Below are 56,433 nucleotides of genomic sequence, written 5' to 3'. Positions count from 1 at the left end.
AAAATCTTTTAAAGGATTTTCTATAGCCAAAAAAGCGTTAGAAGAAAAAACACCTATAGAGGTGACGGTAGAATCAAAAGGAAGACCAGGATTTTTTGTACAACTTGAAGATATTAGGGCTTTGATGCCTTTTGGTGAAGCTCCAAGGCATGTAAATATAGGAGACAAAATAAAGGTATTGGTAACAAAAGCCACCTATGAAAACGGAAAACCTATAGTAAACGTATCTTACAAAGAGTATGAGAACATTGAAAGGCATCAAAAACAACTTGAATTTATAAACTCGTTAGAAGTAGGCTCTACGATAGAAGGAAAAGTAATAAAAATAGACCCTGAAAAGGGTATTACAGTGCTTTTAAAAGAAGGGGTTAGAGGCTTCGTACCGCATTACGAAATACCAAAAGGTACAAATGTAAAAGAAAACGATACGCTAGAAGTTAGAGTTATAAAAAAAGCCAAAAAAGGCAATTTTATTATATTAAGCCTCAAAAAACCAAAGAAGAATATATTGGAAACGCTAGAGTTAAAAGAGGGAGACAAAACAGAGGGCAAAGTATCTTTCTACAAAAAAGGAAAAGGACTTTTCGTAGAATTAAAAGAAGGTATTATAGCCTTGGTACCAGAAGAAAGCATGAAAGACATTGGTAAGCCTCTAAAGAATGGCACAAAATTAAAGCTTGTTGTAACAAGAATAGACAAAGACAAAAAACAAATAGATGTAAACATAGTACCTTCTGAAGAAAACCCAGCAGCGGATTTTATAAAATCAAACCCACCAAATACGATAGTAAAAGGAAAAGTAAAAACCGTACATCCAAACATTGCGTTTATAGAGCTAGGGCCAAACGTAGAAGGCATAGTGAAAAAACAGGATATGTCTTGGCTTAAAAACGCACGTTCAGAGGAGCTACTTACCCCTGGTGAAGAAAAAGAGTTTATGGTACTAGGACTAGACGGCAAAAAAGTAAAGCTTGGGTTAAAACAGCTTACTCAAAATCCTTGGAGTGTAATACCAGAAAGGTACAAACCAGGACAACAAGTAGAGCTTACGGTAAAAGAAGTAAGACCTTTTGGTACCTTCTTAGGTTTGCCAGAAGGCGTAGATGGTCTATTGCCAATATCTGAAATACCTAAAAATACAAACTTAGAACCTGGTCAAAAAATAACGGTGAAGGTCTTAGAGGTAAATCCAAAAGAGGAAAAGATTACTTTCAGCATGATACAAGAAACCAAGAAACAGCAAAAAGAGCAAGGCGACCAAAAAGAGTTTATAAAAGTAAACGACTCTTCGTCTGGCTTTAAGCTTGGTGATATCCTTAAGACCAAGTTAAAGTGATGGAAATTTGTTTTTTTCATAAAAGCTGTATAGACGGCACAATGTCTGCCGCTATACTACAAGAACACATAAAGGACAAAGACAGCGTTATATTTATACCGTTGAATCACGGTACCAGTGTAAAAGAAGCCATAAACAAGTATTTGCCTCCAGAAGGACAAAATTTCAAAGAGATTTCAAAAATATGGTTTTTGGATATAGCTCCTAAATGGGATGATCTAATATACCTTCAAAGCCTAAGACAAGAAAAGCAAGGATACACGGAAGTGGTCATAATAGACCATCACAAGACCGCTGCCAATACGATATCAAAATTTATAGGAAAACCCATTGAAGAAGACAAACCCATTGCTTTGGAGTACGATTTTATCAATTTTATATACGATCCTACGGAAAGCGGTGCATCTCTTACTTACAAAACCCTTATAGACAAAAATTTACCGATGATAGTGGATATTGTAAAAGACAAAGATATATGGCTTTGGAGATATCAAAACACCGACGAAGTAAACGATTTCTTATACATGTATACAGACAAACCAGATTTGATGAGAGAGTTTTTGCATAAAGATATTGAAGAAATAGCTGCTAAAAGCAAGATACTATCAGAATACAAAAACTTTATGGTAAACAAGCTAAAAGAAACGTGGTCAAATTCACCTCTTTACATAAATATAAACGACATAAAGATACCAGCCATAAACACACCTATATATCAAAGCGAGATAGGAAGTCTCATTGCCAAAGAGCACAACATAGCCTGTATGTTTTATATAACTGGGGATTTCGTAAAACTTTCCTTTAGAAGTGTAGATGGTTCTGCAAGAAAGATAGCAGAATCTTTAGGTGGTGGTGGTCATGACAACGCAGCCGGGGCTATAATAGATAAAGAAATGTTTTTTAAAAGCCTAATTAACTGATTATAAACATTTTAAAATAAAACAGACTTTTTATATTTTATCAGATGAAAACACCAAATAGACTTATAAACGAAAAAAGTCCCTATCTTAGAATGCACGCTTATAATCCCGTTGACTGGTACCCTTGGTCAGAAGAGGCCTTTGATAAAGCAATCAAAGAAAATAAACCTGTGTTTTTATCCATAGGTTATTCTTCTTGTCATTGGTGCCATGTGATGGAAAAAGAATCTTTTGAAGATGAAGAAGTGGCATCTTTTTTAAACAAATACTTTGTAAGTATAAAAGTAGACAAAGAAGAAAGACCAGATATAGATAGCCTTTACATGGAATACTGCGTACTTTTAAACAACTCCGGTGGTTGGCCACTTTCAGCATTTCTAACCCCCACCAAAGAACCATTTTTTGCAGGTACATATTTTCCAAAAGCCTCTTTTTTAAAGCTTTTACAACAAATAAAAGACCTATGGGACAAAGACAGCAAAAACATAATAGAAAAATCAAAAAGATTGGTAGAACAGCTAAAGCAATTCATGAATTCTTTTGAAAAAAGAGAGTTAAATGAAAGTTTTATAGATAAAGCGCTTTTTGGGCTTGCAAATCGCTACGATGAAGAGTTTGGCGGGTTTTCCGAAGCCCCAAAATTTCCAAGCCTTCACAATGTTTTACTTCTTCTTAAAAGTCAAAAACAACCTTTTCAAGACATGGCATTATCTACACTTTTAAACATGAGAAGAGGCGGTATATGGGATCATGTAGGAGGAGGATTTCATAGGTATTCCACAGATAGATATTGGCTTTTACCACACTTTGAAAAAATGTTATACGACCAGGCGATGGCTATATTGGCTTACTCTGAAGCTTACAGGCTTACGAAAAATGAGATTTTCAAAGATACAGTTTATAAAACAATAAATTTTGTAAAAGAAAACCTATACGAAAACGGATTTTTTTATACATCAATGGATGCCGATACGGAAGGAGAAGAAGGTGGTTTTTACCTTTGGACTTACCAAGAGATAAAAGATATACTAAAAGAAAAAGCAGATAAGTTTATAGAATTTTTCAATATAAAAAAAGAAGGTAATTTTCTTGACGAAGCTAAAAGAGTTTATACAGGTAAAAATGTATTATATGCAAAAGAACCAAGCCTTGCCTTTGAAGAGGAGCTAAAGATTTTAAAAGCTTTTAGAGAAAAAAGAAAAAAGCCCCTTATAGATGACAAGATACTCCTTGACCAAAACGCCATGATGGACTTTGCCCTTATAGAAGCCTACTTAGTTTTTGATGACAAAGATTTTCTTGATATGGCCACTAAAAACCTAAACAACATATCAAAACATCCATTACAGCACGCTTTAAACCACAACAAGCTTATAGAACCTATGCTTGATGACTACGCTTATCTTATAAAAGCCTATCTTTCTCTTTATAAAGCTACATTTTCAAAAGATGCTTTAGAAAAAGCTATTTCACTGACAGAAGAAACGATAGAAAAACTATGGGACAAAAACGCTGGTGGGTTTTATCTTAGTGTAGGGAAAGATGTACTGATACCTCAAAAAACACTTTACGACGGGGCTATACCTTCTGGAAACTCCGTTATGGGTTTAAACCTTGTGGAGTTATTTTTTATAACAAAAGAAGATACATATGAAAACCGCTATCAAATTTTATCTTCTATATACTCTGATATGCTCTCTAGAAATCCTACCGCTTGTAGCTTCTTTATGACAAGCTTTTTACTTTATAAAAAAGGTTACCAGATTTTGCTTTCTATGCCCATATCAAAAGCCCAAGAAAAAGTATTAGAACTTTACAAACATTACTTACCAAACATAGTTCCATACCATGAAGAATCATCTGAAGAAACGTTTATAGCTTGCAAAGATTACACTTGTCTAAGCCCTGTAAAAAGTGTAGATGAACTGATAAAAACCATATCACTTTAAAAGTTTTATGTGATATAATATTAAGCTACTTAGGATTAGCTTATTTAGGCGACGTGGCCGAGAGGCGAGGCGCGGGACTGCAAATCCCTTTTACAGCGGTTCAAATCCGCTCGTCGCCTTTTAATATATCAAAGGCCAAATCTTACAGCTTTACCTGTGGGGGTATCTTGAGGTGGTGTTTCATGCCAAAGCATGTTCATGGCAAAGTTTAGATTATCTTCAAGCCTTATAGCGTAATTGTCCCAAAACACGCAAGTACCAGCCAGTGTAAAATATCCACCGCTTACTGGTGCAATATGATCTGCTATCAAAAGAGGGTAGTTTTCCATATTTGATTTTGCAGTTTCTTCTCCAGCTACCACTATCTTTATATCTGGCATTATGGTTTTTATAGAGCATGTACAAGGAAGCACTACAGCGTTAACATTTACCTTGTTGTCTAAACCTTTGTTGTATCTTCTTACCTTTGTGCTTTTAACAAAATACTTATCTCCGTCGTAATTTGATACTTCATCTGTTATTTCATCTGGATTTAGCTCCATACCAAAGGCCCTAGCCAACGTATTGCATGTATCTGCTATGTGATCTTCGTTTTTGTAATAGCCTAAAAGTATCACCTTCTTGCCAAGCTCTTCCACCGCTTTTACAACATCTTGGACTTCTTTTTCAGTGAATGGAATCTCTGGATAGTTAAACACTATCGTATCGTATTCAAAAAGCTTATCCCATGAGTCCACTTCGTCAATCTGAAGCCCAAACTCTGGGGCTCTTTTCTCAATAATAGAAAAATAATAATAATCCGTCACCGTAAACTCTTGATGAGTTATGCTCCATGCTACTCTACATATCTTTTTCATGATTTTATTATAACACATATCAAAAGTTTTATATTTATATTTATAATATGAGATTTTTAATTTTTATACTTTTATTATGGGGCTTTTCTTATGGGGATAGCGTTGTGAAATATCAAACAAATTTTATAGGGTTTAGTGCAGGTACTATAACAGTTGATATTAAAAGCCCACAAAACATAGACTGCGAAGGTAAAACAAAAGGACTTTTTTCAATATTTTACAGCTATGAGTTTAAGTTTAAAAAAAATGGAGACAACTATTTTTTAGAAGAAATAACCAACGGCAAAAAACGTATATACAACGAGGAAAAGATAATGAAAGAAAAAGCATGGATACCGATTTTTATATCTATGCTTACCAATTCCCATTATGAGTTAGGAAATCCCATAAAAGTTGGTAATATCTTGATAATACCAGAAGAAAACGTGCAAAACGAAATATATTTCTTTAACGTAAAAAATAGCAACAATGTCAGAAAAGTAATTATATGGTACGATAGCTCAACGCATCAAAACGATTTTCCAAAGTTGATAAGAATAGTCACAAGAAGTGCCACCATAGACTTAAAAAGATTGTAACGTTAAAAGCCCGTAAGGACAAAGCATCTACAAATTTATCGTTTGAAGCTTTTAATAAAACACCGTAAGAGTTAGATGCCATAAAACAAAAAGCTAAGGCAAAAATAACCTTTTTCATACCAAAATCCTAAAACTTAAACTTAGAAACTTCTATTTTAAGCTATTGAGCTACATCAGCCAATGACTTTTGCTAAAGTTGGAAGCTCTTCTATAGCAGAACATGGACTGCGTTTAACGGTTGAATTTATACCTTTTGCTGCTTCTATAGCGGTATTTAAGGCCAAAAGATTTGTTTGCTCTACAACGCTTTCTGTTATGCTTTACAATAACTCTCTCAAAACGTCCAAAGACTTGTTAACATAATTTTTTAGCTTCAAAGTCTCATATTTCAAAAGACTTTAAAAAGTTTCTGTGTAAATATGTCTTATTGCTTTTATAAAAAGAAATCATTGACAAGAAATATTAAAAGTGTTAACATGATTAGTGAATACTTATTCAAGGGAGGCTTTTATGATAGACGGGAAAGAGACCTTTTGGGAAGCCCTCAAAAGACACGGGGTGAGTAGGAGGGAGTTCATGAAGTTCTCAGCTATCATCACTGGTCTTATGGGTTTACCACCTGCTTTTATACCAAAAGTAGTAGAGGCGATGGAAACCAAGCCAAGAGTACCAGTGATATGGGTGCATGGGCTTGAGTGTACATGTTGCTCTGAATCCTTCATAAGATCAGCTACACCTTTGGCCTCAGATGTGCTTCTTACTATGATATCTTTAGAATACGATGATACGCTATCAGCGGCAGCCGGAGAAGCTTTAGAAAAACACAAAGAGGACATAATGAAAAAATACCATGGAGAATACATATTGGCAGTGGAGGGAAATCCACCTCTTGGAGACGATGGAATGTATTGCGTTGTGGGAGGTAAACCTTTCTTAGAAGGCTTGAAAAAAGCAGCAGAAGGTGCAAAAGCTGTGATAGCCTGGGGTTCTTGTGCGTCTTGGGGTTGTGTGCAAGCTGCCAAGCCAAACCCTACAACGGCTGTACCTATTCATAAGGTAATAACGGATAAGCCTATCGTTAAAATACCAGGATGCCCACCAATACCAGAAGTAATGACTGGGACCATCATGTATACTGTGCTTTTTGGAAAATTACCCCCTCTCGACTCTCAAGGAAGACCAAAGATGTTTTACGGAAATCGTATACACGATACATGCTACAGAAGACCGTTTTTCAACGAAGGCATGTTTGTGGAGCAGTTTGACGACGAAGGCGCTAAAAAAGGATGGTGTCTTTACAAGATGGGATGCAGAGGACCAACCACCTACAACTCTTGCGGGAATTTAAGATGGTACAACGGACTTTCTTATCCTATACAATCTGGACATGGATGTATCGGATGCTCAGCGGATGGTTTTTGGGACAATGGGAACTTCTACAGCAGAGAGCAAAATATACCATCTATAGGTACAGAGTCAAATGCAAATAAAGTAGGTGCGGTGGCAGTAGGTGCTGCGGCAGCAGGAGCTATAGCTCACGGTGTAATAAGTAAAATACGCTCTGGTAAGAAGGAGGATTGATATATGAGTTCAAGAGTTGTTATAGACCCAGTATCTAGAATAGAAGGACATTTGAGGCTTGAGATAGAAGTAGATGAGTCATCTCATAAAGTAACAAACGCCGTATCAGCAGGGACGATGTGGCGGGGTATTGAGCTAATAGTAAAAAATAGAGACCCAAGGGAAGTATGGGCTTTTACACAACGTATATGTGGAGTTTGTACCACCATCCACGCTTTAGCTTCAGTAAGAAATATAGAAGATGCCCTTGATATAGAAATACCTAAAAACGCAAACTACATAAGAAACATAATGCTTGGGACTTTGTATGCCCATGATCATTTGGTACATTTTTATCATCTTCACGCTCTTGACTGGGTATCTCCTTTGGAGGCGATAAAGGCAGACCCTGTAGCTACAGCGGCTTTGCAAAATCAAATACTTCAAACTTACGGTGGTATCATATCTTTGTATACGGATTTTCTTGGCGGTAACGCTTATCCAAGGAAGTTTCCAAAAGCAACGCCAGGGTATTTTAAAACATTTCAAGATAAGATAAAAAACCTTGTGCAAAGTGGACAACTTGGTATATTCGCTGCCAACTGGTGGGATCATCCTGATTATAAAATGCTTCCTCCAGAAGTACACCTTATAGCTGTATCACATTATCTAAATATGCTGGATGTTCAAAGAGAGCTTGTTATACCTCACGTGGTGTTTGGTGGTAAAAACCCTCATCCTCACTACATAGTGGGTGGTATGAACTGTTCTATATCCATGAACGATATGAACGCTCCTATAAATATGGAACGCCTTGCGGTAGTAGAAGATGCTGTATACACTCAAGCAGAAGCTGCAAACTTGTTTTACCTGATAGATCTTTTGGCTATAGGTCAGATATATGTTCAAAAAGGCTGGACTTACGGCGGTGGTTTATCAAAAGAAAGAGTTTTAGGATACGGTGATTATCCAGATGAACCTTATAAAAGCATAAAAAACGGTGATTATCACCAAAAGATACTTTATCATTCAAACGGTGTTGTAGAAAACTTTGCCCAAGGCGTTGACAAAGCCAAGTATTATCCTCTTACAAACAAAGATCTCACAGATCCTGATGTAATCCAAGAATGGGTAACGCACTCTTGGTATCAATATCCAAACAACAACGAAGGTCTACACCCTTGGAACGGCATAACAGATCCTTATTATACAGGACCAAAAGAAGGCACAAAAACCCATTGGAAATATTTAAACGAAAACGGAAAATATTCTTGGATAAAATCACCAAGATGGAAAAACTTACCAGCAGAAGTAGGTCCTTTGGCAAGGTATATGATAGTTTATACGGCAGTAAAACAAGGGCATATAAAACCCTCTTGGATGGATGAAATGGTGGTAAATCAAATAGAGCTTGTTTCAAAGCTTTTAAACTTACCTCCTCATGTATGGATGCCAACAACCGTAGGAAGAACTGCAGCAAGAGCTTTGGAATGTCAATTGGGAGCAAATGCATCAAATTATTTCCTTAAAAAACTCTACGACAACATAAAAGCTGGGGACACTTCTGTGGCAAACATGGAAAAATGGGAACCATCCACATGGCCAAGCCAAGCAAAAGGTGTAGGTATATCTGAAGCACCAAGAGGAGCTTTGGGGCATTGGTGTATCATAAAAGATGGGAAAATTGAAAACTATCAAGCGGTAGTACCCACCACATGGAACGGCTCTCCAAGAGATGAGAAGGGTCAACAAGGTGCCTTTGAAAGATCCATGCAAGATACAATAGTGCTTATAGCAAAAGAACCTCTTGAGATATTAAGAAGTATTCACTCTTTTGATCCTTGTTTAGCATGCTCTACCCATGTTTACAACACACAAAAAGAAGAAGTGGTGAGCTTTAAAATAGGGGGTGCTTGTTATGAATAAGGATATTAAAAAGTATTATCTTTTTAGTCCATCCCTAAGGATAGCCCACTGGGTATGGGCTTTGGCTATAAGCGTTTTGTTTGTAACCGGTATATACATAGGAAACCCGTTTTTCATAGGAAACGTAGGGTACAGTGCCACTTTTGGAGACCTTCACGCTATAACCATGAACTGGATAAGGCTTTTGCATTTTAGCTTTGGTTATATCCTCCTTGCAGCCCTTATTTTGAGATTTAGTATAATACCTTTTAGAAAAGCCGATAGACTCATAATACCAAAAGTTTGGACAAAAGCTTATTGGGATAACGCTGTTGATACATTGAAAAACTATCTTTTTATCACCAAAAGCCATAAACCCTATATAAGAAATCCTCTGGCAAGAACCGCTTATTTTGGGATTTTTTTGCTTTTGATATTTGAAGTGATAACAGGCTTTGCAATGTTTGGAAGGTCAAACCCAGGTGGGTTTTGGGACAAGCTATTTGGATGGGTCATACCTATGCTTGGCGGTGAGTATCAAGTCCATAGATGGCATCATATAGTAGCTTGGATTATTGTGCTTTTTGTGGTGATACACGTTTATATGGTTATAAGAGAGGATATATTGGAAAAAGACGGAGAAGTATCTTCTATGGTAAATGGCAACAAGTTTTTTGATCATGTACCTGCCGATATATCTGACGTATGAGAACAATTTTGATGGGTATAGGAAACATACTTTTGCAAGATGAAGGTGTGGGCGTTCATGTTATAAAAGAGATAGAAAAAAGATACAGCTTCGAGCCTTCTATAGAGATAATAGATGCCGGCACGCTTGGTCTTGAGATTATGTATATGTTGCAAGACGGAGTAGATAACCTTCTGGTGGTGGATGCCGTTATGGGCGGAAAGCCACCAGGCAGCTTATACGTTTTTAGAAACGAAGAGGTAAAAAAGTACTATCTTAAAAACAAACTATCAGCCCACGAGGTGGGTTTTTCCGAAGTTTTAGCGCTTTTAGATCTAATAGGAAAACCTGTAAAAGAAAACCTTATACTTGTTGGCATAGAACCAGTTAGTTTTGATGTGTCTTTGGAGCTTCACGAGAAAACCGCTTCTAAGATGGAAGATTTGATAAAAACTGTATTGCAAGAGTTGCAAAATATAGGTATAAAAGCTTTGGAAAAAATACCTTCATCATCCTAAGGAGGTCTTATGTGTCTTGCCATACCTTCAAAGATTGTAGAAATATTAGACAACAACATAGCTATAGTAGATACAATGGGAGTTAGAAGAAAAGCTTCTTTGGAGCTTTTAAATCCAAAACCAAAGGTTGGGGATTATGTGCTTTTGCACGTTGGTTTTGCCATAGAGATACTTTCCGAAGAAGACGCCTTAGAAAGTCTAAAGCTTTTTGAAGAGGCACTACAATATGAAAATGAACTTGAACAATAAAGATATCGTTTTAAAAGCCAAAGACAAGCTTATAAAAAAAGTAGAAAAACTTGGAAAACCTATCAAGCTAATGGAGTTTTGCGGTGGACATACCCATGCCATAATGAGATACGCTATAGATAAGCTTCTTGATGGATATGTGGAGTTTATCCATGGACCTGGTTGTCCTGTATGTGTTGCTTCTATGGATAGGATAGATTTGGCTATAGAGCTTGCCAAGATGCCAAATGTTATATTTACCACCTACGGGGATCTTTTGAGAGTGCCAGGCTCTTACAGAAAATCGCTTTTAGACATAAGATCAGAAGGGCACGATGTAAGAAGTTTGTACTCTTGCCTTGATGCTATTGATATAGCTGTAAAAAACCAAGATAAGAATGTAATATTTTTTGCCATAGGCTTTGAAACCACCACACCACCAACGGCAGTGCTTCTTAAAAAAGCAAAAGAGATGAAGCTAAAAAATCTTTTTGTAGTATCAAATCACGTGATGACTCCCCCTGCTATTGGGTATATACTAAACGCCGGGATATCTCATATAGATGGTATTATAGGACCTGGGCATGTTAGCGTCATAACCGGTATGAAAATATACAAAGAGCTTGATATACCTATTGTTATATCTGGTTTTGAGGCTTTTGATATATTAAAAGCCGTAAACATGATATTGGATCAACACATAAAACATGAAAGAAAAGTTGAAAACGCCTACACAAGAGCTGTTACAGAAGAAGGCAACAAAGAAGCTCAGAAGCTTATAGAACAAACCCTTGACATAAGAGATACATTTAACTGGCGAGGGATAGGTCCTTTGCCAAAAAGCGCTTTAAAAATAAACAAAGATTACGAGATGTTTGATGCAGAAAAAGCCTTTGATGTAAAGTTGCCACCTTCAAAAGAGCATCCTCTTTGCATATGCCCAAAAGTCATTACAGGAAAAGCAAAGCCCACAGATTGCAAGCTATTTGGCAATCTTTGCACCCCAGAAAACCCTATAGGCTCTTGCATGGTATCCTCAGAAGGAGCTTGTGCTGCTTATTACAAATACCAAGAGGTAGAACTATGTATGTAAAGCTCTCTCATGGGGGCGGTGCCAAAGAAACAAGAGAACTAATAGAGAAAATATTTTTAAAACATTTAAAAAATGATCTTTTATCAAACGAAGATGCCACAATATTGCATCTTGATGGTAAGCTTGCCATAAGCACCGATAGTTTTACGGTAAACCCTATATTTTTCAAAGGTGGTGATATTGGAAAACTAAGTGTAGCTGGTGTAGTAAACGATCTGTCCGTAATGGGCGCAAAACCCCTTTACATGAGTATGGGCTTTATAATAGAAGAGGGCTTAGCTTTTGAAGAGCTTGAAAAAATAGTAATATCTATAAAAGAAGAGGCCCAAAAAACAGGTATAAAACTAATAACAGCAGATACAAAAGTGGTTCCAAAAGGACTTTGCGATAAGATCTACATAAACGCCACTGGCATAGGAAAGCTCATAAAAGAAGGTATATCTGCTTCTAACTTACAAGAAGGCGATGCCATCGTAGTGTCTGGCCCTATAGGAAACCACGGGGCTGTGATAATGGCTCATAGAAATGACTTTGATATAGACATAACCTCAGATTGTGCATCTTTATGGGAGGCTATAGAACCTCTTTTAAAAGAGAATATAGAAATCCATGCTATGAGAGATCTAACAAGGGGAGGTCTTGCAAGCGCTTTAAATGAGCTTTCTCAAAGCTCAAAAGTAGAAATACTAATAAAAGAAGAAGATATACCGATAGAGGATTCGGTAAAAGGTTTTTGTGAAATCCTTGGTATAGAACCCTTTTCTTTGGCCTGTGAAGGTACTTTTGTGATGAGCATACCCAAAAAAGATGTCCAAAAAGCCCTTGATATTCTTAAAAGCCAAAAACTAACCCAAAAAGCAAAAGTGATTGGAGAGGTTATCAAAAAAGGCAAACAAGGAGCATATATACAAACTCTTTATGGAAGCGTTAGATATTTAGAAGAAGCTCCCGGTGAGCTTTTGCCACGGATATGCTAATATGCACGAGTTTTCAGTGGTCCAAGCGCTTTTGATGCAAGTAGAAGACATTGCAAAAGAACACAATGCAAACTCTGTAGAAAAAATATATGTCGTTATAGGTGAAGTATCTGGAGTAGAGCCTCATCTTTTGAAAATGGCTTTTGATACGTTTAAAGAAAACACTATAGCTTCAAAGGCAGATCTTGTCATAGAATTTCAAAAGCCCCATATATACTGTATGGAATGCCAAAAAGAATTTTCTTTAGAAAGATACTCTATGCGTTGTCCTTCGTGCGGATCTTTTAAAGTGAAGCTTACAAAAGGCGATGAGCTTATTTTAAAAACCTTAGAGCTTGATACATGAATGTTGATAAAAAACGTTTTAGGCTTTTAATAAAAGGAACAGTCCAAGGAGTAGGTTTTAGACCTTTTGTTTACAATTTAGCAACATCTCTTGGCGCCAAAGGTTTCGTGTTAAACAACGCCGATGGTGTAACAATAGAAATAGAAAACGTAGATATAGAGAAATTTATTTATTTATTAAAAGCCAAAAAACCACCCCTTTCAGAAATTGAGGATATAACGATAAAAACCCTTGATTGGTTTGGTTTTGAGGATTTTAAAATAGAAGAGTCAACTATTTTTGGCGATAAAACCCCAAGCGTACCACCTGATATGGGTATCTGCGAGGATTGTTTAAAAGAGTTTAACAACCCAAGCGATAGAAGATACAAATACCCTTTTATAAACTGCACAAACTGTGGTCCAAGGTACAGCATCGTTTTGGACATACCATACGACAGAAAAAACACCACAATGAACGTGTTTGAGATGTGTGAGGATTGTAAAAAAGAATATGAAGATAAAACCAATAGAAGGTTTCATGCAGAGGCGATATCTTGTCCTAACTGCGGACCCATCTATTGGTATGAAAAAAATGGCAATATTTACAAAGAAAATATATTTGAGCTAATGGCAAAAGATTTAAAAGATTCAAAAATAATTGCATTAAAAGGTCTTGGTGGATTTCATCTTATATGCAATGCCCTCGATGAAAAGGCTGTTAGAACACTAAGAGAAAGAAAAAAAAGATCTTCAAAACCATTTGCAGTTATGTTTAAATCTTTAGAAGAAGCGTTAAAATATTTAGAGCCCACAGAAGATGAGATAAAACCACTAACATCTATTCAAAAACCCATAGTCCTTATAAAAAGAAAATCCCCATACTTTGAAGAAGCCTGCAAAGGGCTATCAAGCGTAGGAGCATTTTTGGCATATACAGGTATTCATCTTAGACTTTTTGATTTTATAGATTTTCCTATAATAGCCACCTCTGGAAACATCTCAGATACCCCTATTTGCAAAGACAACGACAAAGCAAAATCTAAACTAAAAGATATAGCCGACGGATTTTTTATGCACAACAGAGATATAAAAAGACCAGTAGATGATTCTGTAATAAAGCTAATAGATGATGATGTAAGCATCATAAGACTTGCTAGATCTTACGCTCCAAAACCAATATATATAAACACCCACGCAAAAGCTATATCTCTTGGTATGGGGGCTTTTCTTAAAAGCACAATAAGTATATTCAAAAACAACACCATCATCCTTAGCCCTCATATAGGAGATTTGGAAAGTATAGATACCATAGAGCATTATAAAAATACGTTAGAGGATTTTTTGAGATTTTACGATGTAAAACCAGATATTGTAGTGTGTGATATGCATCCAAACTTTTTTAGTAGTATTTACGCTAAGAGCATATTTTCAAACGTTATAAGCCTTCAACATCATAAAGCACATATACTTTCTGTAATAGCAGAAAACAATATTTCTCTAGACCAAGAGATACTTGGTATAGCATGGGACGGCACAGGATACGGAGAAGATGGGACTATATGGGGAGGTGAGTTTTTTATAGGAGATGCTTACAATCTTAAAAGAGCGTTTTATATAAAACCCTACAAACTCATTGGAAATGAAAAAGCCATAAAAGACCCAAGAAGGATAGTGCTAAGTTTTCTTTTTGAGCTTTTAAAAGAAAAAGCATATAAGCATCCTTTGATAGAAAAACTTCATTTTGAAGAAAAAGAATTAAAGACCCTTTATAAAATGTGGGAAAATGATACAAATACCACAAAGACATCTTCCATGGGAAGGCTTTTTGATATGGTGGCATATCTTATGGGACTAACGGATGTTATAGATTATGAAGCAAAAGGGGCTATGATGGTAGAAGATAGATATATAGATTCAAAAGAGTATTATGATTTTAACATATCAAACAACGAAATAATCATATCTTTTGAGGATATACTTGGCGAAAAAGAGATAGATAAAATGGCTTCTAAGTTTATAAACATGCTGTTTGAAATAATTGTATCTATTATCAAGCTTTTAAAAGCCAAAAACGTTGTGGTGTCTGGAGGTGTGTTTTACAATAGGCCTTTGATGAGAAAGCTAAAAGCCATTGATGGTATAAATTTGTTTTACAACAAAAAAATCCCTACCGGTGATGGTGGAATATCCGTTGGACAAGCATTTTATGGAGGTATACTATGCTGATGAACGCTGTACCAATACTTTATGAAATACAAAAAGCCCTTGAGGATTTTATAAAAACAGGACAAAACCACATTATTTATACAAACAAAATACCCCTTTCCGAAGAGGATAAAGAGTTTTTATTGGATGTTCTTGGAGAAGGCAGTATAAAAATAGAGTATAAAAGCAAAAGAGAGTATATAACTTTCAAAGAAACATCGCTCATAGGTGTATGGCTTGGAGTGGTTCACGATGTTGAGAGAAAACCAATCCTTGAGATTTTAGAGATAAACTCATTCCCTTTCATGCTCCAAGCCCCAAAAGAAGATATGGAAGATTCCATCAAAAGGTTAAAAGATATTTTAAAAGATTTTGAAAATAAAGGAGGCAAAGATTATGTGTAAAGACTGCGGATGTTCAATAACAGAGCACCATCACGAAGAACATCATCACCATCATCACCATGAGCATGAAAATGATAAAAAGGTGGTGGAGGTAATCCAAAATATACTTGATAAAAACGATAAACAAGCACATTCAAACAGAAAACATTTTGAAGAGCATGGGGTATTTTGCATAAACCTGATGAGCTCACCAGGTTCTGGTAAAACATCTTTGTTAGAATCTACTATAGAGGCTTTAAAAGATAAGATAAAAATAGGTGTCATAGAAGGAGATTTGGAGACCAACAACGATGCCATGAGGATAAAAGCAAAAGGGGCAAAAAGCTATCAGATCACCACAGGACAGGCTTGCCATTTGGATGCTTTTATGGTGCATGAGGGTATTCACAACCTTGGTATTGAAGATCTCGATCTTGTTTTTATAGAAAACGTAGGTAATTTGGTATGCCCTGCCGCTTACGACGTAGGCTCTCATATGAACGTTGTGCTTTTTTCCACCACCGAAGGAGAAGACAAGCCTGTAAAATACCCCGTCATGTTTAAAAGTGCCGATCTAGTTGTTATCACCAAAACAGACCTACTTCAGTATCTTGATTTTGATATACAAAAAGCCAAAAACTATGTAAAAGAGGTAAACCCAAGAGCGGATATAATAACCCTTTCAAGCAAGACCAAAGAAAATCTAGACAAGTGGCTTAAATACTTAGAGTTTAAATTGGAGATATTTAGAAACTCTCTTGCTTAACAATATAACCCAATATACATTATGTAAGTTATTATTTATAAAGATTTTTATAATGTGATTTTTATATTTTAAAGTTAGTAAATACAATTTCATAATACCAATGTGTAATTTATCATTGCTATTGATCATGTGTAATAATCTTGACAATTGAATTTATTTGCATATCTTTTTAACATCATCTCAAGGAGGTAGCCATATTATGGCAAAAATTATCACACCAGGTCCATCTGGTTACGTACCTACACCTGCAGTTTTCGAAGGTGTTCAAATAACTCCTCCAGGTAAAGCTCTATTATACGGTGAATGGGTAGACGAAGAAACGGCTATGAGAGAAGCAGCCTTGGCAATGCTCACAAGAAAAAATCCCACTATATTCCCTGGGCCATTGGTATTATGGGGATACAACGCTTCTGCCATAGAAAAAGCTCAAGCAGTATTAGAACTTGCCAAAGAAATACCAAATTGCCGTATAATACCAATGCCAGATTATAGACCAAAATACCCTAAGATAGACCCAGAAGCCGAGATAAATCCAAACCACCCAAATCTTACCATACTTCACAATAGAATAGAGGCTTGCATCTTTGTAGGAGTCCATTGTCATTATGCCAACCTATCCTTAAGAATGATAAGAGCTGGCACAAACTGTTTTACAATAGCCCTTTGTGCAGAGATGGGTCATGAAGATGCAATGGTATCTATTAGAGATGTACATGCTGAAAAAATATTAGAATTTAGAGATATGGTTATAAAAGTAAGAGAGGAGCTTGGTATAAAGTGGGAGCCAAAGCTACCACCAGAAAATCCATCTTTACCAAAAGAGAATTTTGAAACATTAAGCATAGCAGATTACGGAGATTATGCTTACTTATTACACCCAAGGAAGGGTGAAACCGTAGAAGAAACTGAATAATTTTTGGAGGTTTTTATGCCAGAACAAAAAGTTGTCGAAGCAGATTATCTTCTCTTGGAAGCTCCAAGGGAGAAGAAATTTATAACTGGCTCACAAGCCATGGCTGAAGCTGTCAAAAGAGCCAACGTAGATATAGCCATAGCTTATCCAATAACCCCACAATCAGAAACCATGCACTTGGTGGGTGATTTATGGGCTCAAGGTTATCTAAAAGATTACTACAGAGCCGAGGAAGAATACGGAGCCATGTCAGCTATAGCAGGTGCGGTAAGGGGCGGAGCTAGAGCTTTCACAGCAACATCTGGACCAGGTCTTTTAAGGGGTATAGAGGCGATAGCCTCATGGCCAGGACACAGAATACCAGCGGTCCTAGGTGTGCTCACAAGGGTTGTAAACGCTCCTCTTTCTATACAACCAGACAATGTAGAAATATCATATCTTCTGAACTGTGGAATGGTGGTATTACACGCTGAAAACCAGCAAGATGTTTTTGACTTCACGCTCGCATCTTTTGTTATATCAGAGATGGTAGACGTATATCTACCAATAGCCGTATGTACAGAAGGCTTCTTTGTAACCCATGCTAAAGGCTATGTAAATATGACACCAGAAGATATGAAGCTTCCGCCAAGAGATCCATACAAAGCCCCAGTCCCTCCAACAGATTGTGAAATACCACCCGCAAGAATACAAAGAGATGCTCCCGTTCAAAAATCTAACTTTATGAGCTACCTAATACACCAAGTATGGCAACAAGAAGTATGGTCTTCCAACATGAGAGCCATGAAATACATATACAAATATCTAAACGGTCCTATAGAAGTTATAAACCCAGAGGCTGAAGTATTTGTAGCAGCTTCAGGGTGCGCAGCAGCTCAAGCTAGAGAGGCTGTAAGATACGCTCAAATGGAAGGCTTAAACGTTGGGCTTTTAAAAATAAAATCTATAGTCCCATTCCCATCCAAAGAAGTAAGGGAAACTTTGAAAAATGCAAAAGCTGTCATAGTACCAGAGCACAACATAGTAGGATGGTTATCTAAAGAGATAAAAGCAAATATCCAAGATAGCGACAAAGTCATAGGAAGACCTAGAGTTTATGGAGGTATGACGCTTCCAGTAGAACTTATAATGGATGAAATATATGCCGCTCTTGGCATCAAAAAGGACAAGACGGTGCTTGTTTAATATTATGTTAAAAAACCTAAGGAGGTAAATTATGGGTTTAGAATACGTTAAAATATCACCTGGATTTGAAAGATATATGCCAAAGGACTATGTAGACCTTGTTAAATATGGTCAGTTTGGCAAACAAATTGATGTGCAACAGATAGATCAAATAAAAGAGTTGGTGGAAGAGCATCCAATGTGCGCAGGATGCTATATGGCCTACTTTGTGAGAATATTCTATGCAGCTTTACCAAAACCAGAAGACACTATAGTGCTTGGTACTGCTGGGTGTGCTAGATTGGCGCTTTCACAAGCGGCCGTACCCTTTATCTATGGAAACTACGGAGATACAAATGCTGTTGCATCCGGATTAAAACGCGCTCTTAAAATAAGATTCCCGGACAAGATAAAGGACGTTGTGGTTATAGCCGGTGATGGTGGTCTAATGGATATAGGTTTTGGCATGACTATGCACTCTTGGTTTAGAAGAGAAAACTTTACCACTATAATGGTTGATAACGAAGTTTACGGCAACACCGGTGGTCAAGAGAGCGGCATGTCACCTAAAGGAGTACAACTCAAAATGGCTCCAAAAGGTAAAAAATTTGATAAAATAAACGCAGTTGAATTAGCAAAAACCGCAGGCTGTGTTTATGTAGCAAAACTAGCACCTACAAATCCTAAGAGAATAGCCAAAACCATCAAAAGGGCAATACTAGCAGCTAGGGAAATAGGGCCTACTTTTATACACGTTTATACCTCATGCAACATAGAATACTCGATACCCACCGAAAGAGTGCTAGCAGATGCAAAAGAAAGAGAAAAGAGGGATTTTGGCTTTTACGAATGGATGACAGATGAAGCCAAAGAGTATATAGAAGAACAAGAAAAGAAAATGGCAGAGGTTAAAGCTTAAGGAGGATATATATGAAAAGGTACAACATGCGTATAGCTGGTGTTGGTGGTCAAGGGGTTGTGACCTCTGCTCACATTCTAGGTAACGCTATGTCGGCTGCCGGCAAATATGCTTCTTTAGTGCCGTTTTTTGGTTCTGAGAAACGTATGGCACCGGTGGAGGCTTACGTTAGAGCTTCCGATCAACCCATATACGAAGTAGGTGAAGTGGTTTACCCAAACGTAATAATGATTTACCATCCGCAAGTTATAACACACGGTAAGTCTTATACGATGCCCTTTTACTCTGGCCTAAAACCAGATGGACTTGTTATTATAAACACAGATGTAGATATAATACCAGAAGAAGACCGCGCCATATTGGAAAAGCTCAATACAAAAGTAATAAACTTTCCAGCCACAAAAATAGCCCTTGATATAGCAGGGACAGAACTTGCCACAAATATGGCTATGATTGGTTTATTCTTTGGAATAACGAGACTTGTAGACTTTGAATATATAGAACAAGCTGTAAAAGAAAGATTCTTGGGTAATACGTTTGTAGCTTCTGGTGGTACAGCTTCTTTGGACAGCGCCATAGAAAAGAAGTTCAAGAAAAAGGTAGAGCTCTTGGAAAAGAACATGCAAGTTATAAAAGAAGCTTTTAGAATGGCTGAAGAGAATGGATGGGTATTGGAAGAAATCACTGTTTAAGGAGGCATAAATGTACTACGTAGCTGATGTTAAAGAGTCTGAGTGCGCTAAATACAACTGTAAACAATGCGTACTATTTTGCCCAGAACCAAATACGCTTATGTATAACTCCGAAAAACACGTAGCATGGGTGAATTATAGCAGGTGTAAAGGATGCGCCATATGTGTTTATGTGTGCTCAGACCTTCTCAAGAGAAATTGCATAGAAATGGTAATGATGACAACGGGGGATTGATGTATGGATAAAAAAAGGATAGAAAACATAATATTTAAAGTATCAGAGATGCTTTCTGATCCATCTCTTGATATGGAAGTATGCGAGGAGGGAGCAAATCCCCCTTGTGTAAAAGTAACATATACCACCGAAAATGGATCAAAACACCAAAAAACGATAGACATAATGGAAGAGCTTTCAGATAAGTCAGACGATGAAATAGCAAAGTTTATAGTTTTTCAAACAGAGCAGTTCATGGAAGAAATCGATTCAGTAGAGTATAGCGGAGAATAAAATAATATATATAAAGGCTGTCCAACAAGGACAGCCGCAATGTCAAAATCTTTTATCTTTATACCACTTGATTTTTATCAAAAAATAACTATTATTTTCAATAAGGAGGTTTTTAAAATGGTAGAGGTTTACGTTAGCGGTATGGGAATAGATCCTATATCTCAAATGCCTATAGTGGTTTTGAAATCTAAAGAGGACGATAATCTAGCTTTACCCATATGGATAGGAGTTTTTGAAGCCAACAACATCGTAATGAATATGCAAGGTATGGATTCTCCAAGACCTATGACTTACGATCTTATAAAAAATATCTTGACAAGCACAGGATATATGGTAAAGATGGTAACAATAGATTCAGTGGAAAACAACACATACATAGCCACAATTCACTTGCAAAACTCAAAACTTCCTACGGAAGAACTAGCCATAGACTCAAGGCCAAGCGATGCTATAAACATAGCTCTTAGATTTGATGCACCAATCTATGTGAATAGAGATCTGTTTAGCAACAGTGCCGATATAGAAATTCAAGATGACTTAAACGTAACAGAGGAGGATTTAAGAAGCTGGATTGAAAATATAAAACCAGAGGATTTTGAAAAAAATATATAAATGGATACAATATACGTTCTAGATGGTTCTGCATTTTTATATAGAAGTTATTATGCTTTACCTTCTTTGAAAACAGAAGACGGCGTAGAAACTGGTGCTTTTTATGGATTTATAAGAGCCATATTTTCTATATTAAAAACTAAGAAACCAGAGTATTTTGCCATAGCTTTTGATTTACCTGCCCCGACAGTTAGAGATAAGATATACAAAGAGTATAAGGCCACTAGAAAAGAAACCCCAAACGAGCTTGTTTCGCAAATACCCCTTATAAAACGAGCGATAAATTTGCTTGGTATAAGACTTTTAGAAAAAGAAGGTTTGGAAGCAGACGATATAATAGCCTACATTGCTCATAAATCAAAAGAATGGAATAAAAATCTTACGATTTACACACCAGATAAAGATTTAATGCAGCTTGTAGAAGATAAAAAAATAATTGTAATAAACCCTATCACCAACAAGGTGTTTGACGAACAAGCGGTAATAGAAAAATTTGGCGTACCACCTTCAAGATTGGCAGATTATCTTGCTCTTATCGGAGATAGCGTAGACAATATAAAAGGTATAAAAGGTGTTGGTCCTAAAAAAGCTGTTGAGCTTTTAGAAAAATACGGTTCTATAGAAAACATATTAAATAACTGGGACGAAATACAAAAAACTTTTAAAGAAGCCTCAAAAGAGGATTTAGAGTTAGCTTACAAGCTTATTAAACTAAACACAGAAGAGATATTAAATATGATAGATATACATTTAGAAGACTTAAAGATATCTTACAATATAGACCTAAAAAAAGTAGAAGAGTTTTTTCTGGCTTTTAATATGAAAAGCTTAATAAAGGATTTAAATACAATATTTAAAGAAAAATCTTCAGGGAAGAGAACTCAAAAAACGCTTTTCTAAATTAAAACTGCTTATAATCATTGTAATAAAAGCTAAAAAACCTATTCTTTATAGGCGAAACCTAAGGAGGTAAAACATGCTCAAAACCAAATTAAAAGGAAACGATGTATCACTTTCAGGTGATATAAAAGTAGGAGATAAAGCTCCTGAAGTAGAAGTTGTGCTAACAGATCTATCCACCAAAAAGATAGGTGGAGCTAAAGACAAAGTACAGCTAATAATAGCTGTTCCATCTTTGGACACGCCAGTATGCGCTACGGAAACCCGTAAGTTTAACGAAGCTGTTGGCTCAATGCAAGACGTAGATACTACGGTTGTATCTATGGATTTACCTTTTGCATCAAAAAGATATTGCTCCACTGAAGGAGTGGAAAACATAGCTGTAGCTTCAGATTTTAGAAACAAAGATTTTGGCAAAGCTTACGGCATACTTATAACGGAAGGTCCATTGCAAGGGCTTTTGGCTAGAGCTATTTTCATAGTGGGTAAAGATGGCACTATAAAATATTTTCAACTAGTACCAGAGATCACATCAGAACCAGATTACAACGATGTACTCAAAGCTTTGGAGAGTCTAAAATAACAACATTTTTTTGTGATTTTGACGGCACTATAACGCTCCAAGATACTGTAGACGCGCTCTTGGAGCGCTTCGCATCTAAAGAATGGTTAGAAGCTGAGAAGCTCTGGAAAGAAGGTAAGATAAGCTCTAAAGAGTGTCTTGATATACAGATGTCCCTAGTAAACATAACAAACGATCAACTGGAAGATTTTCTATCCAACGTACATATAGATAAAAGCTTTATAAAATTTTTGGATTATGTAAAGTCAAATTTTAACGCCAAAGTATACATCTTAAGTGATGGTTTTAGGCTTTTCATAAGAAAAATATTAAAAGATCATTTAGAAAAAATTGATGGAATATATGCCAACAACCTTTATTTTATAAACAAAAAATTTAAAACGCTTTACAGATATTCGCAAAAAGATTGCCAGCTTGGGGTTTGCAAATGCCATCTTGTGCAAAAGCTAAAAGACGATAAGGCCATATATATAGGCGATGGTATGTCTGATTTTTGTGCCTCCAAAAACGCTGATTTTGTATTTGCCAAAGGTAAACTCTTAAACTTTCTAAAAGCTCAAAACGTTAGTCATTTCACTAGCTTTTCATATTTTGAAGATATAATAAATCAATTACCTTTTGTATTGGAGAATTTGCATGAAGAAAGAGGAAATACTATCGATAGAACAAGAAGTTTGCTCTTGGGGTGATACGGTACATTATCTAAACCCTCCAAAAATTTTCAAAGCTTCAGAAGGATCTTACCTTTACGATGAAGAAAACAAACCATATTTAGATTTACAAATGTGGTACAGCGCTTGTAATTTCGGATACAAAAACGAGCGCATAAACAACGCTATAAAAGATCAGATGGACAAAATGGGACAACTGGCCTCTCAATTTCTTTTTGAGGAAAAAGTAGTCTTATCAAAGAAAATAGTGGATGCTAATTTAAAAAGATTTAATCTAAAAGGAAGAGTGCATTTCAACGTAGGTGGTTCTCAGGCCATAGAAGATAGTTTAAAGCTTGTAAGAAATTACAAAAAGAAAAATTTAAACTTCGCTTTTATGGGAGGATATCACGGCAGAACACTAGGTGCAACCGCTATTACATCTAGCTATAGGTATAGAGAAAGGTTTGGGCATTTTGGCGACAGAGCGCTTTTTATCCCATTTCCTTATTGTTTCAGATGTCCTTACGGCAAAAACTTAGACAGTTGTGATTATTATTGTGTAAAAGAGTTTGAAAAGCTTTTCGAATCAGAATATTACTCTATATACAATCCAAAAACCAACGAATGTGAATATGCAGCCTTTTATATAGAGCCCATTCAAGGTACCGGCGGTTATGTAAAAGCTCCACCAGAATATTTTAAAAGGTTGAAAAAAATCTTAGATCAAGCCAACATACTTTTGGTAGATGATGAAATCCAAATGGGATTTTATAGAACTGGTAAACTGTGGAGCATAGAGCATTACGATGTTAAGCCAGATATCGTTGTATTTGGAAAATCTCTTACAAACGGCATGAACCCTCTTTCTGGTCTTTGGGCAAAAGAAGAGCTTATAAACCCTAAAATATGGCCAGCTGGCTCTACTCATTCCACGTTTTCTTCAAACCCTATAGGAGTAAGAGCTGGAGTAGAAGTCATGAATATACTAGAAGAAAAAGATTATGAAAGTATTGTAAAACAAAAAGGCGATAAGTTTTTAGAAGGTCTTAAAAGCCTAAAGAAAAAATATAAAAATATAGGGGACGTAGACGGTATAGGACTTGCTCTTAGAGTTGAAATATGTGAAAGCGATGGTTTTACACCCTCAAAAGCCCTAACGGATAAGATATTGGAAGAGGGACTAAAAGGAGATCTTGATTATAAAGGCAAAAAATATGGGTTAGTGTTGGACGTAGGTGGTTATTATAAAAACGTCTTTACACTTGCACCGTCTTTAGAGATTACCAACGAAGAAATAGATATGGCTATAGAGCTTTTAGACCAACTTTTTAAAAGGGTAATATAATATGGATCTTTCTATAAAAAGCAACAACGAAAGAGCAGTGTTGCTTCTTCACGGACTTACTGGTACACCTTTAGAGCTAAGATGGGTGGCCAGAGATTTTGCCAAGGCAAATTACGATGTATATTTTCCAATACTACCTGGTCATTGTTCTAGCCTTGAAGATCTTAAAAAAACCAAATGGGAGGAGCTTTACGAGTTTGCCAAAAATTTTTATCTTGATTTAAAAGCTAAATACAACCAAGTATTTGTGGCTGGGCTATGCGTAGGCGGTATGCTCTCTCTTATGCTTGGTATGGAGTTTCCTGATATAGACGGTGTTGGCTCTTGGGCACCAGCAATGGATATAGATGGATGGGCAATACCTTGGTATAGATTTTTACTACCACTTGGACTTTATACACCGTTAAAACATATTTACTATTGGAAAGAGAAAGAACCCTTTGGCATAAAAAATGAAGCCATGAGAAGAAAAATCATGCAGATGATGAAAGCTGAAAAAAATGAAGCCATGGCATACGATAAAATACCAGCTCCCACTATAGTAGAACTAAAACGAATGGCTAAATATATTAAAAAGCATGTAAATCTCTTAAAAGCACCGTTTATCTTAATTCATTCAAAAGAAGACGACTTATCTTCTATAAAAGGGGCAAAGTATATATACGAAAAAGCTCCAAGTCAGGTTAAAAAGTTTGTAGAACTTTCAAACAGCTATCACATCGTGACTATGGACAACGAAAAAGACATAGTTTCAGGTGAAACAATAAATTTTTTCAACTTTTTAACAGAAATAAAGCGTCAAAAGTTAGAAGTGTATCAGGTGTAAACAGATATATTAGAACCTTCTTTTTGTAACTCCATTTGAGCTTGCTCTAACATCATTTGAGCCTGGGCAGCTACAGCCCTATCTTGAGCAGATGGGTCTACTGGTGCTAGCGCTGCCTTTATAACTCTTTCCATCTTTTTTATTGTAGCTTGGGGAGTAGGACCTGGTGAAACATCTATACTCACATCACCACCCACAGCGTACTTTTTACCGTTTGGTCCTATTACATACTTATAGTTTATTGGACCAGTTAAATCTCCACCGGCTATCTTGTGAGCCATCTCATGAGCCCTAACATCTCGATCTATGGCTTTTAGTTGGTTTATTTCTTGCTGGGTTTGGATGCTTCTTTGGCTTGTAGGTTTATCGCTTTTAGATAAAATAGGAAAGCTAATAGCCCCTATCATAAAATCTATTATAAATAAAATTTATACTTAATCTACAATTAAAATCATAATATAACAAAGTCTTTACTGTTAAAATATTTTTATGAAGTTATATAAACTCTTAATTATAGCGACTTTTTTTGTTGGTATATCTTACGCCGATGCTGAGCAATGCATAAACTTGCTCCAATCTAAAGATTATCAAAAAGCCATAGACTTGGCAAATAAATCTCTTAGATGGAACAAATACGACTTTAACTACAACATGTGCGCAGCAATGTCTTACATTGCCTTAGGAGAGCCAAAGTATGCTATACCTTATTTGAAAAATGCCACAAAAAACGCAAACACTCGTTATCAAAAAGAAGCGCTTTACAACTACATGGGTGTTAGTTACGACATGATCGGCGACAAATCAAAAGCACTAGACAACTATACAAAAGCTTATAAATTAGCAAAGTCTCTTGGAGATAAGAACGGTATAATAGACAACCTCTCAAATATAGCTCATATATTTTATTCGGAGGGCTATTACGATTCCGCAATAAGGTTTTATAAAAAAGCCTTAAAACAAGGTTCTCAAAGTCCCACCATACTAAACAACATAGCCCTTTGTTATGCAGATTTAAACCACCCTCACAAGGCTCTTCTATATTATGCAAAATCCTCCCAAGCTTTCGATGAAAAAGGAGATAAAGTTCACGGAGGTGCCACTTACCTAAACATGGGCGTTCTGTATCTTAAGCTTTTAGATTTCAAAGATGCAAAAACGTATATACAAAAGGGTTTAAGCTTGGTAAACGGCAACAAATACTGGAAGGCAGTTGGCTATCAATATATGGGTTGGTATTACGATAACAAAAACGAAAAAGATAAGGCGGTCTTTTACTATCAAAAAGCCTTAAAACTTGCAAATCAAGTAGGAGCTAAAGGTTTAGCAAACTCTATACAACAAAATATATCATCAGAAGAGGTAGCTAGTGAGTATTAAAGCAAAACTTCGGATTATTAAAAAGTTTAAGGTGTAGGGTATGTCTAATATTTTAGTGCTTTTGTCTGGCGGAATGGATTCTGCTACGCTTTTATGGGAAGCAAAAACAAAGTTTAAAGATGTTTACGCTATATCCTTTGATTATGGTCAAAAACATATAGTAGAGTTAAAGTACGCAAAAGAACTTGCAAATATGGTAGGTATAAAGGAGCATTTTATTGTAAAAATACCACATTACAAAGAGATTAACTTCCACTCACCACTCTTAAGCGTCTCCAAAAAAGAAATACCAAAAGAAAGCTATCAAGAAGATGTACCTATAACCTATGTACCGATGAGAAATCTTACTTTTCTGGCTATAGCCTCAGGCATAGCAGACGAACTAGGTATAGAGAATATAGGTATAGCGGTGCACGCCGTAGATGCACCTTATCCGGATTGTAGACCAGAATTTATAACCTCTGCTGAAGCTGCCATCAACGCAGGTTCTTCTTTTGTAGTAAAAACTAAAAAAAGAATATACGTTTACGCTCCGTTTTTAGGCTTTTCTAAAAAAGATATAGCTAAGCTTGGCAAAACTCTTGGTGTACCATTTGATAAAACTTATAGCTGTTATGAAGGCACAGAACCTCCTTGCGGAGAATGCGCTACCTGTATTCAAAGAAAAGAAGCATTGGAAGGTATTTTATGATAGATATTTTTTCTTTACCGTTAAAAGCCCCAAAACTTTATGAAGAGTTTATAGACAAGATAAGAGGTTTTTACAAAAGATTAGGCTACACAGAAGTTTTTACACCATACATCCAAGATGAGCCAAATTTAGAGAAATATATAAAACCAGTGGAGATAGATATAACTTACTGCGGTAAAAAAGAAAAAGCGTATCTTCATACATCCCCAGAAAGATCTATGAAAGCCCTTTTGAAAACCTACAAATCAAATATATTCCAAATAGCAAAAGTCTTTAGAGACGAAGAATGCGGTAATTTAAACAGCATAGAGTTTACAATGTTAGAATGCTACAACGTTGAGAATGCAAATGCAATAAACGAGATATCTAAGCTTATTTTTGAGCTTTTCGGAGAAAATATAAAAGATATCTTGACCAAACCAAAGTTAACGCCTTTTGAAAAGGCATTCGAAGAATACCTTGGAGTCATTTTTTCTGAAGATGAAGATATACTTAAAAACAACCTCATATCTTTTGGATATGAGTTTGACGATAGCGATACATGGGAAGAGCTGATAGATAAAATGATGGTGCATATGCAACCTAAACTTGGTAAAAGCCAAATAGAGTTTTTAACAGATTTCCCGTGTAAACTAGGTGTATTGTCTACATGTAAAGATGGTGTATCAAAACGCTTTGAGCTTTTTATAGATGGGGTTGAAATAGCAAACGGTTGGGTAGAAGAAACAAACTATGAAAAAATAAAAGATATCGTAGAAAATGCATCTAATTACAAACCTATAAAAGATAAAGAAAAACTTGTTAAAGATTATCACAACGGCTTTTCTTATGCAGGATATTCAATAGGCATAGAAAGATTATTTTATTTTTATGCTACGAAGATGGGAGTTGTGGGTTAAAATATAGTTATGAAAGCGATAATACTTGCAGCTGGCTTAGGCACTAGATTTAAAAGCGAAAAACACAAAGTACTACATGAAATGCTTGGTAAACCTATCATTTGGTATGTGCTAAACTATATAAAACAATCTAACATAGTAGATATAGCTTTAGTTGTATCCCACAAAAAAGAAACTATATTAGAAGCTTTAAAGCATGAAAACGTATTGTTTTTTGAACAGGCAAATCCAAAAGGTGGCACTGCAGATGCCCTTTTATCGGCAAAAGCTTTTTATGAAGGTATGGACGATTACATATTGGTTACAAACGGCGATGCTCCTTTGGTAAAACCAGATACCATAAAAGGTATGCAAAGATTTTTACACATGGTAGAAGAGTATGAAAAGATAAAAGTGGGAGCTTTGGTATTGTCTTCTTTCTTACCAGACCCAACAGGTTATGGGAGAATAGTAAAAAATGGTAAAGGAGACGTAGTAAAAATAGTAGAAGAAAAAGAAGCCACCTATGAACAAAAACAAATAAACGAAGTAAATGGTGGTGTTTATATGTTTTACGTACCATATCTAAAAGAAGCTGTTAAACACTTAAAACCAAGCGAAAAAACCAACGAGCTTTATATCACAGATATAATAGAAATTATGACAAATCTTGGTTATACGTGCAGGAGCTTCATGGCTTCTGAGATTACAGAAATCTTTGGTGTAAACGACAGATGGGAGCTTAGTTTTGCAGAAAGCGTTATAAAAATGAGAATATTGGAAAACCTTGCAAGATCAGGTGTTACCATACACTCGCCAGAATCTGTTTACATAGAACCTGACGTACAAGTAGAATTAGATGCTGAAATATTTCCAAACGTTGTTTTAAAAGGCAATACCGTTATACACAAAAAAGCAAAGGTTATGAATGGAAGCTACCTTGAAAATGCTACTATAAAAGAAAAAGCCACTGTACTTCCTATGAGCTACATAAAAAACTCAACCGTAGAAGAAGAAGCTATTGTAGGTCCAATGTGCCATATAAGAGACAACTCTGTGGTAGGTAAAGGCTCTCACGTAGGTAGCTTTGTAGAACTAAAAAATGCAAAACTTCAAGAAGACGTGATGGCGAAGCACCTTTCTTATCTTGGAGATGTAAGCATAGGTAAAAAAGCCAACATAGGGGCTGGAACAGTGGTAGCAAACTTTGACGGCAAACAAAAGTATCAATCTTATATAGGACAAAAAGCTTTCATAGGTAGTAATTCCCTTATAATAGCTCCAAGAAACATAGGGGACTTTGCCTTTATAGCTGGTGGTTCTGTAATAACAAAAGATATACCACCAAAAGCTTTAGCTATAGAAAGGGCAGAGTTAAAAATACTAGAAGATAAGTCAAAAGTTAAAGATGAGTAAAGTTATCTTTGAAAAAACTAACATAAAAGACGAAGAAACGATAAAAGATATATTAAAACAACAAGGCTACGATGTTTATACATGGCAAGACTCTAAGGGCACGTACTATCCTTGGCATACTCATGAAGACGAAGAAGTAAGATGGGTGGTCTCTGGAGAAGTAGAAATAGGTGTTGAAGATAAAGTTTTTAAGCTTTTACCTGGAGACAAGGTCATACTTGCTCCCAACACACCTCATTGGGCCAAAACAGATAAAGGTGTAAGATACGTTTGCGGGAGTAAGTAGTGTGCTAACAGCATTTCTCTAAGCTACTGCAAGCCATTGTCTGTTTAAATGATAAACCACTCTAGGATTTTTTAGCAATTTTTATAATGCCTTTGTTTAAATTGTTCATAAGCACTATAGCTTTGTCAACGTCTTCAGAGTTTACATTCTCAGTTCTTATCTTTTTTATTATATCTATTAAAAGCTCAATACCTTTTTGCATCTCTTCCATCTGCCTTTTCAGGTTTAATATAACATCTATACCGGCTATGTTTACCCCCAGGTCTCTCGCCAGCATAAGGATAAACTCCAACTGCTCAAGGTCTTCTTCTGTATAAAGCCTTGTGTTGCCTTCGGTTCGAGAAGGTTTTAAAAGACCTTCTCTTTCGTAAAGTCTAAGAGTTTGAGGGTGAATTTTATACATTTTAGCTACAGTACCTATAGTAAACACCGCTTTGGCTCTTCTTTCAGCGCTCATAGTTCCTCACCACCCTTTCAGGTTTTGGTAAAAGTTTATCAAGCTCTTTCAACATTTTTTCAGCTTTTTTGCCATCACCCATAATCTTTGAAAGCGTATTAAACTTAGGTACATCTATATGAGGTATTACAACAAGGTTACCATAACCACTACCTTTTAATTTTGGCATACCTTTACCAGAAATAACTATTTCATCACCTTCTTTTGTACCAGGTGGTATTTCTACTCTTATATTGTCCCCTTTTAAATCTTTTATATCTATCGTAGTACCCATAACAGCCTCTGGATAAGTTATATTTACATCTATATACAAATCATCGCCTTTTCTTTTGAATATTTCATGGGGCAATACTCTGGTTATCACGTAGAGGTTGCCAGGCCTTCCACCAAATAGTCCCGCATGCCCCTTACCATCTACCACAAGCTTTGTACCATTATCAACACCTGGTGGAATGTTTACAGGGATAACTTCTTTTTTGAAGATATAAGACTGTCCTTTGCACTTTTTACAAGCTTCCCTTATGTAACCACTACCACCACATTGAGGACAGGTGGTAGATATAGAGAAAAACATAGCTCTTTGATTAACGCTCCCAGCACCTTTACAAGTAGGGCACACCTTTTCAGAGTTTTTATCGTATCCATAGCCTCCACATGCATCACAAGGTACACCTTTTTCTACCTCTAAATTTACCTTTTTGCCAGTGTAGGCTTCTTCTAATGTCATTTCTACGGTTTTTACAATGTCTTCTCCATTTATAGGCCTTTGTCTTGAAGAGCTTCTTGACTTTCTACCGCCAGTGAATATATCTTCAGAAAACAAATCTCCAAAACCACCACCAAACACATCTCTTAGCAAATCTTCTAAGTTTCCAAAACCAGCGTTTACTCTCGTCCACGCTTCTTGCCCGCCCTGTTGTCCCATACTAGCAGATAAGCCTTCTTCTCCAAATTGATCGTAAATTTTTCTTTTATTTTCATCAGAGAGTACCTGATAAGCCTGGTTTATCTCCTTAAATTTTTCTTCTGCCCCTGGTTCTTTGTTAAAATCTGGATGATACTTCCTAGCCAGTCTACGATAAGCTTTTTTAATCTCCTCTTGAGTAGCGTTTCTACTTACCCCTAAAATTTCATAGTAATCTTTCTTCATACTTAATATTATAAAATATTAGCTTATTATTGTCAAGTACTTTATATCGTTATTTATAAAAGATTTCAACATATTTTACTAAAAGCTATATCTTATGATAATATTTATATACTTGTTTGGCTTTTAAGATTATAATATATACTATGAGAAAGCTATTTTACATAGAAGGTATGACATGTATGCACTGCGTTAATACTGTAAACAAAGCAATCGGGGCTTTAGAAGGGGTTAAAAGCTTCGATACAAAGCTAGACAAAAAATACTCAGAGGTAGAGTACGACGAGACAAAACTCTCAGAAGCCGATATAAAATCCGCCATTGAAGAATGGGGGTACAAAGTAGTAGATATAAAGTAATATGGTAGAAATAGTAAGCAACTTTTCCGATATAAAAAAGCGATTTGAAGAATTGTCTTCTTCTATAGACGAAGAAAAGATAAGAAAAGAAATAGAAAAGTATGACCAAATGATGTCAGAACCAGATTTTTGGTCCGATCAAGAAAAAGCCAAAAGCATAAGTCAAAAAAGAAAAGCTCTTCAAGACAAATTAAATACTTACACATCTCTTAAAAGCCGTATAAAAGATTTAGATGAAATGGTAAGCGAACTGAAAGAAGAAGACTTAGATACAACGCTACTGATAAGCGAAGAGTTAGAAGCTGTAGAAAAAGATTTAAAGAAATTTGAGCTTGAAACTTACCTTTCTGATGAGATGGATATAAACAACGCCTATCTCACAATACAGGCTGGGGCAGGTGGAACGGAAGCTTGCGATTGGGCTAGTATGCTTCTTAGAATGTACACAAGGTGGGCAGAAAAACATGGCTATGAAGTACAGCTTACAGACATAAATCCAGACGATGTAGCCGGTATAAAAAGCGCCACCCTTTATATAAAAGGACCTTATGCTTACGGTTATTTAAAATCTGAAAACGGTGTTCATAGGCTTGTAAGGATATCGCCTTTTGATGCCAACGCCAGAAGACATACATCTTTTGCTTCTGTGCTTGTGGTACCAGAGGTTAACGAAGATGTAAATATAGAAATAAAAGAAGAGGACCTGAGGATAGATACTTATAGAGCCTCTGGAGCTGGTGGTCAGTATGTAAACAAAACGGATACAGCCGTTAGAATAACTCATATACCAACTGGTATAGTAGTAGCCTGTCAGCAAGAGCGCTCTCAAATACAAAATAGAAGAAAAGCTATGGAAATGCTTAAAGCAAGACTTTATCAGTTAGAACTTCAAAAGATAGAAGAAAAGAAAAAAAGCTTAGAAGGACCAAAAACAGATATAGGATGGGGCTATAAAATAAGATCATACATATTCCAACCATCCCAACTGGTAAAAGACTTAAGAACCGGTGAAGAATCCGGTAATATAGAGGCTGTAATGGATGGCGAAATAGACAACTTTATAGAAGCTTACCTAAGAAAGAAGGCTCTAAACCAACTTTCTTTTGACAATCAAGAAGATGACCAATAAATTAAATATAGAGCTTTTATTTAAAAAGAAAAAAAATAAACAAAAAATCACAATGGTCTCTCTAAATAACTACATATCAGCTAAAATTTGCGAAGAAGCTGGCATTGATACCATTTTAGTGGGGGATTCTCTTGGCATGGTATTTAAAGGAGAACCAAACACCCTTGGAGTATCTTTAGAAGAAATGATATATCACGCAAAAGCGGTAAGAAGGGGGGCTCCAAATACATTTGTGATAGTGGATATGCCTTTTATGAGCTATCAAAGCTCTATAGATGAAGCTGTTAAAAACTGCGGCAACGTTATAAAACAAACAAAAGCTGATGCTGTAAAAATTGAAGGTGGGAGCTATTTTGCGCCTCTTATCGAGAAACTTACAAAGATAGGCATCCCAGTATGCGCTCACATAGGCTTTACACCTCAATGGATAAACACTATAGGAAAGTTTAGATTTATGGGTAAAACCGAAGAGGAAAAAAACATCATAAAAGAGGACTTTAACAGTGTAGCTGAAGCTGGAGCTTTTATGGTGGTGCTTGAAAGCATACCAGATTCTCTGGCAAAAGAACTTCATTCTGAAAGCGTTATAACAATAGGGATAGGTGCCGGAGCCAGTACCGATGGACAGGTGCTTGTGTTTGAGGATATCGTTGGTCTTGTGGATTTTATGAAACCAAAGTTTGTAAAAAGATATACAAACGGTTATCAAATATTTTTAGAAGCTATAAAAAGCTATAAAAAAGAAGTTGAAGAAAATATATTTCCATCAGAAGAACATATTTACTGAATATTTCATGAGATAACCCATTGATAATGATATTAAGATTTAATATATTTAGCAGAAATTTTAGTGAGAGGTTTTGAAAATGATTGACAAAGAAAAGATCATACAAGGTATAAAGCTTTTCTTAGAAGGTATAGGAGAAGATATCACAAGAGAAGGCATAAAAGAAACCCCAGAAAGAGTCGCTAGGATGTGGGAGGAGTTTGAAAAAGAGAGATCCTTTGATTTTAAGCTTTTTGAAGAGTACAGCAACTATTCTGAAATGATTATCGTAAAAGATATACCTTTTTATAGTATGTGCGAGCATCATCTTTTACCATTTTTTGGAAAAGCTCATATAGCCTATATACCAAACAAAAAGATATGTGGGCTATCTAAACTTGTAAGAACTGTAAGGGCTATGGCTTTAAAACCACAAGTCCAAGAAAGACTTACAGAGGAAATAGCCGATATAGTCCAAAAAGAATTAGAACCAATGGGAGCTGGTGTCGTAATAGAGGCAGAGCATCTTTGTATGTCTATGAGAGGAGTAAGATCACCAGGACATTGCACCGTCACTTCCTCTTTAAGGGGAAGCTTTTTAAGCGATATTAGAACAAAGGAGGAGTTTTTCAAACTTATAAGACAATGAGGTTAAATAGATTTTTATCTTTGGCTGGAGTATGCTCTAGAAGAAAAGCAGATGAGTATATAGAAAAAGGCTACGTTAAGGTAAACAACAAGATAGTAAAAGAACTTGGTGTCACTATAAATCCAGATGAAGATATAGTAGAGTTTAGAGGTCGCATAGTAAAAGCTCAAAAACCAGTATATATAATGTTAAACAAACCATGTTGCTACCTTACATCTTTGGGAGAAAAAGAAGAAAAGCCCACCATAAGAGAACTAATAAAAGATGTGGGTGTTAGGGTATATCCAGCTGGAAGATTAGATTACAACGTAGAAGGGCTTTTGATACTCACCAACGACGGAGAGTTGGCAAACAGAATAATACATCCAAGATACAAGCTACCAAAAGTATATATAGCCACAGTAAAAGGTGAGATAGATGATGAAACATTGGAAAAGATGAAAAGGGGTGTAAAACTAGAGGATGGGTTTGTAAAACCAGATAGTTTGAAGCTTTTAAAAAGGTTTAAAAATGGTGCAAACATAGAGATAACTTTCCACGAAGGTAAAAATCATCTTGTAAAAAGGTTTTTCTTAGCTTTTAAAAAACCAGTAAAACATCTTATAAGAACAGCGATAGGTCCTATTTCTCTTGGTAATCTGCCAAAAGGTAAATGGAGACATTTAAAACCAAATGAAGTAAAACTTCTATTTGAAGCCCTACATTATAAAGCTTAAAGTTTCAAGTGGCGGATGGGGCGGGATTCGAACCCGCGGAAGGGCTCATCACCCTTCACACCGTTTCCAGCGGTGCGCCTTCGACCACTCGGCCACCCATCCTAAGAGCTTTATATTATATCATACGAATAAAGAACTTACAGAAGAGTTTTCGTATATGCGCTTTATAGCTTCTCCCACTATTGGAGCTATGCTCACTATGTTTATTTTGCTAGATTCTTTACCCTGCTGGCATATGGTGTTGGTTAATACTACCTCTTCTAATATAGAGTTGTTTATACGCTCTAACGCTGGTCCAGATAAAACACCATGAGTAGCTAGTGCTCTAACAGATCTTGCCCCTTTGTTTATAAGCATATTTGTAGCAGCCACCAAAGTACCTGCCGTATCTATAATATCATCTATTATAATGGCATCTTTACCCTCTACATTTCCTATTACATCAAACACTTCCGCTTTATTTGGTTCTGGTCTTCTTTTGTATATGATGGCGATGTTGCATCCAAGTTTATTGGCAAGCTGCCTTGCCCTTTCAGCACCACCAGCGTCTGGGGATACTACCACAGAACTAGAGGGATCTACTTTATACTTTATATAATCATACAACACCGGCAATGCCAACAAATTGTCCACTGGTATATTAAAAAATCCTTGAATTTGAGGAGAGTGTAAATCTACTATCACAGCCCTTTGGGCTCCTGCGTTGGTTATCATATCAGCTAACACTCTAGCGCTTATGGGAACACGTGGTTTATCTTTTCTATCTTGTCTTGCGTAGGCAAAATAAGGTATTACTGCAGTTATACGATAAGCAGACGCTCTTTTAATAGCATCTAATAGTAGTACAAGCTCCATAATGTGGTCGTTTATAGGAGCCGATAACGATTGAATAACAAATATATCTCCACCTCTCATAGATTCTTCTATTTGCACTCTTATCTCACCATCGCTAAATTTACTAAGAAGCGTTTTTGACAATGGTATATCGAGATATTCAGATATTTCTTGAGCTAACTTCATATTTGACGAACCAGCAATAAGCTTAATCGGTATACCCATTTTTAAACTCCTATAAAAGTTTTTAGGATTTTAGTATTATAAACCAAATAAATTTCCATGATTATGAGATAGGTTATTGTAAATAAACTTTTATATGAGTAGGTTATTATTATGGATACGTTAACTGTTGAAAAGCCAGTTTCAGTAGAGTTACCCAACGAGTATTATATAGAAAAAATTAAAGAGCTAAAAGCTAAAAAAAGTGTTGTGATACTTGCTCATTACTACCAAAGACCGGAAGTCCAAGATCTGGCTGATTTTGTAGGGGATTCTTTGGAACTTTCAAGAAAAGCCCAGCAAACGGATAAAGATATCATAGTGTTTTGCGGCGTAAGGTTTATGTGCGAAACTGCCAAAATCCTAAATCCCAATAAGAAAGTCCTACATCCAAATCCAGAATCTGGTTGCCCTATGGCAGACATGGCTACAGTCCAAGGGGTTTTAGAACTAAAAGAAAAATACCCAGATGCAGCGGTGGTGAGCTATGTAAATACATCCGCTGAGGTAAAAGCAGTATCGGATATATGCGTCACTTCTGCAAACGCAGTGAAGATAGTATCAAAATTAGAGCAAAAGCGTATAATCTTTGTGCCAGATATGGGGCTTGGAAACTGGGTAAAGAAAAATGTCCCAGACAAAGAGATTATCATATGGAAAGGTTTTTGTCCACCTCATTATGAGTTTGGCCTTTCAGATTTAAAAGCACTAAAAGAGCGCTATCCAAACGCTGTGGTAGCAGCTCATCCAGAGTGCAATCCAAAGGTTTTAGAGCATGCCGATTTTATAGGAAGTACAAGCCAGATTATAAACTTTGCCACCACAACCCCTCATAAAGATATCATCGTTATAACAGAAGTAGGTCTAAAATATGTACTTCAAAAGAAAGACCCCACTAAAAATTATATCTTCCCTGAGGCTATGCATTATTGCGGTTCGCCGGTTTATTGCTGTACTATGAAAGGCGTGACGCTTGCAAACCTTTACACCACCCTAAGAGATGAAATAAACGAAGTAACACTTCCAGAGGATGTTATATTAAAAGCTCAAAAACCCATAGAACGTATGCTAGAATTATCTAAATGAACAAAAACATATGGCTATTTAGCCTAACTAGCTTTCTCACAGATGCCTCTTCTGAAATAATATTTCCAATTTTACCGCTTTTACTTACTATACTTGGAGCATCTACGTTTGATATAGGTATTGTAGAAGGGCTTTCAGAGTTTTTATCAAACTTTTTAAGGATTTTTAGCGGAGACTTAGCGGACAAGCTAAAGGCAAAACCCCTAATAATAGGAGGATACCTCACTTCTGCCATATCAAAGAGTTTATACATATCAAGCATAATTTTAAACACATGGTTTTTTGTGCTTTTAGGAAGATCTTTAGATAGAGTAGGAAAAGCCATAAGAAGCCCCGGAAGAGATGCACTATTATCTTTATCTGTAAAAAAAGAAAAAACAGGGCTTGCTTTTGGTATACATAGATCCGCTGACACACTTGGGGCTCTTGTAGGAAGTCTTTTTGTACTTTGGTTTTTTTATAAGTTTGGTTCTAATGAGACAAGCATAAAACATCTTATCATCATAGCTCTTATACCGGCTTTTTTGGCCATTGTGCCACTTTTGTTTGTCTTTGAACCTCCAAGGGATTTAAAACTCACAAAAAAAGAAGAGGCTATACCAAAAGATTTTTACATATTTTCTCTTGTGATATTTTTGTGTCTTAGTACAAACTTTAGCTACGCTTTTTACATTCTCATAGGAAAAGCCTCAAACTTGTCTTTTTTTGATATATCCCTTGGATATGTGATATTTAACCTTATATATGCACTTTTTGGCATACCCATTGGAAAACTCTACGACAGCGTTAAGAACAAACATGCTTTATTTAGTATTACGCTTTTGATATTGGCTATAGCTCAGCTTGGTGCGAGTCTAAATTTTTACATAGGGTTTTTGGTGTTTGGTCTTTTTAACGCCTTTTATGAAATAGTAGGTAGAAGCTTGGTGAGTTTATACGGTGTAAAAAAACGCTCAAAAGCTTATGGGATATATGGATTTTCTGTGGCAAACGCCACACTTTTTGCAAACCTTATAATAGGTATTTTGTCTCATTTTGTAAATTTGTCTTTGGCTTTTAAGATAGAAGGCGTTTTAAGTATCATATTGTCTGTAATTTGGTATTTGTATAGTAAAAGGTTGCTTACAATAAAATCATAATAAAATAATTTTTTTGTGGTAAATTATTTTATTATGAGTAAATATGATGAATATGGGGTTTGCTACCACGGTTCGCAAGATAAAAATGGATTTACTATTATAGAGGCCATTGCTGTAATTGCGATAATACTTATAATATCTGCTGTGGCTATAATGAACTTCCAGTACTTCTACAACATATACAAGTTTCAAGAGTATGCTTACAGAATAGAGTATACCGTAAAACAGGCTAAAGCCCAAGCTATGGAAAATAGTTTTTATGTGGGCATATGCCAACAAGGAAATACTTTAATTGTAAACAATATAGGAAATAACTATCCATCAGATTTAACCGCTGCTTGCAGTGGTACACCATTAGAAACTATAAATATACAAAATGCAAACTATATATTAAGTGGAGCAAATACAATATTAGATCCAAGGGGTTTTGCTGTTTATGCACCAGGGTATTACTGCCTATACAACAAAACCACCAACAATTATTACGAAATATGTATAGGCCAATTCGGAGCACTGTTTGTACAAAAAGGAGGCGGACCATGTGCGTCATGTCCCGCAATGTAGATAAAGCTAAAATTTACAAAAGCAAGGGCTTCACCATTGTGGAGGCATTGGTAACCGTAGCTATAACCGCTTTAGCAATCTATATAATATATGGTATGATTACCTCATACGCTGCTATGACAAAAAATAATTATGTATATACTTGTCTAATACAAAGTGCTACTTCTGGCCTTGAAGCTAAGCTTATGAATCCAAGCGTCACTAGCTTATCTCTTACCTGCGGTGGCTTATTGGTAAATGTAAATGTAGTTGGTAACCCTCCAAACAATCCACCGCCATTCATAGGATCTGGACAAAGCGCATGCTCTACCGTAACATCAATAGCCACTTATCAAAGCTATAGCTTCTCTATACAAGACGATGCTTGTAATTTTGGCTCATAAACTAGTAATGGAGTGTCCTGATATGGAAAACAAAGGTTTAACAATTACAGAGCTTTTGGTGGCAATATTTATAAGCGCTATAATACTAAGCGCAATGGGATTTTTGTACGCTACAAGCAACAAAGTATTTGGCCAAACTGAAGGTATTCAAAATGCAAAAGATTATATAGATAACGGCATGACACAGTTACAATGGTTTTTTGATAGATGGGGAGCTGGTGTACCCTGCAACGATCCAACAGGTGCAAACAATTGCACAGTGGTAAGACCTTGTCAAGATTCAAACGGAAACTTTGATTTTCCGCCACCAAGCTCAATATGCATAACGTATCAACAAAATCAAACATATCCAAGCTGTGACGATGTTTATTTTTACGGAACTATGGGAGGTGAAGGTTTTGTATCAAAGGTTTCATCTTCTTCCACAGTAGCCGTAATGAGCTGTAGGCTAAGCGATGCTTCAAACAACAATTGTTACCTTATTAAAAGAGGCGGTATTTGGTTTAGGGATTATCAAAATCAAAATACCGTATTATTTTTCCAAATAAGTGGTTTATCTCAAAACAACTTAGATTGTATAAGTTCTAATGGTTTATCAAATGCAAATATGTCAAGAACAGTTAACGCTTTAAATGGAAAAGTTTATATACAAAATGGCCCTACCTCTACTCCACAGCTTCAAGATGGAGATCTCCTCATAAGAGCCCCGTCTTTAATACATCTATATTGCCAAACAAACCCTCAGGATGGTAAGCTGTGGCTTTATGCCCAAACCACAGATCAATCTCCATGTGGAAACAACAAAGGACCATATGCTCTCATGCCAGTAAACACATTTCAGGTTATAAACGATCCATATAATGATGGTTATGTAAAAGTTAGGATTAGCTTTCGCGGTAAGGACGGAAAACTTATAACCATGGATAGAATATTTGGGAGATAAGTTATGTTAGTAAATTTAAAACTTAAAAGCTCCAAAGGTTTTTCTTTGATTACAGTACTTGGGCTTACCCTTATAATATCTCTTATTGGTGCTACCGCTATGTATATAAGCCTAATAGACAACAAACTAACAGGTGCAAACGCTAAGTACGAATTGGCTGATAAAGCTGCTGAGTATGGACTTCTTCAGGCAGTAAATAGCATACAGGCAAATGGTTTTTGCTATAATACCACAAACAATGGTAGTGATGGATTAGCTACTTATTCTACACAGATACAAAGAAGTTCAAACGTATGCTTTGTAAAATCCACTGGACAGGTTGGAAACGCCAAAGTGGTAAAGACTGCCATTATTCAATATTATTATGGGATAGGCTTATACACTGTAAGAGGTGGGGTAAATGCAAGCTACAATGGAGGCAGGCTATCTGGGTGTGATAAAGCAAACTCTTGTTATGTACCTGCTTTTATAACCTCTGGTAGTATAAACCTAAATGGAGCTCAAACATACAGCTGTCAAGTAGACAATGGTAGCCAAAATATATTTGGAAACCCAGCTATTATAAACGGTGTTAAATTTATAGATCTAACGCCTTTGTTTTTCAACGTAAATTGCGAAAACTCACAAAGAGATTCAAATTGCAGCTATGGACTCAACAACGCTTTAGAAGATACGTTTGCCACTGATCCAAATACAAACATAAAAGATTTTTACATAGACCAATATAATCAAGTGGTGCTTACAAATACCGTTGAAAACAATCTTTATACACCACCCACACCAACTCCTTGTCATATAGACTACAATAATAATTTAAACCTTGGTAATTTAACAAGTAGTGGTTCTTGTTATATAAAGCGACGAGGAGTTGATATATACGGGACATTGCCATCTGGAGTTCAATATACAATATATATTATTAGAAGAAATAATGGAAATAATGCCAGTGGCACGATACTAGAAAATGTAAATGGAAACACTCCAACTAGCCAAAACAACTACAATATACCAAATTACAACCTAACCATATACACAAACCAACCAATTACAATAAGCGACGGGCTTTTTAATACAAGGCTAATCACTGATAACAACATAACATACTCTTATAATGGAAATGTACAATTAAACAATGGTGTACCATATACTACATACACAAATCAAAACGATGGTAATCCATACTGTTATTTACAAAACGATATAATAATACAAGGGTATGACAACTCAAGCGAAGGCAACAATAAACCGCAAATAGGTCTTGTTGGGGATAACGAAGCTCAAAATGGCTATTATACTGTAGATTTATATACATCAAATACAGATCTATTTGTAAGAGAGATTATTTTTAATGACTCTTCCAACAACTACTTTGCTAATAGCCTAGCATACATTTATTCTGACTCTTTTCCAGCGAATTTGCCTCCTACAAATAACTTGCAATCTATACAAGATTGCCAAAACAATATTTACCAATGCGGTTGGACTTACTATCCTGACTATCCTTACTATCAAGAGCAAACTTCTGAAAATGTATATTTTGGCAACGATATAAACAACAACTTAGCCCCTTCTTTACTGATAAACAACAATTCCGTAGTGCTAGGTTCTAGTGAAAGCTTTTCTGGTATATACTTTGGAGAAGATGTGAATTATATTTCTCGCTATTATGAGGCATCAGTGAATGGTTTTCTTGTAAGAAACTTCCCTCCTAATCTTTCTTTAAATATACAATTTGACAACAATACAAACTTTCAATTTAATAAAAGCGCCATAAATGCACTTAGTAACGAGTTTTGGTTTGTGCAACCTGTCCAATGTGTCCAGGACAACCCGCAACCTTACACGCAGATGATACAGACAGAGCTTACGGCGTACTGATTACAAACAAAGCCCCAGCACTTGAAGGAAGAGCTTTTATATCCCAGCCATGTTTTTGTATGATGGCTTTTACGATGCTAAGGCCAAGACCTGTGCCAGTAGGTTTACTAGAATAATAAGGCAAGAAGATTTTGGATATTTCTTTTATACCCTCCCCGTTGTCTTGATATAGGATCTCCTTTGGTTTTATCTCTATTTTTATCTTGGTGCTTTTAGATTCTATGCTGTTTTGGATGAGGTTCATAAACACGATCTTTATCTTTTCCTTGTCAAACTCTAAAATGTTGTCTCCTGTTATTTCAAAATCTACGCTGTAGGGTTTGTAAAGCTCTATTGCTTCTAAGATGGCATCTTTTATAGATTGAGTAGATTTATCAAGTATATCTATATTTGAAAAGTCTTTAAAATCTTGCAAGAGTTTTAGTATTTTGTCTATTTCTTTTAGGACTATATCTCCTACGGCGTTTATGGTATCTTGGAGTTTTTCAGGATGATTTTTTGATATTCTAAGAAGCCTTTCTATGTTTAGTTTTATGGGGGTAAGGGGGTTTTTTAGCTCGTGGGCTACTCTTTGGGCGGTTTCTTTCCAAACAGAAAGCCTTTGGGCGTTTACCATAGGGCTTACATCTTCAAAGATAAAGATTTTTTCGTTTTCTGAGAGTTCTATTATATCTTGTCTTATGTTTTTATCTTTAAAATCTAAATTTTTAATATCGGTGTTTCCAAACATATCCAAAAAGGCTTTGTTTACTCTTATTACATTGTAGTCTTTGTCTACGTAAGCTACGCCTATCGGTATATTGTCAAGGAGTTTGTTAAGTTGGTCTTTTTCTTTTATAAGGTCTTGATAGAGCTTTTTAAGATTTTCTTTCATATATTGAAAAGCTTGTATTAGTTCTGAGAGCTCGTCGTTGGTTCGTGGGGTTGGTAGTTTTGTATCAAGATCACCTTTTGCCAAAGTCTTAGCAGCTTCCGATAGTTCTTCAATGGGCTCTGATATATGACGGGCTAAAAATATCCCAAACCAAACGGTAAAAAGCACCACCATAAGAGCCAATATCACGATAAAAGCAACGTAGTTTCCATTTAGTATGTCTCTTGTTTTTACAAGCACAATAAACTCTTTTGCAAAGCGGTTTAAGGCTTTTGAAGATTTTTCAAGTTTTGCATCTTTGCCTACCACAAAAACGTAAGCTTTATCTCCTTTCATTATACATATGCTGTAAGATTTTTGATTTTCTACAATGGGATTGTCGCAATCAGATACTTCGTGTACAGCCCTTATATCAAAATGATTTACAAGAGAATAAGGGTCTTCATAGAAAATCAACCTACTCAAAAAATTTCTATAAAGGATAGCTTTTTCATATTGGCTTTGTTCAATCTCTTTGGAAAGTTTTATAGAAGTTCTTAAAACAAGCTTTGTTTTATCGCTTATAAAGGTTTTAACGCTTTCTACTATCACAAAGCTTGATGCAAACATCATAAGAGATATTGGTAAAAACATATAAAGGAGTATTATGGTGGTTATCTTGGTACGTAAGGTTTTTTTCTTGGTTTCGTAATATAGTTTTATAAATTTTCTAAAAATAATAACTGTAGCCAGTAAAAGGGCAAAAAGGTTTATATTGATGATAGCAAGAAAAGCGTATATATTTATGGAGGGGTTATGTTTTAAACTTAGTACAAAACCTATATTTGAAGCTAAGACTATTAATAATACTAAAAGCCCTAAAACTAAATTAACTTTTTTCTTGAATGTGTTTATGTTTAACCATCTCACCTTGCACCAGATATATAGCCATCTCCGCTACGTTTTCAGCATGGTCAGCTATCCTTTCAAAATGTCTTGCAACCATCTCCAAAGATATAGCCCTTTTTATATTGCGCTGATCTTCCATAACATATGTGATAAGCTCTCTTTCAAGCTGATGATAAAGCTCGTCTACCATATCGTCCCTTTGAATGACTTTCTTGGCTAACTCTATATCTTTTTGTAAAAAGCTTATAACACTATCGCTCACCATTTCTTTTGCTATATCAGACATCATAGTAAGGTTTATGTAAGGTTTTAAAGGTGGCTCTTGAGATAAAAGTATAGATCTTTGAGCTACATTTTCTGCTTCATCCGCCATACGCTCAAGATCCGATACAATTTTATACACCCCCATTACAAACCTAAGATCGCTAGCCTCTGGCTGATAAAGGGCTACCATCCTTATGCAATCTTGTTCTATTTTAACTTCCATAGCGTCTATATCGTCGTCTCCCTTTATCACTTCTTCGGCTAAATCTACGTTTTGATCAAGAAGCGACTTCATCGCCTTTTCTATGGCAGTTTGCACCATAGAAGCCATCTTTATAAGCTCTTTTTTTGTCTCTTCTAATTCTTCAAAAAACTTCATACATTAAATATTATAATATTTTTGTTAAGATTTCGTTAATTTTTTGTATTTAGCTTTTAACAAAACAAACATTCAAACATTAACCAAACAACATATAGTTGAATATATGTTTAGGTATAGTGTAAAATGTGTATAATAATAAGATAAAAAATTAAGTTTTAACAAAGACTTAAATAAATATTTGAAAGCTTGTGCTTGACAAAAGAAAACAAATTGTGCTAACCTTATACCCATGAATTAGCAATGAAAAATTTTATTTAGGAGGTAGTTATCATGAGAAACCGTTTGGGTATTCTCATGAGCTTACTCCCAAGAATGAGGAAACACATAGCGCTAGTGTTTAGCGCTTTCCTGATTCTTGGCGTAGGCTCAGAAGCAAAAGCTAATACAGTCCAAAGGGACTGCTATTCTAAATCTGTTTACGTGTCATGGTATGGGCACGCAAGACGCATTTACACCGCCAACGGTGGGGTCTATAACCACAATCTTTACTTTGCAGCTTCCAAAACTCTTCCTTTTGGTACGATGCTTTTTATAGAAAATCCAAGAAACCACAGATCTGTGGTAGTCAAAATAGTAGACAGAGGCCCATTTGTAAGAGGAAGAGCGTTAGATCTTTCTTACGGAGCAGCAAAAGCCCTAGGTATATTAGCTCAAGGGGTAGCAAGAGTAAGAGTGATGCCTCTTAGTTGCTCTTACGCTTACGATAAAAACGTAGATATAATAAAAGATATTATAAGGACATCCAGGAATTCGTAAGCTAATAGCTTCTAGTACGATCCCTCTATTTATTAGAGGGATTGAATTTGTTTGCATTACATACCATCTCAGAAAGCACATTAGATATGTTAAATGTATTAGCACAAAATAGCTTATAATTAATACGGTACGGGGTGTAGCTCAGGTGGTAGAGCACAGGCTTCGGGAGCCTGGGGCCGCAGGTTCAAGTCCTGTCACCCCGACTCTGTAGGGGATGTAGCTCAGGTGGGAGAGCGATGCCATCGCAAGGCATAGGCCGGGGGTTCAACTCCCCTCATCTCCATTTTTTAGGCTTTTGACATAGGAAAACTGAATCGTCAGTCATATATCATAGAAAAACATCAACTACTTGATATAATATCAGTATGAATATAAGGGGTCTTGGTACCATAGCTATAAAACTTTTAACCGGAGATGGCGGCAAGTTTTTCACACTCATACTTGGTGTTAGTTTTGCTGTGTTTTTGATGCTCCAAATGACATCCATTTTTTTTGGTGTTATAGCAAAATCTGGTTCCAGCATATACAATACAGATGCCGATATGTGGGTGATGGATAGAAGTGTAGATAATTCAAAAGAAAACATACCTCTTCCAGATTACGTGCTTGATTATGCAAGGAGCTTACCTGGGGTTCTTTACGCCGCTCCAATATACTTTGGAGCTGGCACCGTAAAACTACCAAACGGAAAATATCAAGCTGTGGATATAGTAGGTCTTGACGATGTTTCTTTAATGGGTAGACCAATCATGATTCAAGGGAATATAAACGATATATACTCAAGCTACGCTTTTATAGCTATAAAAGATCCAGATTTAAAAAAACTTGGAAACGTTCATATAGGTTCTACCTTTGAAATAAACGATCATAAAGGGGTAATAGTAGGTTTTGCCAAAACTGCTATGTCTGGGCTTTTTGGAAATCCAACCTTATATACCACCTATACAAGGGCTACAGAAGATTTACCCAACACAAGATTTACGATATCTTATGTTCTTATTAAGCTTAAAAGCCCCAAATACATACCACAGATTAAAAAAGAAATAGCTAAGCTTGGTTATAGAGCCCTAACATCAAAAGAGTTTACAAAAGTAAATGCAAATTTTTACATGTTTAAAACCGGTTTTGGTACAAACGTGCTTATAATGACACTAGTGAGCTTCATAGTAGGGCTTTCTATAGCAGGGCAGACATTTTATACGTTTGTTTTAGAAAATCTTGAAAAGTTTGGCGCCTTAAAAGCTATAGGAGCCACCAGAAAAGAGCTTGTGTTTATAATTATTCTTCAGGCTGTTTTAGTGGGCCTGATAGGGTACGGAGTTGGCGTACTTTTAGCATCATCGTTTATAGCCTTTGGGCACCTAAAATTGCCAAACTACGCAGCTATGATAAGCTATGGTAACATGCTAGGAGCTTTCATTATGGTCATTTTTATTGTGGCTTTTGCAAGCTTTTTAGGTATAAGAAAAGTACTAAAGATAGAAGCTTTTGATGTATTTAGAGGATAACTAATGCCAGAAAACAAAAATCCTAAAAGGTTGTCTATAAAAGTTGAAAACCTCACAAAGTGCTTTGGAACAGGAGAAGCAAAAACCTGTGCGGTAAAAAACGTTAGCTTAGAGATATATTACGGTGAGATGCTTTACATAGTAGGACCCACTGGTTCTGGTAAAACAACGTTTCTTAGTTTGATATCTGGAGTTTTAAGACCAGACTCCGGAAAAGTAATATACTATGGTTTATCTAAAGAAAACAAAGATAAAAGTATAGACATATTTTCACTTAGCACAGACGATTTGGCAAGATTTAGACTAGATCATATAGGATTTGTATTCCAAGATTACCATCTTTTCCCAAGGCTTACAGCTGTGGAAAACGCAGGGATACCGCTTGTCCTAAAAGGATACAGTTGGAACAAAGCCTTAGAAATAGCAAGAGAAAAGCTAAAGATGGCGCAACTTCCAGAGCAAAAGTACGAGCTTCCAGCCTATAAAATGTCTGGCGGTGAGCAACAGAGGGTAGCCATAGCAAGGGCTCTATCCACAGAACCAGCCATATTGGCTTTAGACGAGCCTACAGCCGCTTTGGACGGGGATACTGGTAAAAAGGTTATAAAGCTTATAAAAGAACGGATGTTAAATGAAAACAGAACCATAATAGTTATAACCCACGACAACAGGATATTTGAAGATGCTACAAGGATAGTGCACATGGAAGATGGCATGTTGAAGGAGATTTCTATAAATGAAATTTTTTAATGGTTTTTTAGAGGAGGTAGAATATGAAGGTTAAAATCCTCACAGCGTTAGCCATTCTTGGTATCATAGCAGGTATTATAAGCGCTCACATATACGGATCGGCTCCAAAACCACCACCACCTATAGCTATGACAAAAGACCCTTTTACAAATGGCGTTTATGCAAACGGTATAGTAGAACCAGTGCAAGATAGCGGGGAGAGCATAAATATATACCCTGAGGTATCTGGAAATGTAACAAAGGTTTTTGTAAAATACGGTGAGTTTGTGCAAAAAGGACAACCTCTTTTCCAAGTGGATGACAGCGTACAAGCCCAAACGGTCAAACAGCTTTACCATCAAATGCAAGCAGACTATACAAAATATCAAGAGCTTTTACACGAACCAAGACCCCAAGTTTTGGCAGTTTCAAAAGCTCAAGTAGATTATGCCAAAGCCCAGCTTGCTTATGCTCAGTCAAACTATGAAAAGCTTTTAAACTCTTATAAACTAAACCCAAAATCTGTATCAAAGCAAGATTTAGACAATGCAAAAAACGCTTTAAAAGAAGCAAAAGAAAATCTTAAAGTAGCTATTAAAAACTATGAACTAACAAAAGCAGGAGCTTGGAGTTACGATATAAAAACCCAGTATCAACTTTACAAAGCCGATAAACATGCTTACCAAAGTGCTTTAGAGCTTTTAAAAAGATATACGGTAAAAGCGCCGGTATCTGGAACTGTTTTAGAGCTAAACGTGGAAAAAGGGGACTATGTATCACCTTCTGGTGTTTATTATACTTATACACATGCTTACGTTACACCTGTAAGGCTTGGCCAAAGCTCCAATGGAGAGCTTCAAGTTAGAGCGTTTATAGATGAGATACTCCTTACAAAACTACCACCTATAAAAGATTTAAAGGCCGTTATGTTTATAAGAGGTACCAATGTATCTGTGCCACTTAAATTTGTAGCGGTAGAACCTTATGTAACACCTAAGATAGAACTATCGGATGAGCTACTAGAAAGAGTGGACGTAAGAGTTCTACCTGTAATATTTAGATTTAAAAAGCCTAAAAACGTAAACCTCTACCCTGGCCAATTGGTAGACATATATTTAGAGGGCAAATAATATGAGAAAGGCTATAGTTGTTATCGGTATAGGAGCTTTGATATTAAACTCTTGTGCTTTTTACGCAAAACCAACAAATGTATCTATAAAATATCCAAGCGCTTTTAAAGAAAAGCTACCAAACCAAGAACTAAATACCAATCTAAAAGATTGGTGGAAAACCTTCAACGATAAAACCCTTGATTACTATGTAGATTTGGCTCTAAAGAACAATCCAAATTACCTTATAGCTCTTAAAAATATAGAACTATCAAAAGCTTATGTGCTTGAAAACTCATCTGTGCTTTTTCCAAGTTTTAATCTAAACGCCTCTGGTACCAAACAACAACTATCCAGGCGCACACCTACTGGAAAATTTTTCAGTATAGCGCCCTATACCACCTATAACCTTTCCGTAAGCGCCTCTTATGAGATAGATCTTTTTGCAAAAGCTCTAAACGCCTATAGATACTATAAGGAAAATGTAAAAATAACAAAAGAAGAAGCCAAAGCCATCAAAAACGCCCTTATCATGAATACAGTAAACAACTACTATCAAATAGTAGAAAACGCCCATTATATAAAGCTTTTAGAAAAAGAAATAAATATAGCAAAGAAAAACTTAGAGTTAGCAAAAACAAATTACAAAGCAGGGCTTACATCTTATCAAAGTGTAGACCAAGCTAAAAGCTCATTGCTAAATTTAGAACAAACGTTAGAAACCTATAAAGCTCAAAGAAAAGTGTTGGTAAATGCCTTTGCTTATCTTTTGGGAGAATATCCAGAAGACTTTAAATTTTCTATATACGGTACGTTGCCAAAGGATTTTGCCATACCAAAAGCAATACCCTCCACAGTGCTCATTACAAGACCAGACGTCAAGGAGGCTATGTATAACGTAATATCAAGCGCTTATCAAAAGAAAGTGGCTTTAGCAAACTTCTTTCCATCTTTTGACCTCACTGGTAGCTACGGCTTTCAATCCCAGCAGCTAAATAACCTCGTGACCCAGCCAAGCATATCTTGGAATTTTGGCCTAAACATTATAGAACCTATACTAAACTGGAATCAAAACTTAGGTTTATACAAAGCGTCAAAAGTAGCTTTGGCTCAAAGCATATTAAACTATAGACAAACTGTTTTAAACGCTTTTAAGGAAGTGGACGATGCCATCGCCCAATACAAAACAGATGATATTAATTATAAAAGCCTAAAAAAGACATATCAAACAACGCTGGATCAATACCGCATAGCGCTCGCAAATTACAAAGCAGGACTTACTCCTTACAGCAATCTACTCAATTATAGAACAAATCTAATTGAATCTAAAAAAGCCCTTTTAGATCAGAAACTAAAACTTATACAAGATATATCGTCTTTATACAACGTATTGGGGTATTAAGAAATCAGCTTAACTCTTTTTCTAAGTACTCTTTTAACATGTCAGGGCTTTCCATCTTCGTTATCACACCGGCTTTTATAAAGGATATATCACCGGTTTCTTCTGATACCACCACCGCTAAAGCATCTGATTCTTCGGTGATACCAACCGCAGCCCTATGCCTTGTACCGTATTTTTTGGGAAGGTCTTTATTTTTAGACAATGGCAATACGCAAGAAGCGTACAATATTTTATCTTCTTTTATTACAACAGCACCATCATGCAAAGGTGTCATAGGATAAAATATCGTTATAAGAAGCTCTACTGATACAGTTGCATCTATATAAGAACAACCATCTATGATATCTTCTAAGCTTTGGCTTCTTTCTATGACAATGAGAGCCCCTATTTGTCTTTGGGATAAAAAAGAGCAAGCCATTGCTATACGTTCTATTACCTTTTGGGTGGCTTGAGAATTTTTTTGTATGCTGGTTCTCTCACCAAGTCTTGATAATGCTCTTCTTATCTCCGGTTGGAATATTATAACAAGTACCACTATGCCTAAGGTCCAAAGTTTTTCAAAGATAAAAGACATAGTCTTAAGACCCAAGGCTTCAGATAGCATCCAAATAAGAGCTATTACAATTACACCCTTTAGTATTTGACCTCCCCTTGATTTTGCCATGTAATATATGACTTCGTATACGAGAAAATATACCAAAGCTATATCTATAATATCTTTAAGGGTGATAAAATGCAGTATCTCAAGCATAGTGATAATTCCTTATTGCATCTAAAAGCGCTATAAACTCCTTAGTAGCGGCTACATCGTGCGTTCTTACAATATGGCAAGCGTTTTTTATAATACTTTGTGCTATAGACCCAAGACTTCCTACAAGCCTTTGCTCCGGGGCTGGTATAGACTCTTTTTGTAAAAACTCTTTTATCACTATACCTATAAAAGATTTTCTTGAAGTACCTATAAGAATTGGCCTATCAAGGCTTCTAAAAGCCTCTATCTGATTTAAAATCTCTAAGTTGTGCATAGGTTTTTTGGCAAAGCCTATACACGGGTCTATGATTATTCCGTTAAATAGATTATACCCAAGTTCTAAAAGCTTTGTCTCTTGGCTTTTAAAATGATTTATAATTTCAAGGGTTATATCCTCATACTCAAAATCTGTATGAGGCCACTGGTTTGGTTTGTACGAAGAGGAATGTCCTATGATGTAAGGGCAGTTATAAACAGCTATAGTTTTTAGCATATTATCGTCAAAAACTCCACCGCTTATGTCGTTTATAATATCTGCCCCTTCTTCAAGGCATACTCTAGCAGTATTGGAAAAATACGTATCTATGGATATCCAAACATTTTTAAACTCTTTTCTTATCTTTCTTAAGGGTTCTAAAAGCTTACGAACCTCTTCCTCAGAAGATATTTCCTCTGCTCCAGGTCTAGTAGATTGAGCTCCTATATCTATTATATTTGCACCCTCTTTTATAAACTCTTCTACTCTAAAAAGTATATCTTTCTCATCTACTCTTGAAGGTGCATAAAAGGAATCTTTGGTTATATTTATAACTCCCATTACAAGTGGCCTTATGTCTGAAAGGTGCAAAACTTTTGTGTTGTAAGATATGTTGTAGCGGTGCTCTTTGTCAAAATTAGTGATATGCTTTATAAGTTCTTGAGCTATTTTTGGTTTTGTGGCTTTTAAAAGCTCAAAAATACCAAACTTATTTCCTATGATAAATGCATATTTCCCCTGATTGTGGCAAAATACACCAAAACGAGCAGCATTTTCTAGCACATTTTTCTCTAAAAAGCCCTCAAACTTTATAGCATAAGATGGCACTATTTTAGATAGTTCTTCGGTTTTAATACTGTAATGGACATTTCTTTTTATGTATACATGGACGTCTTTTGATGTGTTTAAAAATGTTATTTTCATCAGCGCATTTTTATAAGCTTTGCAGTTTTATAAATTTTTATATACTCTTGAACGCTTCTTCTCCAAGAAAAATCCTGAGACATGGCATTTGAGACAATGTTATACCACTCGTTGTACTCTGGAATGTATTTTTTCTGATAAACTGTCATAGCCCTTGCCATAGTATAAAGAAAATCTTTGTAGGTGTAATCTTCAAAAGAAAAACCAGTACCGTGCTCGTTATCTTCGTTATAATCTATAACGGTATCCGCTAAACCACCAGTTTTATGCACTATCGGTATAGCTCCGTATCTCATAGCAATCATCTGACCTATACCGCAAGGCTCGTATTCAGAGGGCATCAGAAAAATATCAGCTCCAGCGTAAAGTTTTCTAGATAAAATATCGTTATATTCTATCCTAGCTGCAACATAACCCATATTTCTTTTAACCATATCAAGCACTTTACCCTGATAATAATAATCTCCAGAGCCTAAAAATATAAAATCGTAACCTATTTTTACAGCATCGTCTATTGCTTTTTCTATCAAATCAAGCCCTTTTTGTTTTGCAAGCCTTGCTATAAATGCTGCCAAAGGTCTTGTATGAGGAGTTTCAAGCCCAAAAAGTTCTTTCACATATTTTTTATTTTTTTCTTTGCCCTCTTTAAAGGTATTAATATCGTAGTTTTGATACAAACTTTTATCTGTGGCGGGATTCCAAGATTCGGTATCTATTCCGTTTAAAATCCCAAAAACGTATCTTTTCTCCCTCAGCACACCCTCAATGCCAAACCCCATATTTGTTTGAATTTCTTTAGCGTGTGTTTTACTTACAGTGGTTATAACATCAGAATGCACTATACCGCCTTTTAAAAAATTAACCTGATTGTAAAATTCTAAATCTTCTGGATTAAAGAGCTCCCAAGGTATACCTATCTGAGACAAAATATGACCTGGGAATATACCCTGAAAAGCTATGTTATGTATAGTAAGCACCGCAGCAGTCTCATCAAGATGCTTAAAATATAAATCTTTATAAACAGCCACCAACGCTGTATGCCAATCGTGTATGTGTATTACATCTGGAATATGACAAATATGAGACAGTGTTTCCAAAGAGGCTAATGAGAAAAAGGCAAACCTAAGATAATTATCCTCGTAAGGGCCTTTTGGGGTACCATAAACATATTCTCTTCCAAAAAACGTCTTTTGGTCTATTAGAAATATATCTACATTGTCTAAATTAGTTTTATATATATGAAAATCGTAATACACACCGCCTAAATTTAACGTATGCTGTGTGATGAATTGAACATTTTGGGCTTTTATTGACTTATAAAATGGAAGTATCACTGAAACTTGATGTCCTAGGTTTACAAGCTCTTTTGCCAAGGACTGGACCACATCACCCAGCCCACCCACCTTCACCAGAGGTTCGCACTCAGAAGCCACAAAGCATATTTTCATATTTTAATTTTACCATATAAAAACACCTTTAAGAAACAAAAAATTATATAATATTTACATGGAAGACAAAATGATCACAAGCGAAGAACTAATCAGTATAGAAGATTTTTCAAAGGTAAAGCTTGCTTTAGCCAAAGTTTTAGATGTGGAAGAAGTGCCAAAATCCGATAAGCTTTTAAAATTGGAAGTAAAGATAGGAGACGAAAAAAGGACAATATTAGCAGGTATAAAACAGCATTACAACAAAGAGGAGCTTGTAGGTAAAAAAATCCTTGTGGTATATAATTTAAAACCGAGGAAAATGATGGGCTTTGAATCTCAGGGTATGGTATTAGCCCTGTCCGATGGAGAGAACTTCTCCTTGATAGTACCAGATAAAGATGTAAAAGACGGCACGTTTGCAAGATGATACATATTACTTTTATTCAATACGTACTTTCGGTTGTATCTGGTATATTTGTAGGGCTTATACTTTCTTTAATAGGAGGCGGTGGTTCTATACTGGCGGTACCGTTGCTACTTTACTTCGTAGGACTTGACAATCAAAATCTAAATCCTGAAGAAGATGACGCAGTAAAACATCTTGCTATAGGCAGTACGGCATTGGCAGTAGGTATAAACGCATTTATTAACTCTATATTTCATTTCAAACATGGAAACGTCAGCATAAAAGAAGGCTTTATATTTGCAATTCCTGGTATAATAGGCTCTTTTCTGGGGGCATTTGTAGGAGCGTCTTTAAAAGGTAAGGACCTACTAATAGCTTTTGGTTTTATGATGATAGCTATAGCTTTCTACGTAATGTTTACGAAAGAAAAGAAAGAGTTTCACAAAGAAGGTATTGCAGGAAATCCTTTTTTAATAGCTTTGTCCGGATTTTTTGTGGGTATTCTATCTGGTTTTTTTGGTATAGGCGGTGGTTTTTTGATAGTACCAGCACTTCTTTTTAGCACAAACTTAAGTACTATAAAAGCCATTGGCACCTCTTTGATATCGGTAGGTATGTTTGGTATAACAACCGCCATAGTATATGCTACAAAACACGAGGTAGATTTTCTCATAGCCATCTGTTATCTAGTGGGTGGTTTTTTAGGTGGGTTCTTAGGTGTGAAACTGGCAACTAGATTAAACGCAAAAAAACTAAAAACCTTTTACGCTATAGCGGTTATACTTGTAGGCTTATATATCATATACAGAAACATAAGATAATCAATCTAGTTTTCTTATAATCTCTCTTAAAGAGGATACAGAGTACTGAATCGTTTTGTCCTCTTTTATCTGTTTTTCTATCTTTTTGATAGAATGGTTAACGCTTGAATGGGACTTTATGTTAAAAGCCTTTGCTATCTCAGCAAGAGAAAAGCCTGTAAACTCCCTTGATAAAAAGATAGCTATATGTTTTGCTGTAGCGTATTTTTTGTTTTTATAGCTTTTATTAAAAATATCCATACTAACGTTAAAATAGTTTGCTACAGTTTTTTTAATCTTGTCTATACTTAATTCTTTTGGTGTGTTGGTAATCGTGGCAGACTTGTAAGCCGTGGCAGACTTGTAGTGCGTGGCAGAGTTGTTGGCCGTGGCAGACTTGTAGGCCTCTAATATAGAAACACCTTTTGCCTTTATCTGAAGCACAAGACCCTCAATCTCTCTAGCGTTGTTGGTGGTATTGTCTTTTATATAGGATATAAGTCTTTCGTCTATATTTAGTCCATAAATCTGGATTTTTTGCTTTATAATGGAAAGCTTTATTTGATCGTCTATGCTGGTTTCCACCAAAAGACCACCTTCAAACCTACTTACAAGCCTTTCGGAGATATCTTTTATGTCCCTTGGATGCTTATCGCTCGCAAATACTATATGCTTGTTGTATTGAAAAAGATAGTTAAATATGTTAAAAAGCTCCATCTGAGTACGTTCTTTACCAGACAAAAACTGTATATCATCTATGAGTAAGATATCTACACCTTTGTATTTCTCTCTAAAGCTTATTATATTGCCAGCTTTTAAATAATAAACCATCTCCTCTGTAAAATCGTTCATAGATGTATATATAACGCTTCTTCCAAGAGAGTAAGCTTTGTTGCCTATAGCCTGTAAAAGATGTGTTTTGCCACTTCCTACTTTCCCGTATATAAAAAGAGGATTATATATAGAATTTTCATCTGTAGCCACTTCTAAAGATGCCCTATAAGCCACTTCGTTTTGCTTACCTACTATAAAGTTATCAAACGTATACTTAGAAGATATACCTTCTTTAAAAGCACTTTTATTTTTTACATCAGAAAGGTTCAACTTGGTTTCAGCGTTAGGGTATGAAGGTGTAGATATGCTAAAAGACGCTTTATCTACGGCAGCTTGCCTATCAACACTATCTTTGTAAGTTGAATAACTTACGTCTATATTAGGATTGTCTTGCTCTTTTATCACAAGCTTTATGGAGAAGCCTTTCTTATAAGCTTCATCTCTTAGTATGTTGCCAAGGGTTTGATGTATCCAGTTTCTTGATTGCTCTGTGGGGCATTCCAATACGAGGCTTTCACCTTCAATAGCTACTGGTTTTAAGCTTTTAACAAGGGCCATTGTAGGTTTGTCAATTTTTTTGCTTATACCAACAAGTATATTGTCCCATATGCCTTTACAGTCTTCATTGGTATTTTTTTGATTTGAAAATCCTAAAACACCAAAAAATTCACTTTTCCTATTTACCTTTATTTTTTTAAATTGGTTCAGGTTCTTGTTCATATGTTTTAAGTATATAAACCTCATTAGTGCTAAAAATACGAAAAAATAGAAACTTATCAATACCTTTCATATTTT

61 protein-coding genes and 4 tRNA genes (1 of these 65 only partly in view) are annotated in these 56,433 nt (G+C 35.9%); 53 read left to right on the top strand and 12 right to left on the bottom strand.

Annotation, left to right across the window (positions count from 1 at the left end; translation table 11 throughout):
• The 4 genes from HYD3684_RS00330 to HYD3684_RS00315 all read left to right on the top strand — a co-directional run.
• Window positions 1–1,336, top strand: the 3' portion of a protein-coding gene (locus HYD3684_RS00330; protein ID WP_015418713.1) for a S1 RNA-binding domain-containing protein. 239 nt of this gene lie to the left of the window's left edge; only the last 1,336 of its 1,575 coding nucleotides appear in the window; its start codon lies beyond the left edge, outside the window; its stop codon occupies window positions 1,334–1,336.
• A complete protein-coding gene (locus HYD3684_RS00325) occupies window positions 1,336–2,256 on the top strand; it encodes a DHHA1 domain-containing protein (protein WP_015418712.1) in 921 nt (306 codons plus the stop codon). The genes HYD3684_RS00330 and HYD3684_RS00325 overlap by 1 nt, the downstream gene beginning before the upstream one ends.
• A 44-nt stretch (window positions 2,257–2,300) precedes the next feature.
• Window positions 2,301–4,205 carry a thioredoxin domain-containing protein gene (locus tag HYD3684_RS00320; RefSeq protein WP_015418711.1) on the top strand — a complete coding sequence of 635 codons (1,905 nt, stop codon included), beginning with the start codon at window positions 2,301–2,303 and terminating at the stop codon, window positions 4,203–4,205.
• 47 nt (window positions 4,206–4,252) lie between these two features.
• Window positions 4,253–4,324, top strand: a tRNA-Cys gene (locus HYD3684_RS00315).
• Between the two features lie 9 nt (window positions 4,325–4,333).
• On the opposite strand, the gene HYD3684_RS00310 is transcribed toward HYD3684_RS00315, so the two are convergent.
• Window positions 4,334–5,062, bottom strand: coding sequence for a hypothetical protein (locus HYD3684_RS00310; protein WP_237698608.1), 729 nt, complete (start codon window positions 5,060–5,062; stop codon window positions 4,334–4,336).
• A gap of 47 nt (window positions 5,063–5,109) precedes the next feature.
• Between HYD3684_RS00310 and HYD3684_RS00305 the strand changes: the two genes are divergently transcribed.
• From HYD3684_RS00305 to HYD3684_RS00185, 24 genes are all read left to right on the top strand, one after another.
• Entirely contained in the window at window positions 5,110–5,640 is a 531-nt protein-coding gene (locus tag HYD3684_RS00305) for a hypothetical protein (RefSeq protein WP_015418709.1), read from the top strand.
• A 513-nt stretch (window positions 5,641–6,153) separates the two neighbouring features.
• Window positions 6,154–7,221 (top strand): hydrogenase small subunit, encoded by a 1,068-nt coding sequence (locus HYD3684_RS00295; protein ID WP_237698647.1) that lies wholly within the window; start codon window positions 6,154–6,156, stop codon window positions 7,219–7,221.
• Window positions 7,222–7,224: 3 nt separating this feature from the next.
• Entirely contained in the window at window positions 7,225–9,126 is a 1,902-nt protein-coding gene (locus HYD3684_RS00290) for a nickel-dependent hydrogenase large subunit (protein WP_015418707.1), read from the top strand.
• Window positions 9,119–9,814 (top strand): Ni/Fe-hydrogenase, b-type cytochrome subunit, encoded by a 696-nt coding sequence (cybH, locus tag HYD3684_RS00285; protein WP_015418706.1) that lies wholly within the window; start codon window positions 9,119–9,121, stop codon window positions 9,812–9,814. The genes HYD3684_RS00290 and cybH overlap by 8 nt, the downstream gene beginning before the upstream one ends.
• Complete coding sequence (locus tag HYD3684_RS00280; RefSeq protein WP_015418705.1) at window positions 9,811–10,311, top strand: HyaD/HybD family hydrogenase maturation endopeptidase; 501 nt, start codon at window positions 9,811–9,813, stop codon at window positions 10,309–10,311. The genes cybH and HYD3684_RS00280 overlap by 4 nt, the downstream gene beginning before the upstream one ends.
• A 9-nt stretch (window positions 10,312–10,320) precedes the next feature.
• Window positions 10,321–10,560 (top strand): HypC/HybG/HupF family hydrogenase formation chaperone, encoded by a 240-nt coding sequence (locus tag HYD3684_RS00275; RefSeq protein WP_015418704.1) that lies wholly within the window; start codon window positions 10,321–10,323, stop codon window positions 10,558–10,560.
• Entirely contained in the window at window positions 10,538–11,632 is a 1,095-nt protein-coding gene (gene hypD / locus HYD3684_RS00270) for a hydrogenase formation protein HypD (protein ID WP_015418703.1), read from the top strand. The genes HYD3684_RS00275 and hypD overlap by 23 nt, the downstream gene beginning before the upstream one ends.
• Window positions 11,623–12,609, top strand: a complete 987-nt coding sequence (gene hypE, locus HYD3684_RS00265) for a hydrogenase expression/formation protein HypE (RefSeq protein ID WP_015418702.1) — start codon at window positions 11,623–11,625, stop codon at window positions 12,607–12,609. Before hypD ends, hypE begins: the two co-directional genes overlap by 10 nt.
• 1 nt (window position 12,610) lies before the next feature.
• Entirely contained in the window at window positions 12,611–12,955 is a 345-nt protein-coding gene (gene hypA / locus HYD3684_RS00260; protein WP_015418701.1) for a hydrogenase maturation nickel metallochaperone HypA, read from the top strand.
• Window positions 12,952–15,162, top strand: a complete 2,211-nt coding sequence (gene hypF / locus HYD3684_RS00255; RefSeq protein ID WP_015418700.1) for a carbamoyltransferase HypF — start codon at window positions 12,952–12,954, stop codon at window positions 15,160–15,162. Before hypA ends, hypF begins: the two co-directional genes overlap by 4 nt.
• Window positions 15,162–15,545, top strand: coding sequence for a hydrogenase expression/formation protein (locus tag HYD3684_RS00250; protein WP_237698607.1), 384 nt, complete (start codon window positions 15,162–15,164; stop codon window positions 15,543–15,545). The genes hypF and HYD3684_RS00250 overlap by 1 nt, the downstream gene beginning before the upstream one ends.
• A complete protein-coding gene (hypB, locus tag HYD3684_RS00245) occupies window positions 15,538–16,290 on the top strand; it encodes a hydrogenase nickel incorporation protein HypB (protein WP_015418698.1) in 753 nt (250 codons plus the stop codon). Before HYD3684_RS00250 ends, hypB begins: the two co-directional genes overlap by 8 nt.
• Before the next feature lie 199 nt (window positions 16,291–16,489).
• Window positions 16,490–17,203: a carbon monoxide dehydrogenase beta subunit family protein gene (locus HYD3684_RS00240; RefSeq protein WP_015418697.1), complete on the top strand. Its 714-nt coding sequence runs from the start codon at window positions 16,490–16,492 to the stop codon at window positions 17,201–17,203.
• 15 nt (window positions 17,204–17,218) lie between these two features.
• Window positions 17,219–18,388: a pyruvate flavodoxin/ferredoxin oxidoreductase gene (locus HYD3684_RS00235; RefSeq protein ID WP_015418696.1), complete on the top strand. Its 1,170-nt coding sequence runs from the start codon at window positions 17,219–17,221 to the stop codon at window positions 18,386–18,388.
• 31 nt (window positions 18,389–18,419) lie between these two features.
• Entirely contained in the window at window positions 18,420–19,286 is an 867-nt protein-coding gene (locus HYD3684_RS00230; protein ID WP_015418695.1) for a thiamine pyrophosphate-dependent enzyme, read from the top strand.
• Between the two features lie 11 nt (window positions 19,287–19,297).
• Window positions 19,298–19,978 carry a 2-oxoacid:acceptor oxidoreductase family protein gene (locus HYD3684_RS00225; protein ID WP_015418694.1) on the top strand — a complete coding sequence of 227 codons (681 nt, stop codon included), beginning with the start codon at window positions 19,298–19,300 and terminating at the stop codon, window positions 19,976–19,978.
• A gap of 10 nt (window positions 19,979–19,988) precedes the next feature.
• Window positions 19,989–20,213: a hypothetical protein gene (locus tag HYD3684_RS08420; protein ID WP_015418693.1), complete on the top strand. Its 225-nt coding sequence runs from the start codon at window positions 19,989–19,991 to the stop codon at window positions 20,211–20,213.
• A 3-nt stretch (window positions 20,214–20,216) separates the two neighbouring features.
• Entirely contained in the window at window positions 20,217–20,486 is a 270-nt protein-coding gene (locus tag HYD3684_RS00215; protein ID WP_015418692.1) for a hypothetical protein, read from the top strand.
• Between the two features lie 117 nt (window positions 20,487–20,603).
• On the top strand, window positions 20,604–21,098 hold the full coding sequence (locus HYD3684_RS00210; RefSeq protein ID WP_015418691.1) for a bifunctional nuclease family protein: 495 nt from the start codon (window positions 20,604–20,606) through the stop codon (window positions 21,096–21,098).
• Window positions 21,099–21,998, top strand: coding sequence for a 5'-3' exonuclease H3TH domain-containing protein (locus tag HYD3684_RS00205; RefSeq protein ID WP_015418690.1), 900 nt, complete (start codon window positions 21,099–21,101; stop codon window positions 21,996–21,998). It begins immediately after the preceding gene.
• A 76-nt stretch (window positions 21,999–22,074) separates the two neighbouring features.
• Window positions 22,075–22,581: a thiol peroxidase gene (gene tpx / locus HYD3684_RS00200; RefSeq protein WP_015418689.1), complete on the top strand. Its 507-nt coding sequence runs from the start codon at window positions 22,075–22,077 to the stop codon at window positions 22,579–22,581.
• The gene (locus tag HYD3684_RS00195; RefSeq protein ID WP_343122027.1) at window positions 22,530–23,270 is read left to right on the top strand and encodes an MtnX-like HAD-IB family phosphatase; all 741 of its coding nucleotides are present in this window, start codon (window positions 22,530–22,532) and stop codon (window positions 23,268–23,270) included. The genes tpx and HYD3684_RS00195 overlap by 52 nt, the downstream gene beginning before the upstream one ends.
• On the top strand, window positions 23,218–24,579 hold the full coding sequence (locus HYD3684_RS00190) for an aminotransferase class III-fold pyridoxal phosphate-dependent enzyme (protein ID WP_015418687.1): 1,362 nt from the start codon (window positions 23,218–23,220) through the stop codon (window positions 24,577–24,579). The genes HYD3684_RS00195 and HYD3684_RS00190 overlap by 53 nt, the downstream gene beginning before the upstream one ends.
• A gap of 1 nt (window position 24,580) precedes the next feature.
• Window positions 24,581–25,405: an alpha/beta fold hydrolase gene (locus HYD3684_RS00185; protein WP_015418686.1), complete on the top strand. Its 825-nt coding sequence runs from the start codon at window positions 24,581–24,583 to the stop codon at window positions 25,403–25,405.
• Here HYD3684_RS00185 and HYD3684_RS00180 read toward each other — a convergent pair.
• Window positions 25,396–25,812, bottom strand: a complete 417-nt coding sequence (locus HYD3684_RS00180) for a putative metalloprotease CJM1_0395 family protein (RefSeq protein WP_015418685.1) — start codon at window positions 25,810–25,812, stop codon at window positions 25,396–25,398. The two genes, HYD3684_RS00185 and HYD3684_RS00180, sit on opposite strands and share 10 nt — an antisense overlap.
• An 82-nt stretch (window positions 25,813–25,894) precedes the next feature.
• On the opposite strand from HYD3684_RS00180, the gene HYD3684_RS00175 reads away from it, so the two are divergent.
• From HYD3684_RS00175 to HYD3684_RS00155, 5 genes are read left to right on the top strand one after another with little or no spacing between them, the layout of a single operon-like run.
• Window positions 25,895–26,782 (top strand): tetratricopeptide repeat protein, encoded by an 888-nt coding sequence (locus tag HYD3684_RS00175; RefSeq protein ID WP_015418684.1) that lies wholly within the window; start codon window positions 25,895–25,897, stop codon window positions 26,780–26,782.
• Between the two features lie 40 nt (window positions 26,783–26,822).
• Window positions 26,823–27,473 (top strand): 7-cyano-7-deazaguanine synthase QueC, encoded by a 651-nt coding sequence (gene queC / locus HYD3684_RS00170; RefSeq protein WP_015418683.1) that lies wholly within the window; start codon window positions 26,823–26,825, stop codon window positions 27,471–27,473.
• Complete coding sequence (locus HYD3684_RS00165; protein ID WP_015418682.1) at window positions 27,470–28,372, top strand: amino acid--tRNA ligase-related protein; 903 nt, start codon at window positions 27,470–27,472, stop codon at window positions 28,370–28,372. Before queC ends, HYD3684_RS00165 begins: the two co-directional genes overlap by 4 nt.
• Before the next feature lie 9 nt (window positions 28,373–28,381).
• Window positions 28,382–29,767: a bifunctional UDP-N-acetylglucosamine diphosphorylase/glucosamine-1-phosphate N-acetyltransferase GlmU gene (gene glmU / locus HYD3684_RS00160; RefSeq protein WP_015418681.1), complete on the top strand. Its 1,386-nt coding sequence runs from the start codon at window positions 28,382–28,384 to the stop codon at window positions 29,765–29,767.
• Entirely contained in the window at window positions 29,760–30,053 is a 294-nt protein-coding gene (locus tag HYD3684_RS00155) for a cupin domain-containing protein (protein WP_015418680.1), read from the top strand. The genes glmU and HYD3684_RS00155 overlap by 8 nt, the downstream gene beginning before the upstream one ends.
• A 61-nt stretch (window positions 30,054–30,114) precedes the next feature.
• Here HYD3684_RS00155 and HYD3684_RS00150 read toward each other — a convergent pair whose 3' ends face one another.
• Both HYD3684_RS00150 and dnaJ read right to left on the bottom strand, forming a co-directional pair.
• Entirely contained in the window at window positions 30,115–30,510 is a 396-nt protein-coding gene (locus HYD3684_RS00150; RefSeq protein ID WP_015418679.1) for a helix-turn-helix transcriptional regulator, read from the bottom strand.
• Window positions 30,500–31,660 carry a molecular chaperone DnaJ gene (gene dnaJ, locus HYD3684_RS00145; protein ID WP_015418678.1) on the bottom strand — a complete coding sequence of 387 codons (1,161 nt, stop codon included), beginning with the start codon at window positions 31,658–31,660 and terminating at the stop codon, window positions 30,500–30,502. Before dnaJ ends, HYD3684_RS00150 begins: the two co-directional genes overlap by 11 nt.
• A 143-nt stretch (window positions 31,661–31,803) precedes the next feature.
• On the opposite strand from dnaJ, the gene HYD3684_RS00140 reads away from it, so the two are divergent.
• The 5 genes from HYD3684_RS00140 to HYD3684_RS00120 all read left to right on the top strand — a co-directional run bounded on the left by HYD3684_RS00140 (window position 31,804) and on the right by HYD3684_RS00120 (window position 35,276).
• Window positions 31,804–32,016 carry a heavy-metal-associated domain-containing protein gene (locus tag HYD3684_RS00140; RefSeq protein WP_012513070.1) on the top strand — a complete coding sequence of 71 codons (213 nt, stop codon included), beginning with the start codon at window positions 31,804–31,806 and terminating at the stop codon, window positions 32,014–32,016.
• 1 nt (window position 32,017) lies between these two features.
• The gene (gene prfB / locus HYD3684_RS00135) at window positions 32,018–33,145 is read left to right on the top strand and encodes a peptide chain release factor 2 (protein WP_015418677.1); all 1,128 of its coding nucleotides are present in this window, start codon (window positions 32,018–32,020) and stop codon (window positions 33,143–33,145) included.
• Window positions 33,135–33,932 (top strand): 3-methyl-2-oxobutanoate hydroxymethyltransferase, encoded by a 798-nt coding sequence (gene panB / locus HYD3684_RS00130; protein WP_015471329.1) that lies wholly within the window; start codon window positions 33,135–33,137, stop codon window positions 33,930–33,932. The genes prfB and panB overlap by 11 nt, the downstream gene beginning before the upstream one ends.
• 79 nt (window positions 33,933–34,011) lie before the next feature.
• Window positions 34,012–34,560 (top strand): GTP cyclohydrolase I FolE, encoded by a 549-nt coding sequence (gene folE, locus HYD3684_RS00125; RefSeq protein WP_015418675.1) that lies wholly within the window; start codon window positions 34,012–34,014, stop codon window positions 34,558–34,560.
• Complete coding sequence (locus tag HYD3684_RS00120) at window positions 34,557–35,276, top strand: pseudouridine synthase (protein WP_015418674.1); 720 nt, start codon at window positions 34,557–34,559, stop codon at window positions 35,274–35,276. Before folE ends, HYD3684_RS00120 begins: the two co-directional genes overlap by 4 nt.
• 9 nt (window positions 35,277–35,285) lie before the next feature.
• Here the strand turns inward: HYD3684_RS00120 and HYD3684_RS00115 are convergent.
• Window positions 35,286–35,378: transfer RNA gene (locus tag HYD3684_RS00115), tRNA-Ser, on the bottom strand.
• Window positions 35,379–35,396: 18 nt separating this feature from the next.
• Complete coding sequence (locus HYD3684_RS00110; protein ID WP_015418673.1) at window positions 35,397–36,335, bottom strand: ribose-phosphate pyrophosphokinase; 939 nt, start codon at window positions 36,333–36,335, stop codon at window positions 35,397–35,399.
• Between the two features lie 111 nt (window positions 36,336–36,446).
• On the opposite strand from HYD3684_RS00110, the gene nadA reads away from it, so the two are divergent.
• From nadA to HYD3684_RS00080, 6 genes are all read left to right on the top strand, one after another.
• Window positions 36,447–37,418 carry a quinolinate synthase NadA gene (gene nadA, locus HYD3684_RS00105; protein WP_015418672.1) on the top strand — a complete coding sequence of 324 codons (972 nt, stop codon included), beginning with the start codon at window positions 36,447–36,449 and terminating at the stop codon, window positions 37,416–37,418.
• Window positions 37,415–38,557: an MFS transporter gene (locus tag HYD3684_RS00100; RefSeq protein WP_015418671.1), complete on the top strand. Its 1,143-nt coding sequence runs from the start codon at window positions 37,415–37,417 to the stop codon at window positions 38,555–38,557. The genes nadA and HYD3684_RS00100 overlap by 4 nt, the downstream gene beginning before the upstream one ends.
• A gap of 33 nt (window positions 38,558–38,590) precedes the next feature.
• Window positions 38,591–39,121, top strand: coding sequence for a prepilin-type N-terminal cleavage/methylation domain-containing protein (locus HYD3684_RS00095; RefSeq protein WP_015418670.1), 531 nt, complete (start codon window positions 38,591–38,593; stop codon window positions 39,119–39,121).
• Window positions 39,122–39,216: 95 nt separating this feature from the next.
• The gene (locus HYD3684_RS00090) at window positions 39,217–39,504 is read left to right on the top strand and encodes a hypothetical protein (protein WP_238524027.1); all 288 of its coding nucleotides are present in this window, start codon (window positions 39,217–39,219) and stop codon (window positions 39,502–39,504) included.
• A gap of 22 nt (window positions 39,505–39,526) precedes the next feature.
• A complete protein-coding gene (locus HYD3684_RS00085; protein ID WP_237698604.1) occupies window positions 39,527–40,447 on the top strand; it encodes a prepilin-type N-terminal cleavage/methylation domain-containing protein in 921 nt (306 codons plus the stop codon).
• A 3-nt stretch (window positions 40,448–40,450) separates the two neighbouring features.
• Window positions 40,451–42,325 carry a hypothetical protein gene (locus HYD3684_RS00080; protein ID WP_015418667.1) on the top strand — a complete coding sequence of 625 codons (1,875 nt, stop codon included), beginning with the start codon at window positions 40,451–40,453 and terminating at the stop codon, window positions 42,323–42,325.
• On the opposite strand, the gene HYD3684_RS00075 is transcribed toward HYD3684_RS00080, so the two are convergent.
• Together HYD3684_RS00075 and phoU are read right to left on the bottom strand one after the other, a co-directional pair.
• The gene (locus HYD3684_RS00075) at window positions 42,312–44,108 is read right to left on the bottom strand and encodes a HAMP domain-containing protein (protein ID WP_015418666.1); all 1,797 of its coding nucleotides are present in this window, start codon (window positions 44,106–44,108) and stop codon (window positions 42,312–42,314) included. The genes HYD3684_RS00080 and HYD3684_RS00075 overlap by 14 nt on opposite strands.
• On the bottom strand, window positions 44,068–44,730 hold the full coding sequence (gene phoU / locus HYD3684_RS00070; RefSeq protein WP_015418665.1) for a phosphate signaling complex protein PhoU: 663 nt from the start codon (window positions 44,728–44,730) through the stop codon (window positions 44,068–44,070). The genes HYD3684_RS00075 and phoU overlap by 41 nt, the downstream gene beginning before the upstream one ends.
• A 273-nt stretch (window positions 44,731–45,003) precedes the next feature.
• On the opposite strand from phoU, the gene HYD3684_RS00065 reads away from it, so the two are divergent.
• From HYD3684_RS00065 to HYD3684_RS00035, 7 genes are all read left to right on the top strand, one after another.
• Window positions 45,004–45,489: a septal ring lytic transglycosylase RlpA family protein gene (locus HYD3684_RS00065; RefSeq protein WP_015418664.1), complete on the top strand. Its 486-nt coding sequence runs from the start codon at window positions 45,004–45,006 to the stop codon at window positions 45,487–45,489.
• A 130-nt stretch (window positions 45,490–45,619) separates the two neighbouring features.
• A tRNA-Pro gene (locus HYD3684_RS00060) sits at window positions 45,620–45,692 on the top strand.
• Window positions 45,693–45,699: 7 nt separating this feature from the next.
• Window positions 45,700–45,772: transfer RNA gene (locus HYD3684_RS00055), tRNA-Ala, on the top strand.
• A gap of 88 nt (window positions 45,773–45,860) precedes the next feature.
• Window positions 45,861–46,997: an FtsX-like permease family protein gene (locus HYD3684_RS00050; protein WP_174256043.1), complete on the top strand. Its 1,137-nt coding sequence runs from the start codon at window positions 45,861–45,863 to the stop codon at window positions 46,995–46,997.
• A 3-nt stretch (window positions 46,998–47,000) separates the two neighbouring features.
• Complete coding sequence (locus tag HYD3684_RS00045; protein ID WP_015418662.1) at window positions 47,001–47,747, top strand: ABC transporter ATP-binding protein; 747 nt, start codon at window positions 47,001–47,003, stop codon at window positions 47,745–47,747.
• 23 nt (window positions 47,748–47,770) lie between these two features.
• Window positions 47,771–48,856: an HlyD family secretion protein gene (locus HYD3684_RS00040; protein WP_015418661.1), complete on the top strand. Its 1,086-nt coding sequence runs from the start codon at window positions 47,771–47,773 to the stop codon at window positions 48,854–48,856.
• A gap of 1 nt (window position 48,857) precedes the next feature.
• Complete coding sequence (locus HYD3684_RS00035; RefSeq protein ID WP_015418660.1) at window positions 48,858–50,237, top strand: TolC family protein; 1,380 nt, start codon at window positions 48,858–48,860, stop codon at window positions 50,235–50,237.
• Window positions 50,238–50,241: 4 nt separating this feature from the next.
• Here the strand turns inward: HYD3684_RS00035 and cdaA are convergent, their stop codons facing one another.
• The 3 genes from cdaA to glgA are packed head-to-tail and all read right to left on the bottom strand — an operon-like array spanning window position 50,242 to window position 53,616.
• Entirely contained in the window at window positions 50,242–50,988 is a 747-nt protein-coding gene (gene cdaA / locus HYD3684_RS00030) for a diadenylate cyclase CdaA (protein ID WP_012513055.1), read from the bottom strand.
• Window positions 50,981–52,168, bottom strand: coding sequence for a dihydropteroate synthase (folP, locus tag HYD3684_RS00025; RefSeq protein WP_015418659.1), 1,188 nt, complete (start codon window positions 52,166–52,168; stop codon window positions 50,981–50,983). Before folP ends, cdaA begins: the two co-directional genes overlap by 8 nt.
• Entirely contained in the window at window positions 52,168–53,616 is a 1,449-nt protein-coding gene (gene glgA, locus HYD3684_RS00020) for a glycogen synthase GlgA (protein ID WP_015418658.1), read from the bottom strand. The genes folP and glgA overlap by 1 nt, the downstream gene beginning before the upstream one ends.
• A 58-nt stretch (window positions 53,617–53,674) precedes the next feature.
• Here glgA and metG point away from each other — a divergent pair, with 58 nt between their 5' ends.
• Both metG and HYD3684_RS00010 read left to right on the top strand, forming a co-directional pair.
• Window positions 53,675–54,025, top strand: a complete 351-nt coding sequence (gene metG, locus HYD3684_RS00015; protein WP_237698603.1) for a methionine--tRNA ligase subunit beta — start codon at window positions 53,675–53,677, stop codon at window positions 54,023–54,025.
• Window positions 54,022–54,825: a sulfite exporter TauE/SafE family protein gene (locus HYD3684_RS00010; protein WP_015418656.1), complete on the top strand. Its 804-nt coding sequence runs from the start codon at window positions 54,022–54,024 to the stop codon at window positions 54,823–54,825. Before metG ends, HYD3684_RS00010 begins: the two co-directional genes overlap by 4 nt.
• Here the strand turns inward: HYD3684_RS00010 and dnaA are convergent, their stop codons facing one another.
• Complete coding sequence (gene dnaA, locus HYD3684_RS00005) at window positions 54,826–56,358, bottom strand: chromosomal replication initiator protein DnaA (RefSeq protein WP_237698602.1); 1,533 nt, start codon at window positions 56,356–56,358, stop codon at window positions 54,826–54,828. It lies immediately after the preceding gene.
• Window positions 56,359–56,433 lie beyond the last annotated feature (75 nt).

The sequence above is a fragment of the Hydrogenobaculum sp. 3684 genome (genome assembly GCF_000213785.1).
GTDB lineage: Bacteria > Aquificota > Aquificia > Aquificales > Aquificaceae > Hydrogenobaculum.
This window is presented reverse-complemented; position numbering and strand designations above follow the sequence as displayed.

What these genes read in the sequence shown, in the direction of transcription:
- HYD3684_RS00310 (WP_237698608.1), bottom strand. Translation starts at nt 5,062, where the DNA reads ATGAAAAAGATATGTAGAGTAGCATGGAGCATAACTCATCAAGAGTTT.
- folE (WP_015418675.1), top strand. Translation starts at nt 34,012, where the DNA reads ATGATTGACAAAGAAAAGATCATACAAGGTATAAAGCTTTTCTTAGAA.
- HYD3684_RS00325 (WP_015418712.1), top strand. Translation starts at nt 1,336, where the DNA reads ATGGAAATTTGTTTTTTTCATAAAAGCTGTATAGACGGCACAATGTCT.
- tpx (WP_015418689.1), top strand. Translation starts at nt 22,075, where the DNA reads ATGCTCAAAACCAAATTAAAAGGAAACGATGTATCACTTTCAGGTGAT.
- HYD3684_RS00095 (WP_015418670.1), top strand. Translation starts at nt 38,591, where the DNA reads ATGAGTAAATATGATGAATATGGGGTTTGCTACCACGGTTCGCAAGAT.
- HYD3684_RS00225 (WP_015418694.1), top strand. Translation starts at nt 19,298, where the DNA reads ATGAAAAGGTACAACATGCGTATAGCTGGTGTTGGTGGTCAAGGGGTT.
- folP (WP_015418659.1), bottom strand. Translation starts at nt 52,168, where the DNA reads ATGAAAATAACATTTTTAAACACATCAAAAGACGTCCATGTATACATA.
- HYD3684_RS00100 (WP_015418671.1), top strand. Translation starts at nt 37,415, where the DNA reads ATGAACAAAAACATATGGCTATTTAGCCTAACTAGCTTTCTCACAGAT.
- hypA (WP_015418701.1), top strand. Translation starts at nt 12,611, where the DNA reads ATGCACGAGTTTTCAGTGGTCCAAGCGCTTTTGATGCAAGTAGAAGAC.
- prfB (WP_015418677.1), top strand. Translation starts at nt 32,018, where the DNA reads ATGGTAGAAATAGTAAGCAACTTTTCCGATATAAAAAAGCGATTTGAA.
- panB (WP_015471329.1), top strand. Translation starts at nt 33,135, where the DNA reads ATGACCAATAAATTAAATATAGAGCTTTTATTTAAAAAGAAAAAAAAT.
- HYD3684_RS00085 (WP_237698604.1), top strand. Translation starts at nt 39,527, where the DNA reads ATGGAAAACAAAGGTTTAACAATTACAGAGCTTTTGGTGGCAATATTT.
- cdaA (WP_012513055.1), bottom strand. Translation starts at nt 50,988, where the DNA reads ATGCTTGAGATACTGCATTTTATCACCCTTAAAGATATTATAGATATA.
- glmU (WP_015418681.1), top strand. Translation starts at nt 28,382, where the DNA reads ATGAAAGCGATAATACTTGCAGCTGGCTTAGGCACTAGATTTAAAAGC.
- dnaA (WP_237698602.1), bottom strand. Translation starts at nt 56,358, where the DNA reads ATGAACAAGAACCTGAACCAATTTAAAAAAATAAAGGTAAATAGGAAA.
- HYD3684_RS00280 (WP_015418705.1), top strand. Translation starts at nt 9,811, where the DNA reads ATGAGAACAATTTTGATGGGTATAGGAAACATACTTTTGCAAGATGAA.
- HYD3684_RS00150 (WP_015418679.1), bottom strand. Translation starts at nt 30,510, where the DNA reads ATGAGCGCTGAAAGAAGAGCCAAAGCGGTGTTTACTATAGGTACTGTA.
- dnaJ (WP_015418678.1), bottom strand. Translation starts at nt 31,660, where the DNA reads ATGAAGAAAGATTACTATGAAATTTTAGGGGTAAGTAGAAACGCTACT.
- HYD3684_RS00165 (WP_015418682.1), top strand. Translation starts at nt 27,470, where the DNA reads ATGATAGATATTTTTTCTTTACCGTTAAAAGCCCCAAAACTTTATGAA.
- HYD3684_RS00305 (WP_015418709.1), top strand. Translation starts at nt 5,110, where the DNA reads ATGAGATTTTTAATTTTTATACTTTTATTATGGGGCTTTTCTTATGGG.
- HYD3684_RS00210 (WP_015418691.1), top strand. Translation starts at nt 20,604, where the DNA reads ATGGTAGAGGTTTACGTTAGCGGTATGGGAATAGATCCTATATCTCAA.
- HYD3684_RS00010 (WP_015418656.1), top strand. Translation starts at nt 54,022, where the DNA reads ATGATACATATTACTTTTATTCAATACGTACTTTCGGTTGTATCTGGT.
- HYD3684_RS00035 (WP_015418660.1), top strand. Translation starts at nt 48,858, where the DNA reads ATGAGAAAGGCTATAGTTGTTATCGGTATAGGAGCTTTGATATTAAAC.
- HYD3684_RS00045 (WP_015418662.1), top strand. Translation starts at nt 47,001, where the DNA reads ATGCCAGAAAACAAAAATCCTAAAAGGTTGTCTATAAAAGTTGAAAAC.
- HYD3684_RS00040 (WP_015418661.1), top strand. Translation starts at nt 47,771, where the DNA reads ATGAAGGTTAAAATCCTCACAGCGTTAGCCATTCTTGGTATCATAGCA.
- hypE (WP_015418702.1), top strand. Translation starts at nt 11,623, where the DNA reads ATGTATGTAAAGCTCTCTCATGGGGGCGGTGCCAAAGAAACAAGAGAA.
- HYD3684_RS00185 (WP_015418686.1), top strand. Translation starts at nt 24,581, where the DNA reads ATGGATCTTTCTATAAAAAGCAACAACGAAAGAGCAGTGTTGCTTCTT.
- HYD3684_RS00175 (WP_015418684.1), top strand. Translation starts at nt 25,895, where the DNA reads ATGAAGTTATATAAACTCTTAATTATAGCGACTTTTTTTGTTGGTATA.
- HYD3684_RS00110 (WP_015418673.1), bottom strand. Translation starts at nt 36,335, where the DNA reads ATGGGTATACCGATTAAGCTTATTGCTGGTTCGTCAAATATGAAGTTA.
- phoU (WP_015418665.1), bottom strand. Translation starts at nt 44,730, where the DNA reads ATGAAGTTTTTTGAAGAATTAGAAGAGACAAAAAAAGAGCTTATAAAG.
- HYD3684_RS00275 (WP_015418704.1), top strand. Translation starts at nt 10,321, where the DNA reads ATGTGTCTTGCCATACCTTCAAAGATTGTAGAAATATTAGACAACAAC.
- HYD3684_RS08420 (WP_015418693.1), top strand. Translation starts at nt 19,989, where the DNA reads ATGTACTACGTAGCTGATGTTAAAGAGTCTGAGTGCGCTAAATACAAC.
- HYD3684_RS00120 (WP_015418674.1), top strand. Translation starts at nt 34,557, where the DNA reads ATGAGGTTAAATAGATTTTTATCTTTGGCTGGAGTATGCTCTAGAAGA.
- HYD3684_RS00190 (WP_015418687.1), top strand. Translation starts at nt 23,218, where the DNA reads ATGAAGAAAGAGGAAATACTATCGATAGAACAAGAAGTTTGCTCTTGG.
- HYD3684_RS00140 (WP_012513070.1), top strand. Translation starts at nt 31,804, where the DNA reads ATGAGAAAGCTATTTTACATAGAAGGTATGACATGTATGCACTGCGTT.
- queC (WP_015418683.1), top strand. Translation starts at nt 26,823, where the DNA reads ATGTCTAATATTTTAGTGCTTTTGTCTGGCGGAATGGATTCTGCTACG.
- glgA (WP_015418658.1), bottom strand. Translation starts at nt 53,616, where the DNA reads ATGAAAATATGCTTTGTGGCTTCTGAGTGCGAACCTCTGGTGAAGGTG.
- HYD3684_RS00230 (WP_015418695.1), top strand. Translation starts at nt 18,420, where the DNA reads ATGGGTTTAGAATACGTTAAAATATCACCTGGATTTGAAAGATATATG.
- HYD3684_RS00320 (WP_015418711.1), top strand. Translation starts at nt 2,301, where the DNA reads ATGAAAACACCAAATAGACTTATAAACGAAAAAAGTCCCTATCTTAGA.
- HYD3684_RS00215 (WP_015418692.1), top strand. Translation starts at nt 20,217, where the DNA reads ATGGATAAAAAAAGGATAGAAAACATAATATTTAAAGTATCAGAGATG.
- HYD3684_RS00080 (WP_015418667.1), top strand. Translation starts at nt 40,451, where the DNA reads ATGTTAGTAAATTTAAAACTTAAAAGCTCCAAAGGTTTTTCTTTGATT.
- hypD (WP_015418703.1), top strand. Translation starts at nt 10,538, where the DNA reads ATGAAAATGAACTTGAACAATAAAGATATCGTTTTAAAAGCCAAAGAC.
- hypF (WP_015418700.1), top strand. Translation starts at nt 12,952, where the DNA reads ATGAATGTTGATAAAAAACGTTTTAGGCTTTTAATAAAAGGAACAGTC.
- HYD3684_RS00240 (WP_015418697.1), top strand. Translation starts at nt 16,490, where the DNA reads ATGGCAAAAATTATCACACCAGGTCCATCTGGTTACGTACCTACACCT.
- HYD3684_RS00205 (WP_015418690.1), top strand. Translation starts at nt 21,099, where the DNA reads ATGGATACAATATACGTTCTAGATGGTTCTGCATTTTTATATAGAAGT.
- HYD3684_RS00250 (WP_237698607.1), top strand. Translation starts at nt 15,162, where the DNA reads ATGAACGCTGTACCAATACTTTATGAAATACAAAAAGCCCTTGAGGAT.
- nadA (WP_015418672.1), top strand. Translation starts at nt 36,447, where the DNA reads ATGGATACGTTAACTGTTGAAAAGCCAGTTTCAGTAGAGTTACCCAAC.
- HYD3684_RS00180 (WP_015418685.1), bottom strand. Translation starts at nt 25,812, where the DNA reads ATGATAGGGGCTATTAGCTTTCCTATTTTATCTAAAAGCGATAAACCT.
- HYD3684_RS00290 (WP_015418707.1), top strand. Translation starts at nt 7,225, where the DNA reads ATGAGTTCAAGAGTTGTTATAGACCCAGTATCTAGAATAGAAGGACAT.
- hypB (WP_015418698.1), top strand. Translation starts at nt 15,538, where the DNA reads ATGTGTAAAGACTGCGGATGTTCAATAACAGAGCACCATCACGAAGAA.
- HYD3684_RS00155 (WP_015418680.1), top strand. Translation starts at nt 29,760, where the DNA reads ATGAGTAAAGTTATCTTTGAAAAAACTAACATAAAAGACGAAGAAACG.
- cybH (WP_015418706.1), top strand. Translation starts at nt 9,119, where the DNA reads ATGAATAAGGATATTAAAAAGTATTATCTTTTTAGTCCATCCCTAAGG.
- metG (WP_237698603.1), top strand. Translation starts at nt 53,675, where the DNA reads ATGGAAGACAAAATGATCACAAGCGAAGAACTAATCAGTATAGAAGAT.
- HYD3684_RS00235 (WP_015418696.1), top strand. Translation starts at nt 17,219, where the DNA reads ATGCCAGAACAAAAAGTTGTCGAAGCAGATTATCTTCTCTTGGAAGCT.
- HYD3684_RS00065 (WP_015418664.1), top strand. Translation starts at nt 45,004, where the DNA reads ATGAGAAACCGTTTGGGTATTCTCATGAGCTTACTCCCAAGAATGAGG.
- HYD3684_RS00090 (WP_238524027.1), top strand. Translation starts at nt 39,217, where the DNA reads ATGATTACCTCATACGCTGCTATGACAAAAAATAATTATGTATATACT.